The sequence below is a fragment of the Pseudoduganella sp. jia 12 genome (assembly GCF_055502675.1).
On the sequence record NZ_JBUXKP010000010.1, the window covers coordinates 57,672 to 115,342 of the forward strand.

The 57,671-nt window shown below is 66.9% G+C and carries 50 protein-coding genes (2 of these 50 cut by a window edge); 26 read left to right on the forward strand and 24 right to left on the reverse strand.

All coding sequences use genetic code 11. The features are described 5' to 3' along the window. Positions 1-581: the 3' portion of a ThuA domain-containing protein gene (locus ACY65G_RS21395; protein WP_464999313.1), read on the forward strand. Its footprint begins 193 nt before the window's first position; the window shows 581 of its 774 coding nt (coding positions 194-774); the start codon falls outside the window, past its left edge; the stop codon is at positions 579-581. An 80-nt stretch (positions 582-661) separates the two neighbouring features. Here the strand turns inward: ACY65G_RS21395 and ACY65G_RS21400 are convergent, their stop codons facing one another. Both ACY65G_RS21400 and galB read right to left on the reverse strand, forming a co-directional pair. Next, a complete protein-coding gene (locus ACY65G_RS21400; protein WP_464999314.1) occupies positions 662-2,824 on the reverse strand; it encodes a transporter permease in 2,163 nt (720 codons plus the stop codon). A 92-nt stretch (positions 2,825-2,916) separates the two neighbouring features. Next, positions 2,917-5,601: a beta-galactosidase GalB gene (gene galB, locus ACY65G_RS21405; protein ID WP_464999315.1), complete on the reverse strand. Its 2,685-nt coding sequence runs from the start codon at positions 5,599-5,601 to the stop codon at positions 2,917-2,919. A 607-nt stretch (positions 5,602-6,208) separates the two neighbouring features. Between galB and ACY65G_RS21410 the strand changes: the two genes are divergently transcribed. Both ACY65G_RS21410 and ACY65G_RS21415 read left to right on the forward strand, forming a co-directional pair. Continuing rightward, positions 6,209-6,424, forward strand: coding sequence for a hypothetical protein (locus tag ACY65G_RS21410; protein ID WP_464999316.1), 216 nt, complete (start codon positions 6,209-6,211; stop codon positions 6,422-6,424). Next, a complete protein-coding gene (locus ACY65G_RS21415; RefSeq protein ID WP_464999317.1) occupies positions 6,421-6,666 on the forward strand; it encodes a hypothetical protein in 246 nt (81 codons plus the stop codon). The genes ACY65G_RS21410 and ACY65G_RS21415 overlap by 4 nt, the downstream gene beginning before the upstream one ends. A gap of 62 nt (positions 6,667-6,728) precedes the next feature. Here the strand turns inward: ACY65G_RS21415 and ACY65G_RS21420 are convergent, their stop codons facing one another. Next, a complete protein-coding gene (locus ACY65G_RS21420; RefSeq protein ID WP_165390943.1) occupies positions 6,729-6,875 on the reverse strand; it encodes a hypothetical protein in 147 nt (48 codons plus the stop codon). Positions 6,876-7,310: 435 nt separating this feature from the next. On the opposite strand from ACY65G_RS21420, the gene ACY65G_RS21425 reads away from it, so the two are divergent. From ACY65G_RS21425 to ACY65G_RS21435, 3 genes are all read left to right on the forward strand, one after another. Next, positions 7,311-7,745 (forward strand): KGG domain-containing protein, encoded by a 435-nt coding sequence (locus ACY65G_RS21425; protein WP_464999318.1) that lies wholly within the window; start codon positions 7,311-7,313, stop codon positions 7,743-7,745. Between the two features lie 280 nt (positions 7,746-8,025). Then, positions 8,026-9,405, forward strand: coding sequence for a PQQ-dependent sugar dehydrogenase (locus ACY65G_RS21430; protein WP_464999319.1), 1,380 nt, complete (start codon positions 8,026-8,028; stop codon positions 9,403-9,405). 81 nt (positions 9,406-9,486) lie between these two features. Next, a complete protein-coding gene (locus tag ACY65G_RS21435) occupies positions 9,487-10,335 on the forward strand; it encodes a ferritin-like domain-containing protein (RefSeq protein ID WP_464999320.1) in 849 nt (282 codons plus the stop codon). On the opposite strand, the gene ACY65G_RS21440 is transcribed toward ACY65G_RS21435, so the two are convergent. From ACY65G_RS21440 to ACY65G_RS21470, 7 genes are all read right to left on the reverse strand, one after another. Beyond that, positions 10,332-11,663 (reverse strand): DUF4214 domain-containing protein, encoded by a 1,332-nt coding sequence (locus ACY65G_RS21440; RefSeq protein ID WP_464999321.1) that lies wholly within the window; start codon positions 11,661-11,663, stop codon positions 10,332-10,334. The two genes, ACY65G_RS21435 and ACY65G_RS21440, sit on opposite strands and share 4 nt — an antisense overlap. Before the next feature lie 737 nt (positions 11,664-12,400). Then, complete coding sequence (locus ACY65G_RS21445; RefSeq protein WP_464999322.1) at positions 12,401-13,081, reverse strand: carboxymuconolactone decarboxylase family protein; 681 nt, start codon at positions 13,079-13,081, stop codon at positions 12,401-12,403. Positions 13,082-13,217: 136 nt separating this feature from the next. Next, entirely contained in the window at positions 13,218-13,739 is a 522-nt protein-coding gene (locus ACY65G_RS21450) for a (R)-mandelonitrile lyase (protein ID WP_464999323.1), read from the reverse strand. Between the two features lie 75 nt (positions 13,740-13,814). Then, entirely contained in the window at positions 13,815-16,025 is a 2,211-nt protein-coding gene (gene paoC, locus ACY65G_RS21455) for an aldehyde oxidoreductase molybdenum-binding subunit PaoC (protein WP_464999324.1), read from the reverse strand. Then, a complete protein-coding gene (locus ACY65G_RS21460) occupies positions 16,022-16,981 on the reverse strand; it encodes an FAD binding domain-containing protein (protein WP_464999325.1) in 960 nt (319 codons plus the stop codon). The genes paoC and ACY65G_RS21460 overlap by 4 nt, the downstream gene beginning before the upstream one ends. Beyond that, positions 16,978-17,628 (reverse strand): aldehyde dehydrogenase iron-sulfur subunit PaoA, encoded by a 651-nt coding sequence (gene paoA, locus ACY65G_RS21465; RefSeq protein ID WP_464999326.1) that lies wholly within the window; start codon positions 17,626-17,628, stop codon positions 16,978-16,980. Before paoA ends, ACY65G_RS21460 begins: the two co-directional genes overlap by 4 nt. A gap of 110 nt (positions 17,629-17,738) precedes the next feature. Beyond that, positions 17,739-18,143, reverse strand: coding sequence for a DUF1330 domain-containing protein (locus ACY65G_RS21470; protein ID WP_464999327.1), 405 nt, complete (start codon positions 18,141-18,143; stop codon positions 17,739-17,741). A 172-nt stretch (positions 18,144-18,315) separates the two neighbouring features. On the opposite strand from ACY65G_RS21470, the gene ACY65G_RS21475 reads away from it, so the two are divergent. Continuing rightward, positions 18,316-19,272, forward strand: coding sequence for an AraC family transcriptional regulator (locus ACY65G_RS21475; protein ID WP_464999328.1), 957 nt, complete (start codon positions 18,316-18,318; stop codon positions 19,270-19,272). Positions 19,273-19,322: 50 nt separating this feature from the next. After that, positions 19,323-19,799, forward strand: a complete 477-nt coding sequence (locus ACY65G_RS21480) for a putative quinol monooxygenase (protein ID WP_464999329.1) — start codon at positions 19,323-19,325, stop codon at positions 19,797-19,799. Between the two features lie 113 nt (positions 19,800-19,912). Here ACY65G_RS21480 and ACY65G_RS21485 read toward each other — a convergent pair whose 3' ends face one another. Next, entirely contained in the window at positions 19,913-20,818 is a 906-nt protein-coding gene (locus tag ACY65G_RS21485) for a LysR family transcriptional regulator (RefSeq protein ID WP_464999330.1), read from the reverse strand. Between the two features lie 177 nt (positions 20,819-20,995). On the opposite strand from ACY65G_RS21485, the gene ACY65G_RS21490 reads away from it, so the two are divergent. Beyond that, positions 20,996-21,760: an SDR family NAD(P)-dependent oxidoreductase gene (locus tag ACY65G_RS21490; protein WP_464999331.1), complete on the forward strand. Its 765-nt coding sequence runs from the start codon at positions 20,996-20,998 to the stop codon at positions 21,758-21,760. A 125-nt stretch (positions 21,761-21,885) separates the two neighbouring features. After that, the gene (locus ACY65G_RS21495) at positions 21,886-24,285 is read left to right on the forward strand and encodes a membrane-bound PQQ-dependent dehydrogenase, glucose/quinate/shikimate family (protein WP_464999332.1); all 2,400 of its coding nucleotides are present in this window, start codon (positions 21,886-21,888) and stop codon (positions 24,283-24,285) included. Between the two features lie 210 nt (positions 24,286-24,495). On the opposite strand, the gene ACY65G_RS21500 is transcribed toward ACY65G_RS21495, so the two are convergent. Continuing rightward, positions 24,496-27,171 carry a bifunctional diguanylate cyclase/phosphodiesterase gene (locus ACY65G_RS21500; RefSeq protein WP_464999333.1) on the reverse strand — a complete coding sequence of 892 codons (2,676 nt, stop codon included), beginning with the start codon at positions 27,169-27,171 and terminating at the stop codon, positions 24,496-24,498. Between the two features lie 260 nt (positions 27,172-27,431). On the opposite strand from ACY65G_RS21500, the gene ACY65G_RS21505 reads away from it, so the two are divergent. Then, the gene (locus tag ACY65G_RS21505) at positions 27,432-28,730 is read left to right on the forward strand and encodes a sugar MFS transporter (RefSeq protein WP_464999334.1); all 1,299 of its coding nucleotides are present in this window, start codon (positions 27,432-27,434) and stop codon (positions 28,728-28,730) included. A gap of 37 nt (positions 28,731-28,767) precedes the next feature. Here ACY65G_RS21505 and ACY65G_RS21510 read toward each other — a convergent pair whose 3' ends face one another. The 10 genes from ACY65G_RS21510 to ACY65G_RS21555 all read right to left on the reverse strand — a co-directional run bounded on the left by ACY65G_RS21510 (position 28,768) and on the right by ACY65G_RS21555 (position 38,348). Then, complete coding sequence (locus ACY65G_RS21510) at positions 28,768-29,562, reverse strand: NF038132 family protein (RefSeq protein WP_464999335.1); 795 nt, start codon at positions 29,560-29,562, stop codon at positions 28,768-28,770. Positions 29,563-29,767: 205 nt separating this feature from the next. Beyond that, positions 29,768-30,889, reverse strand: coding sequence for an acetyltransferase domain-containing protein (locus ACY65G_RS21515; protein WP_464999336.1), 1,122 nt, complete (start codon positions 30,887-30,889; stop codon positions 29,768-29,770). Positions 30,890-30,899: 10 nt separating this feature from the next. Then, the gene (locus ACY65G_RS21520; RefSeq protein ID WP_464999337.1) at positions 30,900-33,002 is read right to left on the reverse strand and encodes a TonB-dependent siderophore receptor; all 2,103 of its coding nucleotides are present in this window, start codon (positions 33,000-33,002) and stop codon (positions 30,900-30,902) included. Positions 33,003-33,116: 114 nt separating this feature from the next. Then, the gene (locus ACY65G_RS21525) at positions 33,117-33,458 is read right to left on the reverse strand and encodes a hypothetical protein (RefSeq protein ID WP_464999338.1); all 342 of its coding nucleotides are present in this window, start codon (positions 33,456-33,458) and stop codon (positions 33,117-33,119) included. A 76-nt stretch (positions 33,459-33,534) separates the two neighbouring features. Next, positions 33,535-34,671, reverse strand: a complete 1,137-nt coding sequence (locus ACY65G_RS21530; protein WP_464999339.1) for an FAD binding domain-containing protein — start codon at positions 34,669-34,671, stop codon at positions 33,535-33,537. Positions 34,672-34,685: 14 nt separating this feature from the next. Further along, complete coding sequence (locus ACY65G_RS21535) at positions 34,686-35,309, reverse strand: response regulator (RefSeq protein WP_464999340.1); 624 nt, start codon at positions 35,307-35,309, stop codon at positions 34,686-34,688. A 1-nt stretch (position 35,310) separates the two neighbouring features. Beyond that, on the reverse strand, positions 35,311-36,060 hold the full coding sequence (locus tag ACY65G_RS21540; RefSeq protein ID WP_464999341.1) for a sensor histidine kinase: 750 nt from the start codon (positions 36,058-36,060) through the stop codon (positions 35,311-35,313). A 103-nt stretch (positions 36,061-36,163) separates the two neighbouring features. Further along, the gene (locus tag ACY65G_RS21545) at positions 36,164-36,568 is read right to left on the reverse strand and encodes a response regulator transcription factor (RefSeq protein WP_464999342.1); all 405 of its coding nucleotides are present in this window, start codon (positions 36,566-36,568) and stop codon (positions 36,164-36,166) included. A 119-nt stretch (positions 36,569-36,687) separates the two neighbouring features. Continuing rightward, entirely contained in the window at positions 36,688-37,293 is a 606-nt protein-coding gene (locus ACY65G_RS21550) for a response regulator transcription factor (RefSeq protein WP_464999343.1), read from the reverse strand. After that, entirely contained in the window at positions 37,290-38,348 is a 1,059-nt protein-coding gene (locus ACY65G_RS21555; RefSeq protein WP_464999344.1) for a sensor histidine kinase, read from the reverse strand. The genes ACY65G_RS21550 and ACY65G_RS21555 overlap by 4 nt, the downstream gene beginning before the upstream one ends. A gap of 171 nt (positions 38,349-38,519) precedes the next feature. Here ACY65G_RS21555 and ACY65G_RS21560 point away from each other — a divergent pair, with 171 nt between their 5' ends. Continuing rightward, positions 38,520-39,200: a flavin reductase family protein gene (locus ACY65G_RS21560; RefSeq protein ID WP_464999345.1), complete on the forward strand. Its 681-nt coding sequence runs from the start codon at positions 38,520-38,522 to the stop codon at positions 39,198-39,200. Positions 39,201-39,209: 9 nt separating this feature from the next. On the opposite strand, the gene ACY65G_RS21565 is transcribed toward ACY65G_RS21560, so the two are convergent. Both ACY65G_RS21565 and ACY65G_RS21570 read right to left on the reverse strand, forming a co-directional pair. Beyond that, positions 39,210-41,822: a PepSY domain-containing protein gene (locus tag ACY65G_RS21565; protein ID WP_464999346.1), complete on the reverse strand. Its 2,613-nt coding sequence runs from the start codon at positions 41,820-41,822 to the stop codon at positions 39,210-39,212. A 134-nt stretch (positions 41,823-41,956) separates the two neighbouring features. Then, complete coding sequence (locus ACY65G_RS21570) at positions 41,957-42,412, reverse strand: DUF3224 domain-containing protein (protein ID WP_464999347.1); 456 nt, start codon at positions 42,410-42,412, stop codon at positions 41,957-41,959. A gap of 320 nt (positions 42,413-42,732) precedes the next feature. Between ACY65G_RS21570 and ACY65G_RS21575 the strand changes: the two genes are divergently transcribed. From ACY65G_RS21575 to ACY65G_RS21640, 14 genes are all read left to right on the forward strand, one after another. After that, on the forward strand, positions 42,733-43,086 hold the full coding sequence (locus ACY65G_RS21575; RefSeq protein WP_464999348.1) for a hypothetical protein: 354 nt from the start codon (positions 42,733-42,735) through the stop codon (positions 43,084-43,086). A 96-nt stretch (positions 43,087-43,182) separates the two neighbouring features. Further along, complete coding sequence (locus tag ACY65G_RS21580) at positions 43,183-44,412, forward strand: TolC family protein (RefSeq protein ID WP_464999349.1); 1,230 nt, start codon at positions 43,183-43,185, stop codon at positions 44,410-44,412. Continuing rightward, positions 44,409-44,972 (forward strand): hypothetical protein, encoded by a 564-nt coding sequence (locus ACY65G_RS21585; RefSeq protein ID WP_464999350.1) that lies wholly within the window; start codon positions 44,409-44,411, stop codon positions 44,970-44,972. Before ACY65G_RS21580 ends, ACY65G_RS21585 begins: the two co-directional genes overlap by 4 nt. 56 nt (positions 44,973-45,028) lie before the next feature. Next, positions 45,029-46,096, forward strand: a complete 1,068-nt coding sequence (locus tag ACY65G_RS21590) for an efflux RND transporter periplasmic adaptor subunit (RefSeq protein ID WP_464999351.1) — start codon at positions 45,029-45,031, stop codon at positions 46,094-46,096. 4 nt (positions 46,097-46,100) lie between these two features. Next, positions 46,101-49,196, forward strand: a complete 3,096-nt coding sequence (locus tag ACY65G_RS21595; protein ID WP_464999352.1) for an efflux RND transporter permease subunit — start codon at positions 46,101-46,103, stop codon at positions 49,194-49,196. 65 nt (positions 49,197-49,261) lie between these two features. Next, positions 49,262-49,636, forward strand: a complete 375-nt coding sequence (locus tag ACY65G_RS21600) for a hypothetical protein (RefSeq protein ID WP_464999353.1) — start codon at positions 49,262-49,264, stop codon at positions 49,634-49,636. Positions 49,637-49,956: 320 nt separating this feature from the next. Next, positions 49,957-50,274, forward strand: coding sequence for a hypothetical protein (locus ACY65G_RS21605; RefSeq protein WP_464999354.1), 318 nt, complete (start codon positions 49,957-49,959; stop codon positions 50,272-50,274). A gap of 127 nt (positions 50,275-50,401) precedes the next feature. Next, positions 50,402-52,609 (forward strand): ATP-binding protein, encoded by a 2,208-nt coding sequence (locus ACY65G_RS21610; protein WP_464999355.1) that lies wholly within the window; start codon positions 50,402-50,404, stop codon positions 52,607-52,609. 42 nt (positions 52,610-52,651) lie between these two features. Continuing rightward, on the forward strand, positions 52,652-52,858 hold the full coding sequence (locus ACY65G_RS21615; protein WP_464999356.1) for a hypothetical protein: 207 nt from the start codon (positions 52,652-52,654) through the stop codon (positions 52,856-52,858). Positions 52,859-53,012: 154 nt separating this feature from the next. Then, complete coding sequence (locus ACY65G_RS21620) at positions 53,013-53,261, forward strand: DUF378 domain-containing protein (RefSeq protein WP_464975906.1); 249 nt, start codon at positions 53,013-53,015, stop codon at positions 53,259-53,261. A gap of 182 nt (positions 53,262-53,443) precedes the next feature. Further along, positions 53,444-53,977, forward strand: coding sequence for a sigma-70 family RNA polymerase sigma factor (locus ACY65G_RS21625; protein WP_464999357.1), 534 nt, complete (start codon positions 53,444-53,446; stop codon positions 53,975-53,977). Beyond that, the gene (locus ACY65G_RS21630; protein WP_464999358.1) at positions 53,968-54,897 is read left to right on the forward strand and encodes a DUF4880 domain-containing protein; all 930 of its coding nucleotides are present in this window, start codon (positions 53,968-53,970) and stop codon (positions 54,895-54,897) included. Before ACY65G_RS21625 ends, ACY65G_RS21630 begins: the two co-directional genes overlap by 10 nt. Positions 54,898-54,976: 79 nt before the next feature. Then, positions 54,977-57,556 (forward strand): TonB-dependent receptor, encoded by a 2,580-nt coding sequence (locus ACY65G_RS21635; RefSeq protein WP_464999359.1) that lies wholly within the window; start codon positions 54,977-54,979, stop codon positions 57,554-57,556. Positions 57,557-57,603: 47 nt separating this feature from the next. Further along, on the forward strand, positions 57,604-57,671 hold the 5' portion of the coding sequence (locus tag ACY65G_RS21640) for an exo-rhamnogalacturonan lyase family protein (protein ID WP_464999360.1). The gene runs 3,229 nt beyond the window's last position; the window shows 68 of its 3,297 coding nt (coding positions 1-68); it begins with the start codon at positions 57,604-57,606; its stop codon lies beyond the right edge, outside the window.

The window sequence follows — 57,671 nt, forward strand, 5'->3', positions numbered from 1 at the left end:
CCACGCAACTGTGGGCGCTGGACGGCGACCTGAAACAGTACTCGGCCATCGTGCTGCTCAATACATCCGGCGAGGAATTCAGCGAGGCGCAGCGCCAGAAGTTCGAGCAATACGTGCAGGGCGGCGGCAACGTGGCCATCGTCCACCGGGCGATCATCATCCCGCCCGGCAAATGGCCGTGGTATGAAAAGCTCGTCGGCCGCTCGTTCACGATCCACCCGATGATGCAGACGGCGGTCGTGCGCACCGTCGACAAGACATTCCCGGCGACCTTCGGCATTCCGGATCAATGGATCTGGTCCGACGAATGGTATGAACTCGCCAACCCGCACGGCGTGGCGATCCGGCCGGTGCTGAACGTGGACGAGCGCACGTACGATCCCACCAAGATCTGGCCGGGCCAGGTCGCGAAGGGCATGGGAGCGGAGCATCCGGTCAGCTGGTACCACCGTGTGGGCAATGCGCGCGTATTCGTCACCGCGCTGGGCCACGACGTGAACATGTACCGCAATCCGCACTACCTCGATCACCTGTACGGCGGCATCTGGTGGGCGGCTACCGGTCGCGGCAACGTGCAGTAGGCGCAATCCAGGGCGCAATGCAGGACCGGAATACGAGACCAGGAATACGAGACCAGGAATACGAGACCAGGAATACGCGACTAGGGCTGTTTGCAGGCCAGCGTGGTGTCGGCCGGCGTGAACGCGTCGGGACGCGGGGTCCCTTCCCGCGCCGACGAGCCGTCGACGAAGGCCAGCGCGCGGCGCCACTCGCGCGCGAGCAGGTCGCGCGGATCGGAAGGGCCGCCACCGCACAGCACAGTGGCCATGCGCGCCCGGCTCGCCGCGTTGAGGAACCAGCTCATCGGCGGATCGTCGTCCAGCAGGCCGGCCGCGGCGTGGCCGGGGCGCTTGCGGTCCGCCTCCGGGTAGCGCAGTTCGATCACCTTGCCGGTGCCGCAGCCGCCGAGCAGGCGGATCGCCTCCGCTTCCATGGCGTGGGCGCGCGCCATGCGTGTCTGGTACAGCGCGAACGGCGGAGCGCTCAGCTCCATGGCGATCGGCAGCTTGCGCGAGCGCGGCGCCGGCTTCGGGTCGCAGATCCACTGTGCGCTGCCGGCCGGATCGTTTTCGATGACGATGACGACGATCTGCCGCGCCAGCGCCTGCTGCGCGGGCGTGCCGCCCTGCAGCTTGCCGATCATGGCGTTGAGCACCGCCACGCCCGAGTTCTCGAAATAGCCGCCATCGACCACGTAGTCCCAGACCGTGCCGCCTTGCGCATGGCGGATCGCCGCGGCCGGGCTGACATACGTGAAGCGGGCGGAGTTATGCACGGCGCCGGCGCGGGTCAGCCGGGCCGTGTCCAGCGTGCCGTCGAAGATATCGTAGGCATCGGTCGGCACGAAGTGCAGGTCCGACTGCACGACCAGGCGGCCATCGCCGACCGTCGTCGTGTTGAAGATGGTGCGGGGTACGGGGCTCGGCGTGGCTTGCGCCGCGCGCAGCGGCTCGGTGAACCATGACGCCTGGGCCGGGCCATGGCGTTGCCAGTCGCGCGCCCACGCTTCCTCCAGGCCGCGCGAGCGGTCGCACGCCGTGCAGGGCCAGGGCAGGAAGCGGGCGATCGTGTCGCTGTACAGCATCTGGCCCACGGCCGGTGCCAGGAAATCGCGCGCCAGGAAGTCGGTCGGGCGCGGTGCCAGCGGCACTTCGCCCGTGCGCCCGGCCTCCTGTTCGGCGGCCAGGGCTGCCACGAAAGCCGCCACGCCCAGGCTGCCACCGGACACGCCGCTCACCGCGTAGACATTGCGGGCGAACTCGCGGTCGCGCAACCGGGCTTCGTTTTCCAGGTTGGTGAGCACCACGCCGGTCCAGAACGCGGCACGCGAGGCGCCGCCCGCGGCGGCCACCAGGTAGATCGGATCGCCACCGCGTGCCCCGCGTGCCGCATTCCATGCCTCCAGGTCGCCGGGGAACGCGGGCCGCGCGCCCGTGCCGGCCGGCGTACCGTCCGCGGCGACATGGTGATTCTCGTTGAAGAACGACAGCACGAAGGCCAGCGCGAACGGCAGCAGCGCGAGCGATGGCCAGCCGGCGCTGCGCGGCAGGTAAGTCATGACGACGCTGCCGAACAGCGTCCACGAGCCCAGCGCGACCAGCACCAGGGCTGGGGAACCGATGGCGCGGGTGGCCGTTTCCCGGCCGACGACCGTGGCCAGCAGCACGCCGAACGAAATCGCGAACATGGCCGCGATGGTGGTTTTTGCCCCGCGGCTGAGCGTGGAGAACCGGGGGTAGGGGTCCTCATGGCGGCGCACCCAGCCGGCATGCGCGGCCGGCAGGTGGCGGCGGAACACGACGAACGCCAGGAAGGCGCCGGCCACCGCCGCCAGTGCCACCCAGTAGCGCGGCGACGGCGTGGCCAGCATGAAGAACACCGTGATCGGCACCACGCCGAGCAGGCCGAGAAGGCGCGGCAGCCAGCGGCCGGCCAGATCGGCGAAGCGGTCGTCGATGCAGGGGCGCAGCCGGTCGCGCGGGAAGCGCTTGCCCAGCATGATGCGGGCACAGTACCAGCTTGCAAACGCCCAGTAGGCGAGGGCGGCCACGAACAGCGCATAGCTTGGCGACGCCAGCGGATCGCCGGTGCCGCCGCCATCCGCCACCCCGAATGCCACCAGCGTTTCGCGCACCTGTTCCAGGCCGAGCAGGATGACGTTGCCGGCCAGCGTCGTCAGCACGGGATACAGGCAAAGGTTCAACGCACCGGCCAGGAAGGCCGTGCGGGTCAGGCGGGGTGTCGTGGTGGTTTCGGTGATCATGCTGTTCCCGGCGGCGGTTCGATGCGCCGCCGGGAACAGCATGACAAATCGTGGGGGCAAAAGCAACCGCGCCACGATTGGAACACGGGAGCTTATTGCTTGCTACTGCGCCCCGTACTGTGCCCAGTGCTGCGCAGCGCCACCGTGGCAGGCTGCAAGCCTTCGGCGGTCACGCGCACCGTGATCGGTCCCTTCGCGCCGGGCTTCGCGCGGACGATGCCGAGCACGAGGCCATTGAACGCGGCCCGTTCGGGCGACTGGAACGACACGAAGCTGGTCGGGTCGCCGTTGTCGGTTGCAACGAGCTCGCCGGGGCCTTCCACCGTGAAGCGCACGGCGTTGGCGGCACGCGGCGATGTCAGGCCGGCCTTGTCGGTCACCCGCACGGTGATGAACGACAGGTCCTTGCCGTCGCCGGCGATCGTCGCGCGGTCGGCACTGGCGTGCAGCGCGGCCGGCGCATCGGCCGTCTTCACCGAAGAACGGGCCCACTCCTTGCCGTCCTTGTAGGCCACGACCTCGATGCTGCCCGGTTCGTAGGTGACGAAATCCCAGCGCAGCCGGTAGGCGTATGGCGCCTTTTTCAGCTTGCCCTGCGACTTGCCGTTGACGAACAGCTCGGCCTCGTCGCCGGACGTGAACACGTGCACGGGCGTGACTTCACCGACGCGATCCGGCCAGGTCCAGTGCGGCAGGATATGCACCATCGGCAGGTCCGGCCGCCAGCGCGACTGGTAGAGATAGAAACGGTCCTTCTTGAAACCCGCGAGGTCGACGATGCCGGAATACGAGCTGCGCGCGCCGTAGTACGGGGTCGGTTCGCCCAGGTAATCGAAGCCGGTCCAGACGAATTCGCCGGCCGTGTACGGGTTCTGGTCGAGCGATGCGAACGCGCGGTCGGCCGAGCTGCCGAAGTCCGACGCGAACAGTTCATAGGCCGATACCTGCTGCGTCTTCGGATCGCCGCCGGCGCCCGGCCGCACCGACGCGCTCAGTGCGCCGGGCACCGGGAACTGGTACGCGCCGCGCGACGACAGGGCCGACGCGCTTTCCGTGTGCAGGATCGCCTTGTCCGGGCATTTCTCGTGGAACGCGGGGAACTGGCCGGGCAGCGTACGGATGCCGGTACCCTGGTAGTTCAGGCTGATCACGTCCATGGTGCCGGGCAGCGGCATGTCCGGCTTGGCCCAGTTCATCGCCGTGGTGGCGGGGCGGCCGTCCGGGTCTTCCTCGTGCACGATGCCCACCAGCTTGCGGCCGATCGCGGCCCCATGTTCGCCGGTGTACTGTTCGCCCACCTCGTTCCCCACGCTCCACATCACGATCGACGGATGGTTGCGGTCGCGGCGCAGCATCGCGCGCAGGTCCTGCTCGTGCCAGTCGGGGAAGATCAAATGAAAGTCGAGCGGCGTTTTCTTGCGCTCCCACGAATCGAACACCTCGTCCTGCACGAGGATGCCCATGCGGTCCGTCAGTTCCAGCAGTTGCGGGTCGGGCGGGTTGTGGCTCATGCGCACGGCGTTGATGCCCATCTCCTGCATGATCTCCAGCTGGCGTTCGGCGGCGCGCACGTTGAACGCGGCGCCCAGCGCGCCCAGGTCGTGGTGGTTGTTCACGCCGCGGATCGGCACGTGCTCGCCGTTGACATACATGCCCTTCACGCCGTCGAAGCGCAGGTCGCGGATGCCGAACGGCGTTTCGTAGCGATCGACCACGCGGCCGTCGTGGCGCACCGTCGTCACGGCCGTGTAGCGGTTCGGCTTCTGCGTCGGCACCGGGCCCCACAGGCGCGGATTGGCCAGCGTGACGTCGCCAGCCACGGTGGCGCTGGCGCCCGCCGCGACGGTCGTCTTCGGCGACACGACGGTGGCCACGGCCTTGCCGGCGATGCGGCCCTTGTCATCCAGGGCATAGAGCTGCGTGGTGACCTCGGCGGCGGCCGGCGCCGTGCCGGCGTTGTCCAGCGTGACGTTCCACGCCACCTGCGCCGACGCCTTCGACACTTTCGGCGTGCGCACCTGCACGCCCCACTGGCCCACGTGCAGCGGCGCGGTTTTCGTCAGCCACACGTTGCGGTACAGGCCCGCGCCCGGGTACCAGCGCGCCGACTCCGGCGTGTTGTCGAGGCGGATCGCCAGCTGGTTGTCGCCCGGTTTCAGGAATTTCGTCAGATCGATGCGGAACGAGTTGTAGCCATAGGGCCAGCCGCCGGCCAGCTTGCCGTTGATCCAGACGGACGAATAGGCCATCGCGCCATCGATGTCGAGGAAGACCGATTTCCCGGCATCGGCACCCGTGACCGTGACCGTGTTGCGGTACCAGGCCGGGCCCCATGTCTTCAGGCGGCCCATGCCGCCATACGGGCCGGTCTCGAGGAACGGACCCTCGATGGCCCAGTCGTGCGGCAGCGTGACCGCGCGCCAGGCGCTGTCGTCGAAGCCCGCCTTGGTGAACGGCGCATCGATCGCCGGTTCCTGCGCGGGACGCGTGTGGCGCTTCGCCGGATCCTTGATGAATGCGTTGCCGGTCGGGAGGATCCACGGTTTCAGCAGCGGCACGTTGCCGCGGGCGATCCTTGCCGCTTCCTCGGGCATCGCATCGGCCACCTTGCCGTCCGCCGACTCCTTTACCTCGGGGCGGATGTCGTACAGATACGGCGCGGAATTGCCGCCCGGGTCGCCGAGGTGGAATTTCCAGCCGTCGTTGAACGGGATGCGCTGGCGGGGCGACTGCCTGTCGCTCGCCTCCAGCGGGGCCGCCGTGACCGTGGCAACCATGGCGGGTATCGCCACGAGACATGCCGCCACCGCGAACGTTCGTACTGCCGATGCGGCCGCCGGCCGCGCTTGACGCAAATGCTTCACAAATCCTCCAAGATTGTCTCGCTGCGCTTGTTCGCCGTACCCTGGTAGCGTATATCAACGCTATCGCGGGCCGGACTTGAGGGCGCCGGTGCCAAGATGTGCTTCCGCCGGCTTATTGATTTGTTAGCGCAACCAACGCGGAGTGTAGGGTGATCGTGGCGTCAAGTCAATCGAGGCAGGCGGAGCCGGCGCCGGCCACTGCGGCTGGCGCAACGCCCGCATCGTGGCAACGCACCAGCACCTGTCGTCGAAAGGATGATCGCGGACTGCTGGCCCGGGGCGCGACACTGCCGGGCAGGCGAGCGCCGACCCGGCCTGCAACTGAAGAGTTGGTTGTTGCGGCGGGAGCGCCGGTTACAAACGATGACAATTTTTTATCTGCCAGGCGCTACCATGTGGGATTGCGCAGCGAGCGCTACCAGCGCCGCCGCGTCCGGCGACTTCGGGCAACCCGGCATCCGGGCTGGCGCCGAAGGTCGCTGCCACTTGCGTAGTTCAACAAACCAAAAAAGGCTCGCAGATGATTCCGTTCCTGTACTTGCATATGGCCCCGCAGTGCCACTTTCGGCTCGACGGCGCCGTTTCCCAGGCAATCGATCCCGATATCGCCCGGTTCCAGAAGCTGATCCGGCCGGGCGCTGGCCATGCGCGCCTGACCCAGGCGCTCGAGCGCTGGAATGCCGGCCCCGCCGTGCTGCCGGCACTTGAAACGCGCGCCGCGCAGGTGGCGCAATGAAGCGCCAGCTGAGGAGGAACAGCGACATGGAGGCCCTGGTGCGCCAGGGGCTGGTGGTCGATGCGCAGCGCGGCGCGGCCAATGCCTGGGTGTATATGGCGGCGCAGGGCGTGCCGGGCAACGTGATCGCCCGCGTGCTGTCGGCGCCGGACAACCGCCGCGACGGCGACCGCTTCGCGGTGGAAGCCAAGCAGTCGCCGGCACCGGTGGTACGGGTGCGGGCGCCGCGCCACGCGCACTGAGGGTGCGCCAACAAGACAAAAGCCTCCGCGAGCGGAGGCTTTTCAGTTGCGGCGGCCGGAAATTACAGCGGCGGCAGCGGGCCGTTCACATACGGCGCGCCAGCCAGTTCGATGGCGCGGCGCAGTTCGGCGAGGAACGATGAAACCAGGCGTGCAAAGGTCGAGGTTTCGGTGGCGGCTTCAAAGCGCGGTGCGGTGGTCGTGGTCATGGTCAACTCCTGTATTCGTTTGCGTTCTGCGATGGTTGAATCTTACGCGCGCTGGAGATATATATCCAATTTTGATTTCCCATGCCGGCGATAACTGAATCGCATATCTCTAATGCGTTGTCATCACCGTTTCTTCACGTGACCATGCGTTTTCCTTATTTCTCTAGCGCGCGTTAAGTTTCTGCAAAGAAAAATAAACCAGGACTTGCCTGGCCCGTTCTTGGAAACGTACGCCGCACCAGGCAGCAGGTGTTTCAATCGCCGGATGACCATTCCGACCCGTCCATGGCGCGGATTCCTACATGCCTGTAGGGGCAGGACTTATAAAAAAACCATTGGCCGCGGCCTACCATGGCGGCTCCTTCAAGCGACTTGGCGTCACCAGGTCGCATGATGGATGTGCAGTGTTCAACTTACATTTTTAAGGAGATCATCATGGCAGCCAACCGTTCGAACAACAACAACCCGCAAGGCAACAACCAGCACACCCAGGGCGGCAACAGCCAGTCGGGCAACCGCCAGTCGGCAAATAACGGCAATAGCCAGTCCGGCAACGGCGGCACGAGCAATCGCGGCTTCGCGTCGATGGACCCGCAGCGCCAGCGCGAGATCGCGTCGGAAGGCGGCCGCGCCGCGCATGCTTCGGGCAACGCCCACGAATTCACGTCGGAAGAAGCACGCCGTGCCGGGGCCATGAGCCACAAGAACGACGGCAACCGCCAGAGCGCTTCGGCTGGCAACAGCCAGTCGGGTAACCGCGGCAACAGCCAGTCGGGCAACCAGGGCAACCAGGGCAGCCGCGGCGTGCAGGGCGGCACGCCGGCACAGCACGCCGCCGCCGGCCGCCAGAGCCACAAGAACGACCGCTGACCGGAAACCGGTCGAAGGTTGACGAAGCCACCCCGCGGGGTGGCTTTTTGCTTTTGGTAACAAGTCACGTCGGACGGTAATGTTGAACTGAAAAAATAGTGTCAAAAAGCCCCACCGGAGCGAAGTAGCAGCAGAGCGCACTTGTCGTACAACCAGTAGTGGCGCATGATTTTCCGGCATCACTTCCATTTGCGCACTTCCAACGACGGAGACCGCCATGAACCGCACGCCGCTTTTCGCTCCCGGTACCAGCTCCCACCCCGCTCGCACTCGTTTTTGCATGCCGCGCCTTTCGCCAACCCCGCTGATCGCCGCAATGGTCATCGCGGCCGCATCGATTGCCGGTGTGCCGGCAATGGCCCAGAACACCCCGCTGCCCGACCCGATCCCGGGCACGCTGCCGGCGAGCGCCGTCGGCATCACGCTGCGCCCGCTGCTCACGAACCTGACGGCGCCGGTGGCGGGCGCCGTGGCACCCGGTGAGCCGGACCGCCTGTACATCGTCGACCAGGTCGGCAAGATCTGGAAAGCCGCGGTAAGCGGCCCTGCCCAAAAAGGGCGGGCAACGCTTTTCTTCGATGTCGCCAGCCGGCTCGTTCCCCTCAATGAAAGCGATGAGCGGGGCTTGCTGGGCCTGGCCTTCCACCCGGATTATGCGAGCAATGGCCGCTTCTACGTGTTCACGTCCGAGCCTGCGCAGGTGCCGGCGGACTTCTCGACGCTGCCGGCCGGCGTGGCGCCCGTCAACCACAGCGTGGTCTCCGAATGGCGCGTCACGAATCCGGGCAGCGCCGATCCCGCCGTCGATCCGGCCAGCGTGCGCGTGCTGATGCGCATCGACAAGCCGCAAGGCAACCACAACGGCGGGGCGCTGGCGTTCGGGCCGGACCGCATGCTGTACATTTCGCTCGGCGATGGCGGGGCCGGCGACGACCAGGGCCCCGGGCATGCGCCCGAAGGCAATGCCCAGAGCCTGGCGCCGGGCAATGTGCTGGGCAAGATCCTGCGCATCGATCCGCTGGGCAGCAATGCCGCCAACGGCGCGTATGGCATTCCCGCCGACAATCCGTTCGTGGGCCGCGAGGGGGCCGACGAAATCTTTGCGTACGGCTTCCGCAACCCGTTCCGGATGGCGTTCGATGGCGAGGGCCGGCTGTGGGCCGGCGACGTGGGCCAGCGCGCGATCGAGGAAGTCAACAACGTCGTCTCCGGCGGCAACTACGGGTGGCGCATCAAGGAAGGCAGCTTCCTGTTCGACGCCAACGGCACCGGCCCGGGCTTCGTGTACCAGGCAAGCCCCGGCGCACCCGCCGGGCTGGTCGATCCGGTGGCCGAGTACGACCATGCGGATGGGGCCGGACAGCCACCGTTGCGGGTGGCGGTCATCGGCGGCTTTGTCTATTCCGGCATGTCGATCCCGTCGCTGCGGGGCCAATATGTGTTTGCCGATTTCATCGGCAGCGACGGCACCGGCAAGCTGCTGACGCTGGGCGTGCGCAATACGGTGGAGCGGCTGCTGGCGCCGCAGCGCGATCCGCTCGGCTTCCCGGTACTGGGCATGGCACAGGATGCCGCCGGCGAGATCTACGTGCTGGGGAATGCGGACGGCAGCACGCGCGGCAATACCGGCGTCGCACTGCGGCTGGGCCCGGTACGCTGAGCAGCCTTCGATGAGTGGGACGGTGAACGGGCCGGCGGCCCGTTTGCTACACTGCGGCCTTTCGTATCGCAAGAGGCCCCGATGGCATCGCCAGAATCACCGGAATCTCCAGCATCCCCCGTACAACCCGAATTGCGCGCCTGGGCGCAACGCTGCCTGCTCGACACCGATCCCGTCTCGAAAACCGACGAGGTGGCGCGCATGGCCGCCGCATACGCGGCGGGCGCCTGCACGCTCGATTCCCTGGCTGCGCTGCCCGACTCGCCGGCGATCCCGGGCCGCCCGGCACGGCCCGAACTGGTACCGCCACGCCAGGTGGGCCGTCGTTCGATGGCCACGCCGGAAGGGCGGGCCATGCTGGTCCATGCGCTGGCGCACATCGAATTCAATGCCGTCAACCTGGCGCTGGACGCCCTGTGGCGCTTTGCCGGCATGCCGGCGCAGTACTACGCCGACTGGCTGCGCGTGGCGAACGAGGAAGCCACGCATTACCGCCTGCTGGCCGCGCACCTGGCCACGCTGGGCCATGCCTATGGCGACTTCGCCGGCCACGACAGCCTGTGGGAAATGGTCGACCGCACCCGCGGCGACGTGACGGCGCGCATGGCGCTCGTGCCCCGCACGCTGGAAGCGCGGGGCCTGGATGCCGTGCCGCCGCTGCGTGCCAAGGTGGCGCAGGCCGGCGACATGGCCGCCGCCGCCATCCTCGACATCATCCTGCGCGACGAGGTGGGGCACGTGGAGATCGGCAACCGGTGGTACCGCTGGCTGTGCGAGCGCCAGGGACTCGAGCCGTATGCCACATATGACGCGTTCGTGGTGCGCTACCGGGCACCGGTGTTGAAAGGGCCGTTCAACCTGGAAGCGCGGCGGCTGGCCGGGTTCACCGAGGAAGAGCTGGCGCGCATCGGCGCCGTGCCGCCCCCCTAGCCGTACACCGTGTAGTCGAAGCCGTTGACGATCGTGCCCGCGACCTGTGCCACGTTTTCCGCGCTTTCGGCGAATGCCGCCAGCACGGCGGCGCGCGCCGCAAGCGTGTCGCCCGCCTCGTGCAGGCCGTCGACCCACCATGTGGCGCCAGCCGCATCCGGCGCGCGGTGCAGCACGTTGTCGTACAGGCTGGCCACGAAGGCATCGGCGGCGGGCGCGGCCCCATACAGGGTCGTGAATTCGGCGCTGCCGAGGAATCCGGCGGCCACGTCCGCCAGCGACCTGCCGTTGTCCATCTGGTGGATCCAGTAGCCGATGCCGGCCGCATCCGGTGCCCGGTCGAACGCGGCCTGGTACAGCCGGTAGGCGGCGCCGGCCACCTGGCCCGCGCCCACGTCCAGCGCCACGGCGGCATCGGTGAAGTACAGCCGGTCCACATCCTGCAACAGCCAGGCGTAATCGCTGCCGCCTTGCGCGACGAGCCAGGTGAGATCCAGCGTACGGGCGAGGGCATGGCCGCTCCACGCCGTGTCCAGCGTCACGGCATGGCCGTTCGCCGCCGTTCCCGTGTAGGCCGCCTGCGTGTCGCGCACGTCGAAGCCGAGGTCGCGCAAGATGGCGATCACGACCGGGTCGAGCGACAGGCGGTGGCCGTTCGGCACGTAGTCATGGCTCATCAGCGTCTGCTCGCCGGTCAGTTGCCCCGCCTCCAGGCTGGCGGCGTCGCCCAGGTGCACATCGGTCAGCGGCACGGGGCCGCCGAACGCCGCCTGCGCCTGTTCGCCCATGAACCAGCTGCGGCCGCCCGCGCGCAGCACGAGGCTGTCGAACGGGCTGATCGCGGTACCGGCATCGGTGTCCGCCGTGCTGGCTAGCCAGCCGTTGAAGCCGACCGCATGCAGCAGTTCGTGCAGCATGATGCGAAAGCCGTCGTTGCGGTCCAGCGGAATGTCGGCCGCCGCCAGCGTGGGATCGAACCAGTACCAGCGGTTCAGGTTCGTGAGGCCGATGGTGATGACGGCATCCGGATCGGCGCCGTTCGCGTCCGTGCCGGCCAGGATCTCATCGGCCGTGCTGAACGTGGCCAGTGCATGGTGCGTGCCATCCTGTGCCATCTTCCACCCGGCCATGGCGGCCGAGAACGAGCCGCCGGTCATGGTGGGGATGGTGGCGTCGAAATCGATGCGCACGTCGACCGTGCCGTTGCCGCAGATATAGGACGACAGCCACATGCCGGCCGCCTCGACCGTTTCGCGGATCAACGCCGCATCACCGACGGCGGCAGGCAGGTCGGGGGAGCCGAACGCGGCGGTATACTGGGTGGTCATGGGCGACTGTCGGGAGAGCGGGTAGCGAAATGAAATCATATCGCGAACCGATGACACCAGGTTGAGAACAAGTCGCCTGACAAAACCTCTCGGCATACCGCCAACAGATGAGTGAGCAGGCAAGCGAGAGAAAAGCCTGGTGGATGCCGGCTCGCCGTTCATAACGGATGCGCAATCTGCGAAAACGCTGTAGCCACCCAAGGTGCGTTCAACAACCCAACGCCATCGGCACGCCTTTCGCGTGACTCGATGTCGTAGGGTGCGATCCGTGCTGAGATTCCTCGCCGGCGCAGCCAGACCCGATGTGCTCCCGAAGCGTACGTTCGATCAGCGTGTCGCTTGCTTGGGTGTTTCCGCGCCCGGCCGCACAGCCCTTTAACAGCTGGATCGATTCTACGAGAGGGATGAGCAGGCGCGAATCATGGGCTTGAGCGCCTGTGATGCGAGTTACCAGGGCAGGCCATGCTGATCGACTGGTAAAGGGTGTTTGCAGCCGAGCTTGCCGCGATCGGTCGGGTTCCGGCCACTGTGCTCACCACAAGCCGGAGCCGGTACGGTCGCTGCACCCATGCAAGCTCGATCTCACCTGATCAAGCTCGATCCCACCTGATCTGGGCAGACTCTTGAAAGCGCCGCACGACTGCTTCGTGGACGTGCTGCCAAACACCGGCTCGCATGCATTCGTGAAGCGACGCCGGCACGTCGTGACGCCGCCTGGTTACATGGTGTAGCGAACACTATTTGTCAGCGCTTTCTTGACGTTTTTCAAACACTTCCTTGAAAACCGGCATGGCAGAGAACACATGCGGCCAGCCTGCGTAGAAGGCCAACTGGGTAAGCATCTCGGATGCCTGCTTTTCGGTAAGGCCGCTACCCATTGCCCGGTTCAGATGGTACGTGATCTGCGCCACCTGGCCAGAAGCGACAAGTGCGCTGACAGTGACCATGCTCCGGTCGCGCGGCGCCAGGCCAGGGCGCAGCCAGAGGTCACGGAACAAGGCATCGGTCGTGTACTGGACCACGCCAGGCGCTACCTTGCCAAAATTTTCATCGACCGACTTCGCGCGCTTGTCATCCGCCTCTTTATTAAGCGGCAGCGGTTGTACTTTCGCCGAGGGTAACTGTTTGCTGGTGATCTTGCGTTCTTCAAAGACAGGCTTTGTTGCGCTGACGGCCGCCATAGCGTTCGGCCAGCCCGAATAGAAAGCCAGGTGCGTGATGGTTTCCGAGATCTCCCCAGGCGTGACACCGTTGTCGAGCGCCCGGTTCAGGTAAAACGGCAGCTCCGAAGGCTGGTTCCTGGCGATCAGCACCGCGAGCGTGACGATGCTCCGGTCTCGTGGTGATAAGTCAGGACGCGCCCAGACGTCGCCGAGTAGCAGGCCTTGGGTGTAGTTTTCGAGTGCGGGAGCAACCATTTGAATTTCCTTTGATGAGAATGAGGGACTGCTGGCCGGCTTGGACGGCTGTGCGGCTGCATCGCCTGGCAACGTCAATATCCACAAGGCGCCTAGCGCAACGCCGCTGGCCCTTGCCCACATTGAGGGGGCACGCTTATTTCCCGTATTGTTCATCGCTCACTTTCTCCATCCATTCGACATTCTTGCCATTGGCGCTCTCCTGAATGGCAATATGTGTGACCGCGGTCGTTGGCGCGGCGCCATGCCAGTGCTTGACGCCAGGCGGCGTCCAGATGACGTCTCCCGGACGGATCTGCTCTACGACACCGCCCCATTGCTGTATGCGCCCCGCACCTGCAGTGACGATCAGTACCTGTCCCATCGGGTGCGTATGCCAGGCCGAACGTGCACCCGGTTCGAAGGTCACCGCACCGCCCGACACGGCGGACGGTGCTCGAACGCCAAACAGTGGATCAACGCGCACGCTGCCCGTGAAGTTCTGCGCGGGTCCTTTGGTCGACGCCTGGCTACCCGCGCGAGCGATGACCATCTGGGCCGGGTTGCCGTTCGCATCGCCAGGAGCAGGGCTGGCTGATGCCGTCCCCGTAGCTCCGGTTTGAGCAAGCGCCGACCCACTCAGCGTGAGTGACATTACTGCCGCGGCAATCATTTTCATGTCTATCCTTTCAAGCCTCTGGCCGACAACGCGTGTCGAGCCGATACGTTAATGACGTTCGAATTGACTGCGTTCTCAAACGACGTCTGGCAGCCGGTCGAGGAACTTGTCCAAGGTGATGGGGTAATTGTGCACGCGCACCCCCGTCGCGTTATAGACAGCATTTGCGACTGCAGCAGCGACGCCGCTGATGCCGAGTTCGCCTACCCCCTTGGCTTTGAGCGGCGACCCGGCCGGATCGACCTCATCGAGGAAGATGACTTCCTGGTGCGGAATATCGGCGTGGACCGGGACTTCGTAGCCGGCGAGATCGTGATTGACGAAGAAGCCGACGCGCTTGTCGACGACGAGTTCCTCCATCAACGCCGCGCCGACACCCATGGTCATACCCCCAATCACCTGGCTGCGCGCCGCCTTGGGGTTCAGGATGCGGCCTGCCGCACAAACGGCCAGCATGCGTCGCACGCGGATCTCTCCAGTGGCCGCATGGACCCCGACTTCGACAAAATGCGCGCCGAAGGTCTGTACCGCATAGCGCTTGGCGAGATCGCCGAATTCCATGACATCCTCGGCCTCCAGGTCGCGCCATCGCGAAGCATGTGTCAGCGGCACAGTACGGCCCCCGGCGCGCACCATGCCATCGGCGAATTCGGCGCTTGCCGGATCCATGTCGAGTTGCCGCGCCACGGCTTCACGCAGCTTCACGCAGGCGGCATATACGCCGGCCGTCGAGGAAGCCGCCCCCCATTGCCCGCCCGAACCGGCGGACTCGGGAAAGCGAGAGTCGCCCAGTTTCACGTTCACCTTGTCCACGCCGATGCCCATCATCTCGGCGGCGGTCTGGGCGATGATGGTATAGGTACCCGTGCCAATATCGGTCATGTCGGTCTCGACGGTCACGATGCCGCGATTGTCGAGACGAACACGGGCAGCAGACTTCATCACGGGCGCACCGCGAATGGCCGCGGCCATGCCCATCCCGACCAGCCAGCGGCCATCGCGCCGGCTGCCAGGACGTGCCAGGCGTTCGCTCCAGCCAAAATGCTTTGCCCCCGTCTGCAGGCATTCGACCAACTGACGCTTTGAAAACGGGCGCTTGGGATCCTCGGGATCGACCTGGGTGTCGTTGAGCACACGGAACGCGACCGGATCCATGCCGAGCTTCTCGGCCATCTCGTCCATGGCAATCTCGAGCGCCATCATTCCTGGCGCTTCGCCGGGCGCGCGCATCGCACTCCCTTCTGCGAGGTCAAGGTGTGCCAGCCGCAGGCGCGTCATCCGGTTCGGAGCGGCATACAACAGGCGCGTCGCTGCGGTGGCTGCCTCTGGCCTGCCGCCGGCGATGTTCCCCGACCAGCTATCGTGCCCGATTGCCGTGATCCTGCCATTGCTGTCGGCCCCGATGCGAACCCGCTGGATCGTGGCCGGCCGGTGCGTCACGTTGTTGAACATGAGCGCGCGCTGCAGGGCAACCTTGACCGGGCGCCCCACCTTGCGCGCCGCCACGGCTGCCAAGACCGCATCCGACAGGATCGTGCCTTTGCCGCCGAATCCGCCGCCGATATATGGCGAAACGATCCGGACATTCTCCTTGGCGATGCCGAGTGTCTTTGCAATGTCCCGCACGCCCCAGTTGACCTGCTGGATGGCAGTCCAGAGCGTGAGCTTGCCACCGTCCCATGCCGCAATTGTCGCGTGCGGCTCCATCATCGCGTGCGACTGGTCCGGGGTTGTGAAGCTCGCATCGAGCTTCACGGCTGCTTTGGCATAGCCGCCTTCGAAATCGCCGGCCGTGGTTTCAGGCGGCGGTGCGAAAGGGGCTACCTTCGAGAGCGGCGCGCCTTCCTTCGCTGCCGCCAGATCGAACGCGCCTTCGGTCCGGGCATAGCGCACCCGCACCAGTTGCGCGGCGGCGCGGGCCTGCTCGAAGGTCTGCGCCACGACGATCGCCGCCGCCTGGTGGTAATGATCTACCTCCGGTCCGGCGAGCGCGCGTGCCGCATAGAACTCGCCCTTGTCGAGCTTGCCCGCATTCCCGGCGGAGATCACGGCGAGCACGCCCGGGGCCCGGCTGGCAGCCCGTGTATCGATCGCCTCGATTCGCCCCTTGGCGATGGCGGCACCGACGATGTATCCATATACGGCACCCGGCGCAGCGGCGTTCTGCTCGTACGCGTAGGTGGCGGTACCAGTAGTCTTGAGCGGCCCCTCGACGCGGTCGGTCGGTCGGCCGACGACCTTGAGCTGGTCGATCGGATTGGTGGTGGCAGGGGTGTCGAATCTCATGACTTCATACTCCGTGCTTGCGCGAGCACCGAACCGAGCGTGCGCTCGACCAGCGTCAGCTTGAATGCGTTCTCGTGCGTCGTCCTGGCTCCCCTGAACAGGCGCGTGGTCACAGCTTTGGCGCCTTGTGGCATCTCGCGTTCCGCTTCCTCGACCCGCCACGGCATATGGGCCACGCCCCCCAGGGCGACGCGTCCGCTGCCGTCCGGTTGCACGATGGCGCCGACCGAAATCAGTGCGAACGCATACGAAGCACGGTCGCGCACCTTGTGATAGATGTGCGTACCGCCGATGGGTGCTGGCAAAGTAACTGCGGTGATCAGTTCGCCACGCTGCAGGGTGGTTTCCCGCTGGGGTGTATCGCCGGGCAGGCGGTAAAAATCGGCAATCGGGATCTTGCGCATTGCGCCATCGGCCTTCACCGTCTCGACAGTGGCGTCAAGGGCCCGCATCGCCACCGCCATGTCGCTCGGATGCGTTGCAATGCACGCGTCGCTGGTGCCGATGACCGCATGCAGACGACTGAAACCGCCTATCGCGCCGCAACCACTGCCAGGCCGACGCTTGTTGCACGGCTGGTTCGTGTCATAGAAGTAGGGGCAGCGTGTCCGCTGCAGCAGGTTGCCCGCCGTCGTCGCCTTGTTGCGCAGTTGACCGGACGCGCCGGCAAGCAAAGCACGCGACAGCAGGCTGTAATCGCGGCGCACCTGCTGGTCCGCGGCGAGATCGGTATTGCGCACCAGTGCGCCGATGCGTAAGCCACCCTCCGGCGTCTGCTCGATCTTGTCCAGGCCGAGACCGTTCACGTCCACCAGATGGGCTGGCGTCTCGATCTCGAGTTTCATGAGGTCGAGCAGGTTCGTGCCACCGGCAATGAATTTTGCGTCGGGGTTGCGCTCGATCGCTGCTGCAGCCTGCGCCGGGGACCGCGCGCGTTCATAGGTAAAGGCTTTCATGGCATGCCTTTCGTGTCGCGCGTACCGGCTACTTCAGTGATCGCATCGATGATGTTCGAATAGGCGCCGCAACGGCAGATGTTCCCGCTCATGCGTTCGCGGAGCTCGCTGGCACTCAGCATCGGCTGGGCCGTAAGATTCTCGCTGACGTGGCTTGGGATGCCCGCCTTGATCTCGTCGAGTACCGCCACCGCCGAACAAATTTGTCCTGGTGTGCAATAGCCGCACTGGTAGCCATCGTGCTTGACGAATGCCGCCTGCATGGCATGCATGCGCTCAGGCGTGCCCAGGCCTTCGATCGTGGTAATGCTGTCGCCCTCATGCATGATGGCTAGCGTCAGGCAGGAATTGATGCGGCGCCCATTCACGAGGACAGTGCACGCGCCGCATTGGCCCTGGTCGCACCCCTTTTTCGTGCCCGTGAAGTGCAGGTGCTCGCGCAGGGCGTCGAGCAGGGTCGTGCGTGTGTCGATGTGGAGCTCATGGGATTGGCCATTCACCTTGAGCGAGAGCTTTGCCACAGCGCCATGCTCGGCAGCAGGTGTTTGTGCGGCGGCGCCGAGTGGCATAACGCTGGCGGCCGCTGCGGCCGATCCGGTGAGCAGGAATTCCCGTCGCGACAATTCGAGACTATCTGGACTATTCATGCATGTATCTCCAATCAATAAGTGTTGCTGAGGTGAGCTGTGCGGAAGAGCTGTCAACACTTGTGCTCTCCGGCGGAACGGCGCTGAGGCCCGCTTCGACGCTGCGTTGGCTAATGGCTGGGAGGAGTGACGGACCCTTCGACGATGACCACGCGCGAGGTGGCCGACTCATGACGGAAGGGCATAATCTTGCGGTAAGCAGGGGAGTCATACCAGGCTTGGGCCTGCTCCTTGCTATCGAACTCGATGACCACCATGCCTCCCTTCGGACCATCGCCCTCGAGCGTGTTGATCTTTCCACCACGCACAACGTATCGACCGCCGAATGGCAGAAAGGTTGATTCGACCTGCGCGCTGTACGGTTTCATACCTTCGCGGTCGGTTACGACGAATTCCGAGATGTAGAACGCCCGCGGCTTGGCTGCGGGCGCTTCCTGTGCGTGGAGACCCGCCGTGGCAAACATGCCAATCATGATCGCCGAGGGCCAGCGCCGCATGCCGGGTTTGATCTTCATGTGCTTTCCTTTGACAAGATTGAGTTCCGCTTTCGACCATCTTGCGGCCAGCACGATTGGAGCGGTATCCTTGTTCTGTCGATTACTTGCCTGATTCTCTGAGCGCGTCATAATTCCATTTGCATCCGTCACATCCCGGCTTATCCTATTGCCGGAGATGGAGACCGAGACCGTGCATCAAACTTTCCCTACCGCTTTGCCCTTTTCTCTGTCCGCGCGTGATCGCCGTGAAGAATTGCGAGTGCAACTGGTCAGCCGCGTGGGCGCCTTGATCGGTACTGCGGCGAGCCTGCAGACGTCGATTCCCGGCGTGATGCTGTATCGCTATTGCGCGCCGACGCTTCCTGATGCGGCGACCTATGAACCAAGCGTGGCCATGGTCTTACAGGGAAGAAAGCGCGTTACGTTAGGCCAGACAAGTTTCGACTACGACCCCTCCCACTTCCTCCTGACGTCATTGGATCTGCCCGTGACAAGCCAGGTTGTCGAGGCCAGCCGGGAAGATCCTTACCTGTGCATGCGGCTGAAGCTGGACATTGCGATGGTTCACGAACTGCTCAGCCGTGAGACGAACCAGATGGTGCCGACCCACACAAGCAAACCGGCGATGACCACTGCAGAGACGACTGCCGAATTCCTCGACGCGTTTTGCCGCCTTCTGGATCTTCAACATGCTCCGCAAGACATCGAATTCATGAGTGGCCTCATCAAGCGTGAAATCGTTTATCGCATCCTTCATAGCGCAGCTGGACAGCGTCTTCGTTCGATCGCGACGATCGGTGAGAACAGCCAGCGGGCAGCCAAGGCTGTCGAGTGGATCAGGGACAACTACACAAAGCCGCTGCGCGTGGAAATGCTGGCCGGGCTCGCATGCATGGGCGTCTCGACACTTCACCACCATTTCCGTTCCCTGACGTCCATGAGCCCACTTCAGTATCAGAAACAGTTGCGCCTGCATGAGGCACGGCGCCGCATGCTCATGGACGGCCTGGATGCTGCCCATGCTGCCTTCGAGGTCGGCTACGAAAGTGCCAGCCAGTTCAACCGCGAATACAGCCGGTTCTTTGGCCAGTCCCCAATGCGGGACGTTCGTGCACTACGCGTAGTGGGCGACAAGGAAGGCAGCTAGGGACACTGCAAGCGTGTTCTACCGTTCACAAGCAAATAGAGGAGCCAAAAATGACCAGCCGGAAAGACAAACCGATGGAATTACAAAAACCGCATGGCCGACCATTTTCAAACCCGATCCGAAATTTTTTTGCGATTGTAGCCACGACTCTTCTTCTCGCTGGTGCCAATGTCGTGCAGGCGCAAGACCAAGGAATGATGGTACGGATTTCGGAAATTGAAGTAGATGCAAAGTACCTCGAACAGTACAAGGCAATCCTTGAAGACGAAGCGGAAGCTTCGGTAAGACTGGAGTCCGGTGTGATTGCCATTTTCCCGATGTATCAACGGGATAAGGATACCGAGTTCAGAATTCTTGAGATGTACGCGAGTCGCGAGGCATATGAGGCGCACCTCAAGACCCCTCACTTTCAGAAATACAAATCCGGGACGCTCCACATGGTCAAATCGCTGAAGCTGGTTGATATGGAGCCCCTGGACACAGCGACCATGACGAGAATATTCAGGAAGTCGAAAATTAATCAATAGGCTACTACAAGCAAAAGTGTTGTTTGCCGAGCGTCCGGTATCGACTCACGGCGGACTTCACGTGCTTACCTCAGGGCTTGAATGAGAAGGCCAAAGCAGGCATGCCAACGCTATCAGGACCGAGCAGGATTTTCATAGCGAAGCGCGTCTACAACAAGCCTGAATGCTGGGGATGCATGTTTGCGGCTTGGATAATAGAGGTGGTAACCGGGCGTTGCTGGACACCATTCCGCGAGGACCTGCACCAAGCTCCCGTCCTTCAAGCAGCCACAGACTAAATCTTCAGGTACATAGGCAAGAGCATAGCCTCCATGGGCCGCGGCCAGCATCTGCGGGGTCGTGTTGACGATCACTTGTCCCTGAACCTGAATCTCCACTTCTTTACCATCGCGGGCGAATTCCCAGGCATACAGGCCGCCATGGGTCGCCAGACGCAAGTTGGCACAGTTGTGCGCGGTCAGATCCTGCGGCACAAGTGGTACGGAACGCTGCGCAAAATACGCAGGTGCGCCAACCACTATATGGCGAAAATCGGGTCCGATCCGCATGGCGATCATGTCTTTCGCAACCTGGTCACCAAGCCGTACGCCAGCATCGTATCGTTCGGTGACGATATCGATCATCGCATAGCTGATCGTTATTTCGATGTTGAAATCAGGATAGGCCGGCAACAGTGGTGACAGCTTTGGCCACAGGATCGTGCCCGCTGCATGGTCATGTGCACTGATACGGATTGTGCCTGCCGGTTTCTCGCGTCCCTCGGAAAGAGTCTGCAGCCCCGCAGCGATGCCCTCGTAGTGGGGCAGCAGATCTTCATAGAGCTTCTCTCCCACCTCAGTAGGTGAAACGCCGCGCGTCGAACGCGTCAGCAAGCGCACGCCCAATTTCTCTTCCAGACCGCGGATGGTATGGCTGAGCGCAGACTGCGACACGCCGAGTCGCGCCGCCGCGCGCGTAAAACTGCGTTCCCGCGCCACGGCGACAAACGCTGCAAGATTGTTGAGATCGATGCGATCCATTAATGAGCCCTGTTCATATCGGTTAGCGAAGATTACCAGCTTCCCTCATCAATGGCGAATGGCTAAAGTTGATCGTGAACTCGGTTTCGGCCGCCTGCGTTACGTGCAGACACGGCACTGGCACCAGCAATGGCGCAGGTGAATCGACGAATTTGGGACTCAGAGAAGGAATGTGTGATGAATATCTCATTTGAAAATCAGGTCGCCCTCGTTACCGGAGCCGCCTCTGGTTTGGGGCTGGCGACCGCCCGGGCGTTTGCACGCGCCGGCGCTTCGGTTGTCTTGGTAGATTGGAACAGAAAATCGGTTACCGATGCAGCGGACGAGCTTGCCGCTGAAGGCCACCGCGTCCTCGCGCTTGAGTGCGACGTGTCCGACGATGCTCAGGTCGAAGCGACGGTCGAGAACGCAATTGCTGCGTTTGGCCGCCTCGACGCAGCGTTCAACAATGCCGGCGTGCAGAACGTGCTTGCCGAGACCGCCGACTCGCCGCGTGACGATTATGACCGCGTTATGGCGATCAACTTGCGTGGCGTCTGGAGTTGCATGAAGTTCCAGTTGCAGCACATGCGCAAGCAAGCAACCGGGGCCATCGTCAACTGCTCATCGCTGGGCGGCCTCGTTGGTGGTGCCGAACGCGGCCCCTATCACGCGGCCAAGCACGGCGTACTTGGGCTGACGAAAAGCGCGGCCCTGGAGTACGCGGCAGGAGGCATTCGCATCAATGCGATCTGCCCGGGTCTCATTCACACGCCGATGGCTGACCAGATGATTGCCGGCGGCCAGAAGGAGGCACTCGACGCAATGGTGCAGATGGTACCGATCGGACGGATGGGCCGCGCGGACGAAATTGCCGATGCTGTCCTGTGGCTTTGCAGCTCACGGGCGAGCTACATCGTCGGTCAATCAATTTCGGTAGACGGTGGATTCACCATGCGCTGAACTGTCGGCCTGCTTGCTCGGTCGTGGGACGCCCGGATATGACGGGCCGATGCAGAAAGCTCGACCGACGTCGGTCTCATTAAGCATGTAAACGGCCGTCTGGCCGGCGAAGAACAGGAAAATTGATGGCAACAGAAAATCCGGAAACGAATCGGGGCCGCGAGTGGCCCCGGCGTACCCATGCGGCTGTGCTGGTAGCGGTTGGCCTTATCCTCTTGGCCGGCGGCACGATGCTGGCCAGTGAAGGAGGCTCGTTGTACTATCTGGCCGCCGGCGCGGCAATCTCGCTTTGCGGCTGCCTCGTCTGGCGCCACGAACCGCGCGCCGGCTGGGTTTACGGTCTGTTTCTGTTGGCCACGCTCACCTGGTCAATCTACGAGGTCGGGTTCGAGCCATGGGGTTTGATCGTCCGGCTTGGTGCCCTGGCGGTCATCGGTGCGCCATTCCTTCTCCTGCGCGAACCAAGGAATGCATTGCACGCTTCGGGTTCAAGCCGCTTCCGCTTTCGGCACGCCGCTTTCGCGCTTGCAGCAGCACTATTTTGCGGCGCAGCGATTCATGCTGTGGGCCCGGCGCAACCAATCGATCCTTTATGGGCACGCGGCAAGGCACCGGCCATAGCGGCACGCTCCGAAGGTCCGGCCAGCGCGGACCGCACGGATTGGCCTCATTATGGCAATGACGCCGGGGGCTCGCGTTTCAGTCCGCTGGCCCAGATCACGCGCGCGAATGTCGACAAGCTGGAAGTGGCGTGGGAAGCCGATGTCGGCCCCGCATCACCCGGCCCGCGCGCCAGCTTGCAGGTTACGCCCATCAATATCGGCGATGCTCTTTTCGTCTGCAATGGACACAACATGGTCCTTTCACTCGATGCCGAGACGGGCAAGGAACGCTGGCGCTACGACATGAACACGGGTGTCGCGCCCTCGGGCAAGCCTTGCCGTGGTGTTGCATACTTCCGTGTTCCGAACGCGAGCGGTATGTGTGCCGAGCGTATCATCGCGACAAACCAGACACCGGAGCTGTTCGCACTTGATGCATCGACCGGTCGCCCCTGTCCCGGCTTCGGCGAGAACGGCCGCGTACGACTGCTGGAGGGTATGGGCGACGTTCCGACCGGCTACCATTACGTCAGCTCGGCGCCGCAGATCGTCCGTGGAAATGCTGTCTTCGGCGGCGCCATCATGGATGGGCAGTACTGGGGCGAGCCGTCCGGCGTCATTCGCGCCTACGACCTGGTCACTGGCCGCCTGGCGTGGGCGTTCGACACGGGACGGCCTGACCGCCGTGGCGCCCCGGCTCCTGGCGAAACCTACACACGCTCGACGCCGAACAGCTGGGCACCCATCAGTGCCGACGAGGAGCTTGGGCTGGTGTATCTTCCGACCGGTAATGCGACGCCCGATTTCTATGGCGCCCAACGACGGTCGTTCGACGACGATCTCGCCAGCTCGGTGATCGCACTCGACGCGGAGACGGGCGAGCTGCGCTGGCGTTTCCAGACCGTGCATCACGACATTTGGGACTATGACGTTCCGTCCCAGCCAACGTTGGTCAACCTGCCCACGCACGATGGTGTGCGGCGCGCGCTGATCCAGCCAACGAAGCGGGGTGAAATCTTCGTACTGGACCGCCTGACAGGGAAGCCGATAAAGACCGTCAGCGAATTCCCGGTGCCACAAGGCCGAATAGCCCCAGGCGAACGATTGTCGCCCACCCAGCCCTTCTCGACCGCAATGCCTTCGTTCCGTGGCGCCATGCTGCGCGAGTCGAACATGTGGGGGCTGACCCCTGTAGACCAGATGATGTGCCGCATCATGTTCAAACAAGCGCGCTATGAGGGAACACTGACGCCGCCGACGCCCGGGCGCTCCATCATCCTGGATCCGGGCTATGGCGGGGGAATCAACTGGGGCAGTATATCGGTCGATATCGACCAGAACGTCATGATCGTCAACTGGATGCGAATGCCGACCCGTATCGAACTGATGCCGCGCGCCGAGGCAACCGCAAGGGGTTTGCGCCGTTTCGATGGCAGTACCGGACAGGGTAGCCCACAGGCGCCGATGGAAAACACGCCCTATGCGGCGACCGTCAAGCCATTCGTGTCACCGCTGGGCATCCCGTGCGTGAATCCACCATGGGGGCTCATCACTGCCGTGAACCTGAAAACGGGCCAAGCCATTTGGAGTAAGCCATTGGGAACCGGCCGGGACAGTGGCCCATTCGGGATGCGCTCCCGTTTGCCCATCACGATGGGTGTACCCGGCAGTGGAGGTTCGGTGACGACGCGGGGCGGAATCGTATTTTCTGGCTTTGCCGTCGACAGCATGTTCCGCGCCTTCGATACCGCAACCGGAGAGCTGCTCTGGCAAGCGGATCTGCCTGGGGCGGGCATGGCGACGCCGATGTCCTATGCGTCGCCGCGCAGCGGCAGGCAGTTCGTCGCGATCGCCGCTGGCGGCAGACCCGGCATCAGCGCAAGGCTCAGCACGAAAATCGTCGCCTATGCGCTTCCGAGGTAGCGCAAAAGGGCTGCCGCCTGGACAGGGTGCTGGACAATGGGCTGACGAAGGCCGACGCATCTGTAATGCTGGCGCAACGTGCCTTTAAGCGGCCGGCCACGGCCTTTGCACGCTTCCTGTTGTTGAGGAGACACCAGGAAAGCGTTCTGATCTTCTATGCCTGGCAGGCTGCTGCCGGGCTGCCGGGCTGCCGTACCGTCCGCTGGCCGGTCACGCGGCCTGGCGGCGCCGGATCTCCCCTTGCACGCCGGCCGCGTCGAGCGGCGAGGCGATGTAGTAGCCCTGCAGTTCGTCGCACTGCAGCCGCGCCAGCAGGTCCGCCTGTTCCGGCCGCTCCACGCCCTCGGCCACCACCTTCATGCCCAGCGCATGGGCCATCGTGATGATGGCCGTGAACAGCACCTCGCCCTGGCCGTCGCCGCCCAGCCGCCTGGTAAACGATTTATCCACTTTCAGCAGGTCGAAATCGAGCTGCTGGAGCATCGACAGCGACGAGTAGCCGGTGCCAAAATCGTCGACCAGCAGCCGGATGCCCAGCGCATGCATGGCCTGCAGGTGTTCCGAGGTGCGCGCCGGGTCGCGGATCATCGTCGATTCCGTCAGTTCGATCTCCACTCGGTCGGGCGGCACGCCGTGGCGTTCCAGCGATTGCAGGAACAGCGCGTGCATGTCGCGTTCGTTGAACTGGCGGCTGGAGACGTTGATCGATACGGGCACGGCCGCGCAGCCGTCGCGCGTCCAGGCCGCGATCTGCGCGCACACGCTGTCGACGATCAGTTCGCCCAGCGGCACGATCATGCCGGTTTCCTCGGCCAGCGGAATGAATTCGTCCGGGTACAGCAGCCCGGCGGTCGGGTGGTTCCAGCGCACCAGCGCCTCCAGGCTGGCAACCCGCTGCGTGGCAGCGCTAACACGCACCTGGTAGTGCAGCACGAACTGGTTGCCGGCGATGGCCGCCTGCAGCTCGCGCTCGCGCTGCTTGCGCTGGCGCATCGCGCCATAGAAGGCCGGGTCGAAGAACTGGTAGCCGTTCTTGCCGCGCGTTTTCACTTCGTACATGGCGATGTCGGCATGGCGCAGCAGCGTGTCGACGTCGTGGGCATCGCCTGGGCACATGCTGATGCCGACCGACGCGCCCACGCTGGCCGTGCCGGCGCCGATCGCCACCCCGGCATGGAATGCCTGCAGCACGCGGCCCGCCACCTGCGCCGCTTCGGCGGTGCCGTTCAGCTGCTCGAGGATCACGATGAACTCGTCGCCGCCAAGGCGGGCCACGTGGTCGCCCGGCCGCACGGCGACCTTCAGCCGGCGGGCGACGATCTGCAGCAGTTCGTCGCCGGCCGCGTGGCCGAACGTGTCGTTGACGGCCTTGAAGCCGTCGAGGTCGATGAACAGCACCGCCAGCAGCTTGCCGCCGGCGTTGGCCCGCGCGACCGCATCCGGCAGGCACTTGCCTACCCATGCGCGGTTCGGCAGGCCGGTCAGCGCATCCTCGAAATTCTTGCGTTCCAGGTTCGACAGGTGGGCGCGCTCCAGCGTCACGTCGCGCAGGGTGACCGCCAGCACGTCGCCGGCGCGCCGCACCTTGATGCGCACGCAGGTCTGCCGGCCGCGGACGGTGGATTCGATATCGCCTTCGGCGCTGCCCTGCGCCATCGCCTGGTCCAGCAGCGTGACGGCCGGGGGCACCGGAATGGTGTCCTTCAGCGTGGACACACGCCGGCCGATCAGCTCTTCGCGCGTGTGGCGCGACAGCGCCGCGCCCTGTTCGTTGCAGTCGACCGTCACGTAATCGACGATCGTGCCATCGGCGCCGTACACCGGGGCGGTGATGAAAAAGCCCTCCGTGCTGGCTTCGGTGGCCTTGCGGTAGGCATCCTGGGCCACCGTCAGCCGGTAACGCTGCAGGGCCAGCCGGCCCGACAGCCCCATGCCCACCAGCACGAAGATCAGCAGCGCGACCGAGGCGCCGACGGCTGTCTTGCGCGATGCCATCTCGCGTTCCCGCACCACCGCCATCGCATGGCGCTGGTCGGCCCCAGCCAGCACCATCAGCGGGAAGCCCTCGACGGCCTGCCAGCCCACGTAGCGGCCGATACCGTCGCCGAACTCGGCGCCGCGGATGAAGGCGCTGCCGCTGCCGCTGGTCAGCGCGCGTTGCAGCGGCGGCGGCAGCAGCTGGATGCGGCGGAAAGCCTCGCCCAGCTTGAACGCGCGCACCGTGCCGTCGCTGCCCACCGCGGCCAGGAAGCCATGGGTGCCCAGGTGGCCCTCGTCGTAGTCGGCGATCAGGTGCCCGGGGTCCATCGACACGACGGCCACGCCGGCGAATTCGCCCTCGCCATCGAGCAGCTTGCGTGAAAAGCGCACCGTGTAGCGCGCCCGCGTGTTACCGACAAGGGGCATGCCGATGAACAGGTCGTCGGCCGCGCGCAACTGCTGCGAGGCGAAGAAGGACTGTTCCGCCACCCGCGCCAGGTCGGCGCCGGACCACAGGCCGTTGGCGTTGCTCATGAGTAGCCGCGCATCGCCGCTGAACAGGCTGATGCGCAATGGCGCGCCGGCCGGGTCGGTCATCTTGCCGAACTGGTCGAGGTTCATCGTGCCGTTCAGCGCCTGCCACTGCACGCGGATCATCGTCAGCACCTGGTCGATCATGCCGAGGTTGGCGCGGGTCTGGGCCGCGCCGTCCTGCGCGATCTTCAGCGTGGCGACCATCACCTGGCGCTCGACGGCGACCCGCTCGCGGGTAAAGTTGCTGAGCAGGAAAAGCCACGACGCGCCGGCGATCAGCAGCCCGGCAACAGGCCACAGCAGAATGAACACCAGGTAGGGGCGCAAGGCGGCCAGCGGAGGCGGGCGCAAGCTGGCGAACCTGAATTGCATGTCGAGTCCGGATCGAAAGGGCGCGGGCGGCACAGGCTAGCGCCATGCCATCCCAGCATACTCCTGTCGGCATTGCTGTGCCGCACAGCGTTGAGCAGAGCGCAACACGCGGGCGCCGGGGTGCGCGCCCGCACAGACGAGGGGGCGGCCGCCCGACCGAGATATCATGAATCGATATACCGCCGATCATTTATGGAATTGGTCATCCGGCAACATGGCGCCTAGGATAAGCCCTTTTATATTCCGACAAAGGATTCTCCGTGGCCGGGCCAATCATTTCCACAAATGCGACGCCGGCTGGACAGGCGCAATCGCCTGCCAGCTACAAGTCGGCGCTCTCGCTCCTCGCGAGCCTGTTCTTCATCTGGGGTTTCATCACCGTCATCAACAACACGCTGCTGCCGCACCTGCGCAGCGTGTTCGAGCTCAGTTATACGCAGACGACGCTGATCGAATCCGTCTGGTTCATCGCTTATTTCGTCGCGTCGATCCCGTCGGCACGCCTGATCGAGCGTGTCGGTTACAAGAAGGCGATGGTCGTGGGCCTGTGCATCATGGCCGCCGGCGCGCTGGGCATGATCCCGGCTGCCCGCCTGCCGTCGTATGCGGTGACGCTGGTCGCGCTGTTCGTCATCGCCTGCGGCATCACGCTGCTGCAGGTGGCGGCCAACCCGTACGTGGCCGTGGTCGGCCCGCCGCAGACGGCGTCTTCGCGCCTGAACCTGGTGCAGGCGTTCAATTCGCTGGGCACGATGTTCGCGCCGCTGTTCGGCGGTTACCTGATCCTGGGCCGCTCCACGAGCGGCACCGCCGAGGCGGGCCAGGTGCTGACCCAGGCCGAACGCCTGGCCGATGCGCAGGCCGTGCAGCTGCCTTACCTGATCGTGGCCGCCGTGCTCGTGCTGCTGGCGGTGATCATCGCCCGTTACCCGCTGCCGGCGATGACGTCGCGCCGCGTGTCGAAGGAAGAGCGCGGATCGCACTCGCTGTGGAAGCACCGCAACCTGGTGTTCGGCATTCCCGCCATCTTCATCTACCTGATCGCCGAGATCGGCGTGGCCAACCTGTTCATCAACTTCGTGTCGCAGCCGGACATCGGCAACCTCACGCACGAGGGCGCGTCGCACTACCTGTTCCTGCTGTGGGGCGGCATGATGGTGGGCCGCTTCGTCGGCAGCATGCTGATGCGATCGATCTCCGCGGAGCGCGTGCTGGGCGGCGCCGCCATCGGCGCCTTCGCCGTGATGCTGGTCGCCACGTTCGCCAGCGGCCCCACCGCGATGTGGGCGCTGATCGCCGTGGGCCTGTTCCATTCGGTGATGTTCCCCACCATCTTCACGCTGGGCATCCGTGGTCTCGGTCCGCTGACGGAAGAAGGCGCAGGCCTGCTGATCATGGCGATCGCCGGCGGCGCGCTGGTCGTCGTGCAGGGCTGGCTGGCCGACATCTACGGGCTGCAGATGTCGTTCCTGCTGACCGTCGTGTGCGAGCTGTATATCCTGTTCTATGCCCTGTGGGGCGCGAAGCCCACCAACGCGTTCCCCGAGACCCAGCCCTGACGGCAATGGCCCGTGCAAGGACACGGGCCGGCTGATCCTAGCGGGCGGCACGGCGGCGCATGGCCGCCAGCAAGCCCAGGCCGCCCAGCATCATGCCGTACGTCGACGGTTCTGGTACTGCCGGCAGCGGCACGCCGTCCAGCGTGACGCCGTCGAAGGCCAGGCCTGACTGGTAGTTTTCATCGTCCCAGTTCGTCACGCCGAATTCCAGGTAATACTGCCCGGCGGCGGCGATCTGGTAGGACGACTGTATCCAGCCCGTGTAGCCGCATCCCTCGGCATAGCATGCGCCGGAGTCGAAGCCGAGCGGGCTCCATACGGGCCCGCCAGCCACGATGTCCACCTGCGCCGGCGTCAGCGTGGCGGCCGCGTCGGGCATATCGAAGCCTGGCACGGCACTGCCGGACGCCGATGTGCGCGCCGTGAACAGCAGTGCGACCTGGGCGCCGTCCGCATCCAGGATCCGCGCCCACGCGTAGTCGGTGTAGTCGGCGCCATCCGACGTGATGTAGTTGAACTTGAAGTCCAGTGCCTGTCCCGCCGTCGCGGTAAACAGGTTCGACAGCAGCCGGCTGCCCGTGATGGTGTTGTCCGCCGTGCCCACGCCCGGCAGCGACACGCCGGTGACACCGTTTTCGCTCGACACGTAGCCATATTGGCCGGCACTGCCGGGAGCGAGCGTCACGTCGCCGTCGGCGCCCAGCGTGCCACAGGTTCCCTGGCACTGCCAGCCACCGGGAATGCCGTTCTCGAAACCCTGCGCGGCGGCGCCAGCGCTGCCAAACAGCCCTGCGAGACATGCTGCGATACCAACCAGACGACCAGCTTTCATCATTTCTCCAATAAGTGTGAACGGGTGAAGGCGCGCAACCGCGCCCCGGCGGGCGGATGCTGCGCCGGGAGACGGTACGGCCAGGGAGTACGAGGGATTTCGCCGGATGTGGATGTTCGTCCGGCGGGTTGATATTAACTTAATACTCCTATCAAAAATCTATCGAAAACTCACTTTATTCGACAAGGCTTATCGACAGCACTGATCAGAAATACTTCACCCAGCCCTTGCCGCTGGTGCGCTTGTAGTGCCCGAACCAGCGGGTGGGCCAGTACAGCATGACCGCCAGCAGCACGCTGGCCAGCCAGACCTGCCACACATGGCCGACATCGGCGCGCGGCACGTCCAGCAGGGCGGCGGCGCAGCGTTGCAGGGCCAGCAGCGCATACAGGTGCAGCAGGTAATAGAACATCGGCGCGCCGCCGAACACGGCCGGAACGGATGTCCACCGCATCGGCCGTTCGACGAGGGCCAGCACGACGAGGCCCACGCCGAGCGTCAGCAGGATGAAATCCAGCGACGGCGGGTATTTCGTGAAATTCAAGAACGACATTGCCGTCAGCAGCGGGTCGCCATGTGCCGTCCACGGCACCGGCTCGCCATAGCCGTTCACGCCGCGCAGCACGGCGAGCAGCGCGAGGCTGCCTGCGCCGATCGACAGCAGCCAGCGGCGGCGCCGGGCCGGCGACGTGGCGCGCGCATACAGCGGGCCGGCCGCGTAGCCGAGCAGGATCACGCCGACCCAGGCCAGCAGCGGATAGCTGATCTTCACGCGCAGCGGCCCTTCGGCCAGGAAGCCGCGCTGTTCGAGGATCGTCCATGCGGCGGCGCCGAAGGTGCCCGGCGCGGGGGCGAATTGCAGCGCGTTGTGGCCGGCCACGATGGCGGCGCCGAGCACACCCAGCACGGCCAGCGGCAACTTGTGCAGCAGCGCCAGCGCCAGCATCGCCAGCCCGATCGCCCAGATCACCTGCAGGTACAGGGTGGATGGCGTGAAGCTGCCGGTCCAGGCGAAATTGACCAGCGTCAGCTCCAGCCCCACCAGCAGCAGGCCGCGCTTGACGAGGAAGCCGGTGGCGTCGCGCGGGCCGGTGGATGGATGCGCGTACAGCCAGGCCGACAGGCCCGTGAGGAACACGAACATCGGCGCGCAGAAATGCGCGGCGATCCGCGACAGGAACAGCGCGGGGTCCGTGGCCGTCACATCCATCGGGTCGCCCACCTGGTGCTGCAGGAAGAAGGTCTCGCGCACGTGGTCGACCGTCATCAGGAGCATGACGATGCCGCGGGCGATGTCGATCGAGGCGATCCGGTTCGAATGCGTCATCGGCGCCGCCTCAGAACAGGTACGCCGCGGTCAGCGACATGGTGCGCGTGCTGCCCGGCGCCACCCACAGCCGGCTGTACGAGCTGGCGTAGTAGCGCCGGTCGAACAGGTTGTCCACGTTCGCGGCCAGTCGCAGCGACTTCGTGGGCAGCCAGGCCGCCAGCAGGCGCGCCGTGGTATGGCCGGGCAGTGTGAAACCGCTGGACGCGGCCACGTCGCCGCGCCGTTCGCCCACGTAGGCGAAGCCGCCGCCGACGGTGGCGACGTCATTGCCGGCCACCAGCAGCACGTTGGCGCTGTGCCGCGGCACGTTCGGCAGGCGGCTGCCGGTGGCGATCGTGTTGTCGCCGCGCGTCACGCGCGCGTCGGTCAACGCATAGGCGGCGGACAGCCGCACGCCGCGCGAGACCTCGCCGGACACGTCGAGTTCGACGCCCTTGCTGGCCACTTCGCCGGCGGCGATGGAAAAGTCGCTGTTGAGCGGATTCGACGTGAGCACGTTTTCCTTGTCGATCCGGTACATGGCCAGCGTGCCGGCCAGGCCGCCGCGCGTTTCCACCTTGGCGCCCAGTTCATACGCCACGCTGCGCTCGGCGGGAAACGCCGTGTTCTCGATGCTGATGCCGCTGTTCGGGCGGAAGCCCCGGGCGACGCTGCCGTACAGCGACAGCGCGCCGGTCGGCTGCCAGACGATGCCGGCGCGCGGGCTCGTCGCCGACAGTGCCTGCCCGTTGCTGGTCGCGGTGCGCTGGTTGACGACGGTCTGGCGGTAGCGGTCGTGCCGCACGCCGAGCAGCATCTTCCAGTGCTCGCCGAGCGATACCTGGTCCTGCGCATACAGCGCGTGGGCGCGCTGGTGTTCCAGCGTGTTCACCGACACCGCCAGCGGGTCGGCCACCGCGCCATACACGGGCGAGTACAGGTCGATCGCATACGGATTGGCGGCCGACGGATTGCGGCGCAGCTGCAGGCGCGAGTCGTCGAACCGGTACGCATCGACGCCGAACAGCAGCGCGTGCCGCAAGCCAAAAGCGCTCGTGGTGCCCAGCAGTTCGGCGCGCGCCGACCGGTCGGTGGCCGACCAGTCGCGCAAGCGCCGCTGCCGGCGCAGCGTGCGGCCATCGGCGAGCACGTCGTTCGCCTCGGTGGAGTAGCCTTCGAGCGAACTGTCGCGCCAGGCGGCGCCGCCCTGCAGCGACCAGCCGTTGCCGAGGCCGTGCTGGACGAACAGCTGGTGGCCCAGCGATTTCACGGTGATGGGGCCGTCGGACGGTTCGCCGAGGAAGCGTTCCACCGGCACTTCCGGCCGGCCGTCCAGCAAGGGAACACCGCGGTCGAACGGCGAACGCTGGCGTGCCGCCTCCATCTCGTAGGAGACCGTGGTGTCCGGCCCGGCAAGCCATAGCAGCGACGGCGCGAGGTAGGTGCGATCGGCGTGCAGGCCGCGGAAGTTGTCGCCGCCCTGGTGCGCGGCATTGAGCCGGTAGGCCACATCCTGCGTGACCGGGCCGGTGAAATCGGCGGCGATGCGCCGCATCGCGTGGCTGCCGATGCCCGCTTCGAGCGCACGGCGCGGCGTGAAACGGGGCTTTTTCGTGAGGATGTTGACGGTGCCGCCCGGCTCGCCGCGGCCATACAGCGCCGATGCCGGCCCCTTGAGGATCTCGACCGACTGCGTGCCGGCGATGTCGCGCAGGCCGTTGTAGCCGCGGCTGGCGGCGAAGCCGTTGACCATGTAGTCGGAACCGAAATTCGGGTCGCCGGTGAAGCCGCGCATCGCGTAGCTGTCCCACAGGCCGCCAAGGTCGCTCTGGCGCGCGATGCCGCTGGCCAGGTCCAGCGCCCCGGCCAGCGACGTGACGCCGGCATCCTGCAGCAGCTCGCCCGTCAGCGTGCGCACGCTTTGCGGCAGGTCCTTCGGCAGCGTGTCGGTCTTGGTGGCGCCGGCCACGGCCAGCGTGCGGTAGCCGCCGCGCTGGCCGTCGATGACGACGGTGCCCGCATCGCCGGCATCGGCAGCCAGGGCGCAAGTGAACGGCATGCAGGCTAGCGGCAGGCAGGCGGCCAGCCACCGCTTCGCGGCCGGGCGATGGTATTCGGTACGGTATTTCATGGTGTTCCTGTGGCCCGGATAGCGGCGGCGCACATGCGCGCGGCCGCTATCCGGGCTTGTCGACGGTGAGCCACGCGCAGGCAAGGCCTGCGGCGCGGCCGGATTCAAGCAATTTCAGCGGATCGACAGGAACGCGGGCGGCGCCCGGAGCGGCGGCAGCAGGTAGCCGGCGGCAGGGGCGGGCGAGGCAGTGCCGGAAAGCGGCGACAGCGTGCCAAGCATCGTCCAGCCGGATGGCGCGGACAGTGGCGGTGCGTCCGGCGGCGCCGCATCCGGGTGCGCATGCGGCAGGCATGCCACGCAGTGCTGCGACTTGGCGGCCAGCTCGTGATCGTGATGGGCCGATGCCGCGAACAGCTGCACCAGCAGGATGACCGCCGCAAGCCCCAGTACCCACGACGCGAGCCGGCCGCGCGGCGTTGCGCGGCGGTGGTCGGAACGTGGGGGAGCGGTCATCTTGATGAGAATTGATTATCAGAAACCCCGGATTGTACCCGATGCCGCCGCGGCCTGACAACGCACGGCGTGACGGTCAGTCCACGCCGCCCATCAGGCCGAGACCCAGTTCCACGCCCCAGCGGCCCGTCTCGCGCGCCGCCGCCACGCGCTCGCGTTCCCAGGCTGCCAGCGCCGAGTCTGCATAACCGGAGCGCAGCGCGGCGGCCAGCGCCAGCGCGTCGGCCGCCGCCTTCGCGGTGCCCGCCGCGGTATGCGGGCGCACCACGGCCGCCGCGTCGCCCAGCAGCACGGCGCGGCCGTCGCGCATGCCTGGGGCCTGCAGGTCGTTGATGACCTGCACGAACGGTTCGGCCGTCGCGTCGAGGAGTTCGCACAGCGATGGCGCCAGCAGCGCGCGGGCATCGGCCCGCAGCGCGCCGGCCTGCTCTTCGCGCATGGCGCCCGGTGGCAGCGACGCGGCATGTTCGCGGCCGTCGCGGCCGGTGAGCACCCCGGCCAGCGCGGCCCCGGGTGCCACGCGCCGATACCAGACCCAGTTCCAGCGGCGCGCCCCGGGCGCGGTGGCGCCGTCCGCGCCCGTCACCGGATAGGCCAGCAGCTGGTGCCTGTCGCCATGCTGAAACACGAACGCATGGTCGAAGCGGGCGATGAACGCTGGCGGCAGGGCGCGTTCGGGCACGAGGCCGCGCCAGGCCACATAGCCTGCGTAAGACGGTGCCACGTCCGGGAACATCTGTGCGCGCACGGCGGAGCGGGCGCCGTCCGCGCCAACGAGCAGGTCGGCCCGCGCGCTGGCGCCACCGGCGAAGTGCACGTCGATGCCATCCTCGTCCTGCGTGTAGCCCGCCACGACGCAGCCGGCATGCACGCTGCCATCCGGCTGCGCGGCACGCAGCAGGCCATACAGCGCGTTCCACGACGTCTGGGTCTGCGGCATGTGCGCGCGGCGCATGACGGTGTCGTCAGCATCGAGCCAGATGCGCTCGACGGTCGTCACGCCGGGCGTGCCGGTCCAGCCGATGTCGGCGCGGCGCAGCGCGCGCAGCACATCGCCCTGCAGAACCAGGCCGCCGCCCCGGCCTGACAGCGCGGACGGCGAGCGTTCGTGGATGGTGGCCTGCCAGCCGGCGGCGCGCAGCAGGCTGGCCGCCATCAGGCCGCCGACGGAGCCGCCGGCGATGATCGCCTGGCGGCGCGAAGAGGTTGCCATGATCGCCGCGCCGCTCAGTGGACGATGTCGACGATGCCGCGCCGCACCGCCTCGCGCAGCACCTCGGTGCGGCACGATGCGCCCAGCTTTGCCATGATGTTCTTCACGTGGTATTTGACGGTGCCGGGCGCGATGCCGGCGGCCCGCGCGATCAGCTTGTTCGACAGGCCCTGCGACAGGAAGCGCAGCACGTCCAGTTCGCGGCCCGTCAGCGCGTCGTTGTCGAGGCGCGATGCGAGGCGCGTGGCCACGTCCGGCGGCACGTAGCGCCGCCCGGCGACGACGGCGTGCAGGCATTCGGCCAGTTGTGCCTCCGGGGCATCCTTGAGCAGGTAGGCACGGGCGCCGGCGTGCAGCGACCGGTACACGTGCTCCTCGCCATCGGAACCGGACACCATCACCACCCTGGCCTCCGGATGGAACGCGCGGATCGCCTGCAGCGCTTCCAGGCCGCCGACGCGCGGCATCATCAGGTCCATCAGCACCACGTCGGGCCGCATGCGGCGGTACAGTTCGATCGCATCGGCACCGTCGGCCGCCTCGGCGGTGACGGTGTAGCCGGGCTGGCGGGACACGACGCCGGCCATGCCGAGGCGAACAAGCGGGTGGTCATCGACGAGCATCACGGATATGGTCATGTCATTCTCCTGCGAGTGGAAGGGAAAGGGAGACGGTGGTGCCGCGGCCGGCGGCGCTGTCGACGTGCAGCGCGGCGCCGGCCAGGGCTGCGCGCTCGTGCATGCCGCCGATGCCGAAACCGGCACGGGGCTGGTGGGGATCGAAGCCGGTGCCGTCGTCGCGCACCTGCACCTGCACGCGGCCGGCACGGATACGCAGGCGGCAGGCGATGACACGGGCACGGGCATGCTTCGCGGCGTTGCCCACGGCCTCGCGGACGATCATCGCCACCTGCTCGCAGGCGGCCGGCGGCAGCATGGCATCGTCGTCGAGCTGCAGGCGCAGCCGGCTGCCGGCGGCCAGTGGCTGGCTGGCCAGCGCGGCGCGGATGGCGGCGGCGGGGCTGGCCACGCGTTGCGGGACCGGGATGGCGCCGCGCAGCTTGCGCACGAAATCGCGGGCGCTGGCCAGGCCCTGCTCGGCGGCCAGCATGGCCGTGGCGAGGCAGGCGGCCACCTGCGCCGGGTCGGCACTGCCGCTGGCGGCGCGCAGTTGCAGCAGCACGGCGGTCAGGTCCTGCAGCACGATGTCGTGCACGTCGCGGGCGCAGCGCAGCCGCTCGGCACGGAGCGCAGCGACCATGTCATCCTGCGCAGCGGCCATGTCATCCTGGGCGGCAAGCACATCGTCCCGGGCCGCGTCGACATCGTACGGCGTATCGTGGAGGCCGGGTATCGCGGCGGAAAGGCGGTGGATCGTCAGCTGTCTCATGGCTACTCGTTGGCTGGGAGTTGGTCGGCGATGCCGGCAGCATCATTCGCTGTGCCGCCGTTCATCGTGGAGAAAGCATAAGCCGCCACGCGGGTGGCGAACATCATACGTGCGTATGAGGCGGCAGGCAGTCGGGCGCGTCCGGGCCGGCCAGCGCGCGCTCGATGCAGCCGACCAGCGCATCGGCGCGGAACGGCTTGCCGAGCACGCAGGAGGCGCCCGCCTGCGCGGCACGGCCGCTGGCGCCATCCTGCAGGAACGCGCTGATGACGATGAAGGGCACATCGTCCGCACGGCTGCGCAGCAGTTCGAGCAGTTCCAGGCCGCTCATGCCGGGCATCTGGAGATCGGAGATCACCAGGTCGGCAGCGCAGCCGGCGGCGAGAAACGCCTCGGCGGAGGCGAACAGCCGGGCGCGCAGGCCCAGCGAGCGTACCAGGCTGCTGACAGCCGTACGCACCGAGGCATCGTCGTCGACGATGCAGACTTCCTGATCTGTATGGGACACGGGGGCTCCAGGTGGTGCAATCGGCAGGAGCTTAACGGGGGCGGCGAAGGAGGGAAATCATACGTGGGTATGAGGCGGTGTTGCGGAAGTTGCTGGAAAACCGGTGTCTGTCACCGGTTTTACCGGAGCGCCAGCGCCTCGGCCATGCGCACGAGGTCGGCGAAGGTTTTTGCCTGCATCTTCTTCATCGCCTGGCCGCGGTGGATCTTGACCGTGATCTCGCTGGTGCCCACCTCGGCGGCGATCTGCTTGTTCATCAGGCCGCGGGCGGCCAGCGCCATGATTTCGCGTTCGCGCGGCGTCAGCGTGTCGTAGCGTTGGCGCAGGCCGGCGTGCAGGGCGTCGCCGGCGCGGCCGGCCGCGTCGCGGGCGAGGGCCTGCCCGACGGCGTCCAGCAGCTCTTCCACGCGCACGGGCTTGGCGAGGAAGTCGACGGCGCCGGCCTTCATGGCGCGCACGGACATGGGAATGTCCCCGAAACCGGTCATGAACACGACCGGCAGCGCGCAGCCCTGCGCCTTCAGTTCGGCGTGCAGGTCCATGCCGCTGTGGCCGCCGAGGCGCACGTCCAGCAGCAGGCAGCTGTTGCGATCGTCCCGGCAGTGGCCGAGGAAGTCGGCGACGGAGCCGAACAGGGCCACGTCCATGTCCGCCGAACGCAGCAGGCTCGACAGGCCATCGCGCAGCGCGGCGTCGTCGTCGACGATATAGACCAGCGGCTTCACGCGGCAGCCTCGCGGGCCGCGGGCAGCAGGATTTCCAGCACGGCGCCGGGCCCGCCCGGCACGGCGCCAATACGGCCGCCATGGGCTTCGACGATCGAGCGGCAGATCGGCAGGCCCATGCCCATGCCATCCTGCTTGGTGCTGTAGAACGGCTCGAACAGGCGGCCGGCCCCGTCTTCGGGGATGCCCGGCCCTTCGTCGCTGACGGCGATGCGCACGCCGTTGGGATGCGGGGCGACGGCGAGGCGCAGCGTGCCGCCCGCCGGTGCCATCGCCTGCATGCCGTTCATGAGCAGGTTGATCAGCACCTGCTGCAGCTGCACGCGGTCGCCGGTCACGGCCGGCAGGCCCGCGGCGATGTCGACGACCAGCCGGGCGCCATGGGCGGCCAGTTCGCGCTGCAGCAGCGCCGCGCAATCGTGCACGATGCTCGCCAGGTCGACGGGGCCGAAGGCGGCGTCCGTCTTTTGGGCCAGCGTGCGGATGCGCCGGATCACTTCGCTGGCGCGGCAGGTATCGTCCAGCATTCTTTGCAGCGCGTGTTCCACTTCCTGCGGGTCCGGCTGCTGGCGGCGCAGCCAGCGCAGGGCCGCTTCGCCGTTGGCCGAGATCGCGGCCAGCGGCTGGTTTACCTCGTGGGCGATGGACGCGGCCAGTTCGCCCAGCGTGGTGACCCGCGTCACGTGCGCCAGTTGCATGCGCGAGTGCCGCAGCGATTCCTCGCGCTGCAGCAGCCGCGCCGTGGCCTGCGCGCCCGCATGGGCCAGGTAGCCGCTGATGCCGATCGCGGCCAGGCTGACGGCGCAACGGGCCAGCGAGGAATTGAGCACGCCGAACCAGCCGGTGATCAGGTGCGCGGCCGCCGTCAGCACGAGGCAGAAGGCCGTCACCGCCAGCACATGGCGTGGCGACACGTGCACGGTGGCCAGCACGACGACGACATACATGACGGCGATCGCGCTATCCATCGACGTGAAGGCATCGAGCGTGAAGATCGCCGCCGTCAGCAGCACGATGGCCCCTTTCAGGAAGGCGCTGCTCAAGGGTGCGGGCATGAAGAACATCACTGGTAGTTGGTTGCCGGCAGTATATGACGGCCGGTGGCCCAAGCGAACCTTCCGGTCGGCCGCCTCCCGCCAAAGGCAGAGGCGCGCATCGGAAGATCGGGGAAGAGGCCCGGCCATGGGCGCCGCCGCCGCCGCCGCAACGGTGCTATGCTGCCGCGCATGGAAAATCCCGACGCTACCCCCAGCACTCCCGACAGTGCTCCCGACAGTGCTCCCGGCAGTGCTCCCGGCAGTGTTCTCCCCCGTGACTCCTTCGTCGCCCCGGTCGAGCTGACGAAAGCTTACCGCCTGCTGAACCATGGGCCCACGGTGCTCGTGTCCGCGCGCCACGGCGGCGTCGACAACGTGATGGCGGCCGCCTGGGCCTGCGCGCTGGATTTTAGCCCGCCGAAAGTGACCGTGGTGCTGGACAAGGCCGTCGCCACCCGCGCCCTGGTGGAGGCCAGCGGGATGTTCGTGCTGCAGGTGCCGAACGCCGCCCAGGTCGACCTGGTGCAGGCGGTCGGCACGCTGAGCCTCGGCGATGCGCCGGACAAGCTGGCCCGCTGCGGCGTCGAGCTGTTCGCGGTGGAGGGCATCGACGCGCCGCTGGTGGCCGGCTGCTCCGCATGGCTGGCGTGCCGGCTCGTGCCGGAACCCCACAACCAGGCCGCGTACGACCTGTTCATCGGCGAAGTCGTTGCCGCATGGGCCGATACGCGCGTGTTCCGCGGCGGCCACTGGCATTTCGAGGATGCCGGCCCGCGCTGGCGCAGCCTGCACTACATCGCAGGCGGCCAGTTCTACGCGATCGGCGAGTCGCTGCAGGCCAGCGCCACGGCGCAGGCTTCACAGTCTTAATTTGCAGCCTTAATACACGTCGCGGCGGATGCGGCCTTCGGCCGCCAGCAGTTCCACGGTGTCGCGGCCCAGCAGGTCGGCCAGCGCGGCATCGACGCCGCCGGCCATGCCATGCAGGCTGCCGCAGACATACAGCACGGCACCGTCGGCGATCCAGGCGCGCAGCGCATCGCCGCGCGCGCGCAGCCGGTCCTGGACATAGCCCTCGCCGTCACGGGAAAACACCAGGTCGAGTTCCGGCAGGAAGCCGGCCGCGGCCCAGCGCTGCACCTCGTTCGCGCAGATGCTGTCGAACTCGCGCTGGCGCTCGCCGAACAGCAGCCAGTTGCGCCGCCGGCCGGCGGCCACGCGGGCGCGCAGGTGGCCGCGCAGGCCGGCCAGGCCTGAGCCGTTGCCAATGTAGATGCACGGCACATCGCCGTCGATTGGCGCGAATGCCGGGTTGGCGAGCAGCCGTGCCCGGACCGCCGTGCCGGCTGGCGCGTGGGCGGTGAGCCAGCCGGACGCGAGGCCCAGGCCCTGCTCGTGCCGCACCTGGCGCACCAGCAGTTCCACGGCACCGTCGGTGGGCAGCGACGCGATCGAATAGCGGCGCGGCGCCAGCGGCTTGAGCGTGGCCGCGCAAGCTTGCGGGGAAGGGAAGGGGTGGCTGGCGACCGGCAATTCGCTGGCGGCCAGCCGGTGCGCCAGCGTGCCTTCGCCTGCTTGTGCCGTGCCGTCGAGGCCCGCCTGCGCCAGCCATGCCTGCACGACCGGTGCGGCGTGGCGCGCTTCGATCTCGACCAGCGCACCAGGCTGCCAGCCGGACGCTTCGCCTACGAGGCGCACTTCATATAGTGGAGCGCCGAGGCTTTCCGGATTCAGCAGGGTGCGCCCCGCGAGCGTCCAGTCCTGCCAGGGCGGCTCGTCGGCCGCGGGCGCCTCGGCCAGCGGCGCCGCGCCCAGGCAGGCCAGCGCGGCGGACCAGCGCGTGACCGCCGCCTCGTCGCCATTGTCCACTTCGACCGGCGCGAACAGCCGCGTGCCGCCCAGCGCGGCCAGCCGGTCGTCCAGCGCACGGCCGAAGCCGCAGAATTGCGCATAGGCGCTGTCGCCCAGCGCCAGCACGGCATAGCGCAGGTGCGGCAGCCTCCCCGTGGCGTCGGCCAACTGGCGGGCAAAGCGGCGCGCGCCATCGGGCGGCTCGCCTTCGCCATAGCTGCTGGCCACGAACAGCGCCTCGCGGTAGCCGGCGAGATCCCGTGGCGCCAGTGTGGCGACGGCGCGCACGTCGGCAGGCGTGCCTGCGGCCCGCAGCGCGGCGGCGGTGCGCAGCGCGAGACGTTCGGCCTGGCCCGTCTGGCTGGCGTAGGCCACGAGGACCGGATCGATGCCGGGCGCCGCGGGCGGGTAGCCCGCGCCGTGCAGCGATGCCAGGCGGGTGCGCTCGGCCCGCGCCGCGCGCGCCTGGCGGCGGCGCTTCAGGTACAGCATCCAGCCGGTGACGGCAAAGCCGGGCAGCGCCAGGCTCGCCAGCATCATCGCGATCCGGCCCGGCAGGCCGAAGTAGGTACCGATATGCAGCGGGTAGATCGTCGTCAGTGCCCGCGCACCTGCCGGTTTCGCCGCGTACGGTTCGTTCTTCGTCAAGGTGCCGTCCCGCGCGATCGTCATGGCGCTGCGGGCCCTCGGATGGGGCGCGTCGGCGGGCAGCCAGGCGACCTGGATCGGGTCGTGCGGCTTGTCGGTAAAACGCAGGAACGCCATCTGCCAGCCCGGCGCCTGTTGCTGGAACGTGTTCCAGGCCGGCGCCAGGTCGACGGGAGCTGGCCGGCTTTTTTGCGCGCCCGGTTTACGTTCTGCGGGTTTCGCCGCCGCTTCGCGCGGGGCGCGCTTGACGCCGGCCCAGCCGTCGACCGTGCTCCTGACCGCGTCGAATGCCCAGTAGGCTCCCGTGAGGGTGAAGATGACGTAGGCGACCAGCGCCCACGTGCCGGCCACCGAATGCAGCGCCCACAGGAACGAGCGGCCCTTCAGCCGGGTATCGAACATGAGCCACGTGCGCCAGTTGCCCGCGTTGCGCGGCCAGCGCAAGTACAGGCCGGACAGGGCCAGGCCCAGCAGGCACAGGGCCAGCGTGCCCGTGACGGGTTTGCCCGTCTCGCGGCCCAGCAGCAACCACCGGTGCAAGGATTCGATCCATTCGAATGCCGTCTCGCCGGTCAGTTCCGGCTGGACGGTGCCCGCGTACGGGTGCACGTAAACGGACTCGCCGCGCGGCTGGCCGGGCAGCGCCGCCAGCCCGACGCGGGCCGCGGTGCCGGGTGCCGAATAGACGATCACCGACGTCACGCGCCGCTCCGGATGGGCAGTGCGCACGGCCTGGGCTACCTGCTGCGGCGCCAGCGACGGTGCGTTTCGCACCGGCACATGGCGCACACCGGGGTTGGCCAGGTCGAGCATCTCGTCCTTGAACACCAGCAGTGCGCCGGACAGGCCGATCACGATCAGCACGGTGCCGGCCGTGATACCGATGAACCAATGCAGCTGGAACCACACCTGTTTCCAGGTCGGCAGGATGAGGCGGCGGGCGGTGACGGGTGTCGGGGACGGACCGCGGGCGGGAAGGAGATCGCGTTTCATGGAGGGCGTGGTGCACGCCGCACCGGGGGCATGAGGTGGCGGCTGGGTTGGGATTGACGGGCATTATAGGCGCAAACCACAGGAATGAGAATCATTCCTGTTTGCGTCAGTTGCCGCGATGGCCGGGCGGCGTCTCAGCGCGACGGCAGGGTGTAGCGTAGCGTGTAGTAGTGCTGCTTGCCGTCGATGTCGATCGTGGCCTCGCCCGCGATGCCCGCCAGTTCGCCGGTGCCCGAGCCGGGCGCGATCACGATCGCCAGCTCCTGGCGGCCGGCCTGCATCGTGCCGGAGTGCTGCATGACGAAGCTGCCGCGGCGCCCCGCCAGCGTTCCGGTAAAACGTTCCAGCGCGACATAGCCGGCGCTGCCGGTGGCCGGGCTGCCGGCCGTCAGCATCTCGCCTTCGCCCGTGCCGGCCAGCGCGCCGTGGAAGGTCTTCGTGAATGTCATGCGGCCGCGGCTGTCGTCCGCGGTTGCCGGCGTGCCGGGCGACGGCGTGACCTTCACGTCGAATGTGCCTTTCACTTCGGTGGGCTGGGATGGCGTGAGGGCCTGCCCGGCGGCGAGCGCGATGGCGGCGATGGTGTTCATGGGAGCTCCCGTGGTCGATAATGCCGCTACTGTAATACGGTGGAGCGTCGGCGGAACGGAAAAACGCCAGCGTGGCCGTTCGACACGGCGCTGGCGGAGCAGGAGCGTGTTTTTGGCATACGCTTGCGCGCCGGGGGGCGCGGCCCTGGTCACTATTGAAAAGGTCGTGATGCCGGTTTTGCGGTAAGCGTCGTCTGTACACCGTCGAGGCTGGCTGTCATTGTCGCAATATGGCCGCAGCCATTCATGGGGGCTGCGTTGCGCGATAGTGCCCGCCATTCCTGCTGCTATAATCTGCGGCTTTCAAGGTACGTCTTTTCGTGCGCCACCTGCTCTGTATCCTGCTGATGCTGTGCCTGCCCCTGCAGAGCTTCGCGCTGCAGTGGGAGCATGTGCTCGCCGGTGAAACGACGCTGGCGCACGAAATCGAGCACGATCAGCATGTCCAGCATCATCACGACGACGACGGGGCCGTTCATTACGACAACTCCGACGAATCGGCCAAGCACGGGCAGGACCACACCTGTTCACCGCAGCCAGCCACCATCCTGCTGCCGTCGCTGGCCGGCCGGCCTGCACAACTGATCTCCATCGTCCGTCCCGACGGTCCGGCCCCGATGCCGGATCCCTTGCTGGACTGTCCACACCGACCTCCTTCCGCAACCCTCGGCTGAGCCGCCGGGGGAACACTGCACATTTCATTTGGCGCGGCGTAACCGCGCACCGTGCGCATTCCTTTGGCGATGAGTTAACTCACCCAAGGAACATCGATGCGTATTTCACGCTTGCCCTTTTATATGGCGGCCGCTGCCTGCATGCTGCCGTCCCTGTCGAACGCGCAGAACGCGCTCGCAGAACCTGCCTCGACGACGTTGCATGCCCTGGTCGAAGCCGCCTGGCAGCGCTCGCCGTTGGCACATACCCTCGGCGCCCGCCAGCAGGAAAACGCCGCAGCGCGCGACGTTGCCGCGTCATGGCTGGCCGCCGCCCCGACCCTCGGTGTATCGGACCGCGCCGATCGATGGACCGATCGGCGCAATGCCCGTGAGACGGAACTGTCCCTGTCGGCCCCCGTCGTGCTGCCTGGCCAGCACGGCGCTCGTCGGCAGCTGGCTCAACGAGCTGCCGAAGAACTCGATGCCCAGTTGCTCCAGGCCCGGCTGGCCATTGCCGGGGAGGTGCGCATGCGCCTGTGGCAAGCGGCCGCTGCGCGCGAAGTACTGGCCGAAAAGAATGACCATCTGCACCATCTGGAAGCATTGGCAACCGACGTTGACCGCCGCGTCAAGGCGGGCGACCTGGCCCGCAGCGATGCCTTGCTGGCAAGGCAGGAAGTGCTGGCGGCCACCACGGATCTTGCGCTGGCGCGCGGCCGTGCCGGCGAAGCGCTGGCCCGCTTTCGCCTGATCACCGGTGCGTCCGCGCTCCCCGATATGGCGCCGGAGCCGCTGCCGGTTGAAAAGCCGGCAACGGACCATGCACGGTTGCGAGCAGCGCAGGCTGCCGAGACGCGCGCGCGTGCGGCCGTCGAACTGGCCTCGGCCAGCCGGCAGGCATCGCCTACCGTCGCGCTGTCGATGCGCCGCGAGCGCGATGGCGACATGCCCAGCGTAGACCGCAGCATCGGCATCGCGCTGCAGATCCCGCTCTCGGGCAAGCTGCGCAACCGTCCGGCCGAAACACTGGCAGGTACCCAGCTGGCGACTGCCTCCGCCGAGCTGGTGCAGACCCAGGCCATCGTGGACACCGACCTGGCGCTTGCGCAGGACCAGCTTGCCAATGCGCGCGCTGCACTGGATGCCGCCACAGCCCGCGCCGCCGCGCTGCGCGAACACACCGCGCTGTTCGAGCACGCATTCCGCCAGGGCGAGAAGCCGCTGGCCGATCTGCTGCGTTCGCGCGCGCTCACTCACGAAGCCGAAGTCGCCGTCCGCCAGCAGCGCATTGCGTTGGCGCTCGCCCACGCCCAAATGAATCAAGCCTCTGGAATCCTCCCATGAAACGCCTTCTTCCTCTTCTGCTGGCATTGGCCGTCGCCATGCCGGCGCAAGCTTCACCCGGTGCCCATGGGCCGAACGGCGAACACCTCGATGGCCCTGCTGCGGCGACAACGCCGGGCAGTGTGCCGCGTGTCGAAACGTTCACCGAGCTGTTCGAGCTGGTTGGCCACTTGTCGGGCGGCGAGCTGTCCGTGATGATCGACCGTTACGAGACCAATGAACCCGTCCTTGGCGGAACGCTCGAGGTGGAATACAAGAACCTCAAGGCACGCGCCAAGTTCCATGCCGACATGGGCGATTACGCGATCGACGACGAGAAGTTCCTGCAGGCGCTGTCCGTCCCCGGCAAGCATGCGCTGCTGTTCACCTTCACGGCCGGTGGCGAAAGCGACCTGCTCGAAGGCACGCTGGAGGTGCCAGTCCCCGCGGCCCACGAACATGAGCATGGTGACGGACATGGGCACCGCTGGTGGTGGCTCGGGGTCTTGCCGGTCATCGCCATCCCGGCCGCGCTGATGGTTCGTGCACGGCGCCGCGGTGCGAAGGAGGCGCGGGCATGAACTTTCGTCTGAACTTCCGACATTTCCCAGCCGCATTGGCCTTTGGACTGCTCGGCATGCACCATGTCCATGCGTCTCCCGGTGCCCACGGCCCGAACGGGGAACACCTGGACGGGCAGGCGACGACGTCCATCAGCGGCCTGGCCCGCCTGCCGGACGGCAGCGTGAACGTCCCCAAGCTGGCCCAGCGCCGCATGGTCATCCGTACCGTCAAGGCGGTGGAAGGCGAGCATCCGCAGACGATCGAACTGAACGGGCGCGTGACCATCGACCCCAACGCGGGCGGCCGCGTGCAGGCACCGTTCGCCGGCCGCATCGCACCGGGACCACGGGGCTTGCCGACCGCTGGTCAAACGGTTCGCAAGGGCCAGGTACTGGCCCGGCTGGCACCGGTGTCCAGCGCGGTGGAACGCGGTAATCAGGAAGCCACGCTGGCCGACTTGCGCGCCATGCGCGGCCTGGCCGAGCGCCGGATCGTCCGGCTCGAGTCCCTGGAAGGCACCGTACCGGCGAAGGAAGTCGACGCGGCGCGCGCCGAGCTCACCAGTATTCTCGGCCGGGAAAAAGCGGTAGCCGGCACGGTGCGCGGCAGCGAAGCCATCGTGTCGCCGGCGGATGGCATCATCGCCAGCACCCAGCTGCTGGCGGGCCAGATCGTCGACGCCCGTGACGTGCTGTTCGAGATCATCGATCCCGCTCGCGCACTGGTCGAGGCAAGCACACCGGACGTGACACTGGCATCGCGCATCGCCACGGCGACGCTGCCGGCCGCCCCCGATGCCAAACTGGCTCTGATCGGTGGCGGACGCAGCCTGCGTGACGGAGCGTTGCCGATCAGCTTCCGCGTAACCGGCAAGGCATTGCCGCTGGCAGTAGGCCAGCCGGTGTCCGTGCTGGCGAAGCTGAATACGACCGTGAAGGGCATCGTCCTGCCAGCCGAGGCCCTGGTGCGCAATCCAGCGAATGAAACGGTGGTGTGGATCAAGTCCGGGGCGATGCGTTTCATTGCGCAACCAGTGGAAGCGCGCCCGCTCGATGCCCGCGCGATCGTCGTTACCCGCGGACTTTCCGCGGAGAACCGCGTGGTCGTCTCCGGCTCCTCGCTGATCAACCAGATCCGGTAACGCCATGTTCAATGCAATCGTCCGTTTCAGCCTGCACAACCGGCTGCTGGTCCTGGCTGCCGCCGTGCTGCTGATGGTGTACGGCGCCATCACGGCCCAGCGCACCCCGATCGACGTGTTCCCGGACCTGAACAAGCCGGTCGTCACCGTGCTGACCGAAGCCGGCGGCATGGCACCGGAAGAAGTGGAGCAGCTGGTGTCGTTCCCGCTGGAGACAAGCCTTAACGGCATGCCCGGCGTGACCCGCGTTCGTTCCGTGTCCGGTGTCGGCCTGTCGATCGTCTACGCGGAGTTCGACTGGGATACCGACGTGTACCGCAATCGCCAGCTTGTCGCGGAACGGCTATCGCTGGTACGCGAACAACTGCCTGCCGGCGTCAATCCAGTGATGGGGCCGGTGTCATCGATCATGGGCGAGATCATGCTGATCGCACTGCCCATCGACCTGGCCAGGACCGATCCGATGAAAGCGCGCGAGTACGCCGATTTCGTCTTGCGCCCACGACTGCTGTCGATTCCCGGTGTCTCGCAGGTGATTCCGATCGGTGGCGACGTGCGCCAGTTGCGCATCGAGCCCGACACGGCCCGCATGGCGCAATATGGCATCACGCTGGGCCAGGTGACCGGTGCGCTGCAGGGATTCGCATCGAACACCAGCGGCGGCTTCATTGACCTGAACAGTCGTGAGTACCTGATCCGCAACCTGGGCCGCACCACGCGCCTGGAAGATGCACGCGGCCTCCCGGTAGCCTATCGCAATGGCACGCCGATTCTGCTCGACCAGGTTGCGCAGGTACGCTACGCCGCCGCGTTCAAGCGCGGCGACGCCGGCATGAACGGTCGACCCGCCGTGATCGTCAGCGTCCAGAAGCAGCCAGCCGGCGACACGGTGCAGCTCACGCGCCAGATCGAGACTGCGCTGGCCGAGCTGCGCCAGGGGCTGCCCGCCGGGCTCTCGGCACCCGAGATCCTGTTCCGCCAGGCCGATTTCATCGAGTCGTCGATCGGCAACGTGGTCGAGGCACTGCGCGACGGTGCCATCCTCGTCGCGGTCATCCTGTTCGCTTTCCTGCTGAGCGCACGCAGCACCGTCATTTCCCTTGTCGCGATCCCGCTGTCACTGGCCGTGACCGCGCTGGCGTTCCACCTGCTGGGGCAGTCGATCAACGTGATGACCCTGGGCGGGCTGGCGATCGCGGTCGGCGAGCTGGTGGACGATGCCGTGGTCGATGTCGAGAACATCCTGCGCCGCTTGCGGCAGCGGCCGGAAGGCACTTCCGTGCTGGAGACCATCTGGCGCGCCTCGGTCGAGGTCCGGTCCGGCATCGTCTATGCCACCGTGATCGTCGTGCTCGTGTTCGTGCCGCTGTTCGCCTTGCCCGGTATCGAAGGCCGGTTGTTCGCACCGCTGGGCATCGCCTACATTACGTCGATCCTGGCATCCATGCTGGTCTCGATGACGGTCACGCCTGTGCTCGCGATGGTCCTGCTGCCCCGCATGAAGCGCTTGCAGCATGGCGACAGCCCGCTGGTGCGCTGGCTCAAGCGGTACGACGAACGGCTGCTGGACTGGTCGCTGCCGCGCGCGCGCGGCGTGCTGGCCATCGCCGTCATCGCCGTTGTTGCCGCAGCGGCCTCGGTGCCGTTCTTCCCCCGCGCGTTCCTGCCGGCGTTCAACGAGGGCTCGCTGGTGATGGGCATGACATTCACGCCCGGTACGTCGCTGGCGGAAGCAAACCGGATGGGCGCGCTGGCCGAGACCCTGATCGGGCAGGTGCCGGAAGTGATCAAGGTGGGTCGTCGCACGGGCCGCGCCGAACTGGATGAACATGCCGAGGGCGTGCACTCGTCCGAGATCGACGTGGACCTGAAACCGACGGAGCGCTCGCGCGACCAGGTCATGGCGGCGATCCGCGCGCAACTGTCCGTCATCCCTGCAGCGGTGGCCATCGGCCAGCCGATCTCGCACCGGCTCGATCACCTGTTGTCCGGCGTGCGCGCGCAGGTCGCGCTGAAGATCTACGGCGACGATATCGACACGCTGCGTGGCCTGGCGGAAACACTGCGCAAGCGGCTTGCCGGCGTACCGGGGCTGGTGGACTTGTCCGTGGAGCGGCAGGTGCTGATCCCGCAGATCAAGATCCGCGTGGACTACCGCAGGGCGGCACAGGCCGGTCTCTCGGCGGGGCAGGTGCTCGCTTCGATCGAAGCCATGTCCGAAGGCACGAAGGTAACGCAGGTCATCGATGGCGCGCGCCGCTACGATCTCGTCGTGCGCCTGGCCGATGCGCATCGTACGCCGCAAGACCTGGAACGGCTGATGCTGGATACGCCGTCCGGCCGCTTGCCGCTGGCGTCGATCGCCACCGTCGAGGAAAGCGATGGTCCGAACCAGATCGGCCGGGAAAACGGCCGGCGCCGTATCGTGGTTTATGCGAACACGGACGGCTCCAGCATGTCGCGCATCATTGGCGACGTGCGAAAGGTTGTCGCGGTCACGGCATTGCCGGGAAGCTATTTCATCAGCATCGAAGGCCAGTTCCAGGCGCAGGAAGCGGCACAGCGCCTGATCGTCGGCCTGTCGCTTGCGTCGCTGGCACTGGTGTTCCTGGTGCTGTACACACGCTATCGTTCCGCCATCCTGGCGTTGGTGATCATGGCCAACATCCCTTTTGCGCTGGTCGGCAGCGTGGCGGCGATGTGGCTGGCCGGCGTGTCGCTGTCGGTTGCATCGATGGTGGGATTCATCACATTGGCCGGTATCGCCACGCGCAACGGCATCCTGAAGATCAGCCACTACATCAACCTGTGCAAATTCGAGGAGGAATCCTTCGGCTGGCCGATGATCGTGCGCGGTTCCCTGGAGCGGTTGACGCCCGTGCTGATGACGGCACTTGTCGCGGCGTTCGCGTTGCTGCCGCTGCTGCTGGCGGCCGACGCGCCGGGCAAGGAAATCCTGCATCCGGTGGCGGTCGTGATCTTCGGTGGGCTGGTCAGCTCGACGCTGCTCGATTCCCTGCTGACGCCACTGATCTTCTGGCTGGTCGGCAGGAAGCCTTTGGCCGCCGTGCTGGCCCGCACCGGCGGGGAAAGTTATTGATACAGGGTCCGGCGGTGGCGCCCACTGTGAAGGCCGCCGCATTACTTAATACAATGGAGCATGCAATGAAGAAAATCGCAGCAATGATGGCCCTGGGCCTGGCAATGGCGGTCAGCGCGCCGGTCGTCGCCCATGAGAGCCCGGCCAAGCACGGCGGCATTGTCAAGAGCGCCGGCGACCTGTCGTTCGAGCTGGTCAACAAGGATGGCAAGGTCACGGTCTATGTGGACGACCACGGCGAGGCCGTGACGACGGCGGGAGCCACCGGCACGCTGACGGTCCTGAAGGGTACGCAGAAGTCGGAAACGACGCTGGCCGCCGGCTCCGGCAATACGCTGATAGCGAAGGACGACGTGAAGCTCGAAGCCGGCAACAAGGTCATGACACGGGTGACGCTGCCGAACAAGCCTGCCGTCAGCGTACGTTTCGCCATCAAGTAACGCGCCTCGCCGACGGGTCATGCGCCCGCCGGTACACAGACGGATCGTCATTCAACGAGGTGACGCTTGCGCGCTGCTGTTTGCGCGCTGTTGTTTGCAGCGCTGCTGGCGGGCGTCACGTCCGGTTCGCAAGGCAGGCCCAGGTCGACGGCAGCGCTCCGGCCTGCGCCGGTCGACCCCTCGAACAGGTCGCGGTATGCTGGATGGAGGATTACGCCCTCTTCGGTTCAGGAACAGCCTGATAAATAAACTGTCGGGTAGTACTATTGCACCGCTGGCCAATCAGGTCCAGCGTTCACTGAACGCTCATGGAGATCGACATGAACCTGCCAACAATTGCATGTGCGCGTGCCGCCAGAGACGGCGGCATTCAAGCAATGGCCACGCTGGATTGCGCGTTGAGGAAGGCATTATCAGGGCTGTCTGACGAGCAAGCCCATGACGTGAAGCGCACTTTTGGTTGGATCATGGGCGAAATCGTCGAAAAGATCATCAACCCGGCCGTTCATGCCTTTCCGGAACTGGCACCTGATGAAACCGAATGGGCCGACATCGTTTCAGGGCACGCAACCCACCTCCACGCGCACGCTGGAGAGGCGGCGACGGACTCGCCGCCGGCGTCGGAGAGCGTCGTGTAATCAGCCCGAGCGGCAAAGGCCAGCGCCAAGTGCGACTTTTCTTGTCCGCCACGCCGTTCCCGAGACCCGCAGTCCAAGGGCGGAATGCCCGCTATAATCCGCGTTTCTATACAGCCGGGCCCGTCTCATGATCCTTCGCCGCGGCGTCACCCTCAGCCTGCGCCACCTGTTGATCCTGTTGACGGCGATCGGCTTCCTGCCGCTCGCGCTGCTGGGCACATGGGGCCTGATGACGGCGGCTGGCGTGCAGCAGCGCGAACAGGACCGGTCGATGCTGGAACTGGCGCGGGCGTTGTCCTCGGCCGTCGACGCCGAGCACGATGGCGCGGCCGCGGCGCTGACCGGCATGGCTCGCACGCCGCACCTGCAGGCCGGCGAACTGGGCGCGTTCCACGACGTGGCGAAGCGGCAGGCAGCGGCCCAGACCGGCTGGCTGGGCGTGATCCTGTCCGACCAGGCCGGCCAGTCCGTATTTCGCACGATGGCGCCCTTCGGCGCGCCCGCGTCGCCGGTGGCCGACCCCGCCAGCCTCGCCCGCGCGGTGGCGACAGGCAAGCCCGTGGCTGGCAGCGTCACGCGGGGCAGGGGCGGCCGCGCGGCCTTCCCCGTGCGCGTTGCCGTCGACCTGCCCGAGGGCCGCCGCTACGTGCTGTCGGCCGTCATCGCGCCGGACCGCATCGTCAACGTGATCCGCCGCCAGCGCGCACCGGGCGACTGGGTGATCGCCGTGATGGATGGTACCGGGCGGCGCGTGGCGCGCTCGCGCGACCATGAGCGCTTCCTCGGCGGGGCGGCCAGCCCCGGCCTGCAACGGCTGTTGCGCAGCGGGGCCGAAGGAACCGGCGATTCGCACACGATCGAGAACGTGAAAGTGCGCACCGCCTTCACCACGTCCACGCGCTGGGGCTGGTCCGTGGTCGTCAGCGCGCCGACCGCGTCGCTGCGGTGGCCGCTGCTGCAGGGCGCACTGGTCTACGCGGCCGGCCTGGCGCTGACGCTGGTCGCCTGCATCGCGCTGGCGTCGCTGCTTGCGCGCCGCATCGTGCGCCGCATCGACTGCCTCGTGCAGCAGGCGGCCGCGCTCGGGGCCGGCAAACCGGTCGAGGTCGAGCCTTCGCGGGTGCGCGAAATCGAACAGATGGGGCAGGCGCTGGCCGCCGCGGCCGCCGCGCGCGACCGGCACGAGCGCGAGCGCTCCAGCCTGCTGGCGTCGCTCGAGCGGGCCGTTGCCTCGCAGGAAGAGGCGCTGGCCGAGGCACGCGAAGCGGGCCGGGCCAAGGATGAATTCCTGGCCGTGCTGGGCCACGAGCTGCGCAATCCGCTCAGCCCGATCGTGGCATCGCTCGACCTGATGGACCTGCGCGGTGAAACGGGCGCGCAGCGCGAGCGGGCCGTGCTGCGGCGCCAGGTGGCCCACCTGAAGCGGCTCGTGGATGACCTGCTCGACGTGTCGCGCATCGCTTCGGGCAAGCTCGCGCTGGACTTGCGGCCGGTCGACCTGGCCGACATCGCGCGGCAGGCCGTGGCCGCCGCGGCCGGCATGGAGGTGACGCTAGACGCGCCGGAATCGCTGTGGGTGCTTGGCGACGACAGCCGGCTCGCACAGGTGCTGGGCAACCTGCTGACGAACGCGGGCCGCTTCGGCGGCGGGGCGGCGGCCGTGACGCTGTCGGCCCCAGCCGGCGCGGATGCCGTGCAGGGCATGGCCCGGCTGGCTGTCAGCGATCGCGGCAGCGGCATGGCGCCCGAGCTGCTGGCGCATGTGTTCGAACCTTTCTACCAGGCACCCCAGCAGCTGGCGCGCCGCACGGGCGGCCTGGGACTGGGGCTGGCCATCGTGCGCAAGATCGTCGAGCTGCATGGCGGCCGGGTGACGGCGCACAGCGCCGGCCCGGGGCAGGGCAGCACGTTCGAGGTATTCCTGCCCCTGGCGCAATGCGGGCAGGCCCCCGTGGCCGCGTCCGATGTACCGGTGCCGCAAGGCTTGCGGGTGTTGCTCGTCGACGACAACGAGGATGCCGCGCGGGCCAGTGCGCTGATGCTCCAGCACATCGGCCTGGACGTGCAGGTGGCGCACACGGCGCACGAGGCGCTGGCGGCCTATGGCGGCCATGGAGCCGATGCCGCGCTCCTCGACATCGGCTTGCCCGACATGGATGGCTACGCGCTGGCCGTGGCGCTGCGCGAGGCGGCGGGCGGCAGGGCGCTGCGGCTGGTGGCATTGACGGGCTATGGCCAGAAGGGCGACGTGGCCCGTGCTCTCGATGCCGGCTTCGACTTGCACCTGACGAAACCGGCTTCGCTCGCCGACCTGCGGCGCGCGCTCGCGGCCTGATTTCGTGTACCATTCCTCGTTTATTTGACTGGATACGGCATCATGGCGGAACGCGGCACACCAAGGTCGCGCGCTGACGCAACGACGGCTGCGCGTGTGGAAGATGCACTGAAGATTGTCGAGGCCGATGGCATCCATCCGGCCCTGGAATTCATGCAGCGGGCCGGCGTCCCGCGCGAGATCGCACTGCGTGTGCTGTGCTCGCCTTTATTTCACCGCCATGGCGAACGCCGCCGCAATCCCAGGTAACTGCCGCGTTGCGGCTTGCATCGCGCATCCCGAAGCTAGGCGCATTCCTACGTCGCGCAGGATACGCCGCTGACTGGCGTGTCGCATCCATCATCCTACAATGGGTTCGGCTCGCATCCAGCGGGTCCCTGCAACCTGACTCAAGGAGTAGCTGATGGCAACGATGAATACCGGCTCGGCCGACGTGGTCGCGCACAAGGCCTTGAACGCCGTGGACTGGATCGCGATGGTGCTGCTGATCGTGGGCGGCCTGAACTGGGGACTGGTCGGGCTGTTCCAGTTCGACCTGGTCGCCGCGATCTTCGGTGAACAGACGACCGCTTCGCGTATCGTCTACGCGCTCGTGGGCCTGTCCGCGCTGTACGGGATCTACCTGGCCGCGAAGAAGCTGCCGAATCACTGAGCGGCGACCCCGCCGCGAGCCGGAGCCGCGCATTGCCGCCGCTCCGGTTTTTTCATGCCCTCTCCCACGATGCCGCAATGGCAATTTCCGACGAAGCATAGTCGGAATGCTTCGTTCTGTTCCGTCGCCGGTCCTTTTATATTGGAAACGCGGCCATGTGCCCGCCTTTCCAATATTGACCTATGACCGCCGCATCCCCACACCCCGAACCCCTTGCCCTGCGCAACGCCATGCTGGGCAGCGAATTCAAGCGCAGCTATGGCTGGCTGACGGCCAGCATGCACCGCCTGGTCGGTTCCCGCAACGACGCCGAAGACCTGGCCGCCTCGACCTTCACCGAACTGGCCGCGCTCGACGACGTGCGCCACATCCGCCAGCCGCGTGCGCTGCTGACGACGATCGCGCGCCGGCTGGCCTTTGAATTCTGGCGCCGGCGCGACCTGGAGCGGGCCTACCTGGCCGAACTGTCCCTGCGCCCGGAAAGCCATGGCGCCTCGGCCGAAGAGATCTGCATGACGGTCGAGGAAATCGTGCGCATCGATGCCGCGCTGGCGAAGCTGTCGGGCAAGGCGCGCGAAGCGTTCATCCTGAGCCAGTTCGAGGACATGGGCTACGCGGAGATCGCGTTGCGCCTCGATGTGTCGGTCAGCATGGTGCGCAAGTACGTGGCGCAGGCGCTTGCCGCCTGCTGGCCGGGAACGGAAAAATGCGCGTGACCATGGCCGGGCGCAGCCGCGCCGAACGCACGGCGATCGACTGGGAAGTGACGCTGCGCGATCCGGGCGTGGACGACAGTGCGCTGCGCGCCTTTCGCGCGTGGCACGACGGGGCGCCGGAACACGCGGCCGCATGGACGTCGCTGCAGGACAGCTTGCGAATGGGAGGGCGCGACGGCAGCGCCGTCGCGCGAGCCCTGCGGCACCCCGTCGAGGAACGCCGCCGTGCGCTGCGGGCCGGGTTCGGCATGGCCCTGCTGGCCTTCACGGGCGCCGGCGGCTGGAAGCTGGCGCATGAGATGGGCTACGACGCCACGTGGCGCAGTTCCACGGGCGAACGTGGCGCCGCGACCCTGGCCGACGGCTCGGCGCTGCGCTTCGATGCCGCCTCGCACATCGACCTGGTCCAGGCCGCGGACACGCGGCTGCGCCTGCGGCAGGGGCAGCTGCTGGTGCGCTCGCGCGGGCCGCTGACGGTAGCGGTGACCGTGGCCGGTGTCGATGCGGCGATCGATTGCCACGGTGCCGAACTGTGCGCCGGGCGCCTGGGGCGGCGCGGCGTGGTGGCCGTGCAGGGTGGCGAAGCACTGCTGCGCCTGCCGGGCCGCGCCCCCGTGGCGCTGGCTTCCGGTACGGCAATGACGTTCGATGAAGGCGGCGCCATGCCGTCCGCGCTGTCGTTCAACGCAACGGCTGGCTGGACACGGGGCATGCTCGTGGCCGACCGCCTGCCGCTGGCGGACCTGGCCGACGCTGTCGGCCGCTATCACCGCGACATCCTGCGTGTGAGGGGCGCGGCGGCCGGCCACGTCATCAGCGGCGTGTTCCGGCTCGCCGACCTGGAAGGCGCGTTGCGGCAAGTCGCCGCGGCGTTGCCGGTGAAAGTGGCGCGCTACGGCATGCTCACCATCGTCGAATGAAAAATATTTTCGTTTTCCACTGACGCTTTTCGCATCTCGCCGCACAAGGGGATTACCAACGACATTCATGAGGTATCCCTTGCACAAGCATTCCAGGCATTTCATCGCGCTGGCCGTCCTGGCCACCCTTCCCGCACTCCACGCCCATGCCCAGGCCCAGGCGACACACCAGGATTACCGCCTGCCCACGGCACCGATCGAGCAGACGCTGCTGACGATCGCGGCCGACACCGGCGTGGCGCTGGCCTACGATCCACGCCTGCTGGGGGGCGCCCGTTCGGCGCCCGTCGTCGGCCGCTTCAGCGCGACCGAGGCGATCTCCCGCGCGCTCGACGGCAGCGGCTTCGAGCTGGCCCCGAACGCCGGTGGCGCGTTGACGATCCGGCGCCGTGCCGCGGCGCGGCCGCAGGGGGCTGCCGCGCTGCCGCTGCTGAAGGTGTCGGCCCCCGCCGCGCCCGCCGTGCCGGCCATCGCCGCCGCGCAGCCGGCGGCCACGATGGCCACCGTGACCGTCAGCGGCACCCGCCAGGTGGCCAGCGCGGGCGGCGCGGACGACCCCCGGCGAACGCCGACGTCGGCGTACCGTATCGGCGGGAATGAACTGGACGAGCAGAACGTCACCACGCTGGAGGAATTGCAGCAGCTGGTGCCGGGGCTGAACATCCAGAGCACCGATCCGTCGGACATGCAGATCACGATCCGCGGCGTGGGCGATGGCGGCGGCCAGGCTTCGGGCGACGCGAACATCGGCATGCCCAGCGGCGTGGCCGTCTATCTCGATGGCGTTTACCTGGCCCGGCCAGGCATGCTGTCGAGCCTGGGCGATATCGACCATGCGGAAGTGCTGAGCGGCGCCCAGGGCACGCTGTTCGGCGCGAACGCCACGGGCGGCGTGGTGAACATCGTGACGAAATCGCCCACGTTCGTGCCCGAGGCGGGCATCACCGTGTCGGCCGGGCAGCGCGGCTACCAGCGCGTGCGCGGCGTCGTGTCCGGGCCGCTGTCGGAGCATTGGGCAGGGCGCCTCAACGTGGTGCGCAGCAATGCGGATGGTGCCGTCACCAACCTGCGCACGGGGAACAGGCTCAACGGCGGCTCGTCGAACGGCGCGCGCGGCCAGCTGCTGTACCGTGGCGGCGAGCGGTTCACCTTGCGCCTGTCCGCCGACTACAACAACAGCAACAGCGAACCGACGTCCGTGCTGGTGGCCACGCACGCGGTCAATGGCCGCGACACCTACCTCACGCACGCGGCGGCGGCTGGCCACAACGTGGTGTTCGGCCCGAACGTGGACCTGGACGACGAGAACCGCATCCACGTGGTGCAGGGCGGCGTGTCCGCGCTGGCGGAGTGGCAGCTGGCATCCGGCTGGCGGCTGCGCTCCGTCACGTCGCTGCGCTATTTCCACTCGCAGCCGACGATGGCCGACGGCCTGTCGGTGCGGGTCTACTCGAATACGGGTACCGAGGTGCGCGACAAGACGTGGTCGCAGGAAGTGCGCGCCGATTCGCCCGCGGGCCGCGCCGTCGAATACGCGCTGGGCCTGACGTACCTGGGGCAGCATGCCGAGACGCTGGCGCACACGCGCTATGCGAACACCACGGTGCCGGCGCTGTGGCTGGACAGCACGGCGTTCCGCAACCTCGACGTCATCCGCCTCGGCCTGGTACGGGACCGCATGCTGTCGCCGTTCGCGCAGGGCACGCTGCACATTGGCGATACCGTCGACATCACGGCCGGCGTGCGCGCCAACGTGCAAGAGAAGGGCGGCAGCTTCATCCGTTACAACCGCGTGCCGTTCAATTCCGGCTACCTGGAGGAAAACCACACGCTGCCTTCCGGCACGCTGGCCGCCACCTGGCGCACGGCGCCTGGCTGGAGCGCCTACGCGGCCGCATCGTACGGCGAGAAATCGGGCGGCCTGAACATTTCCGCGGGCGCCGCCCGTCAGGCCGGCCTCGACTCGCTGTACATCAAGCCGGAAAAGACGAAAACGGGCGAGATCGGCGTGAAAGCCAGCCTGGCGGGCGACCGGCTGGCGTTGAAAGGCAACCTGTTCCTGACCGAGATCAGCGACTTCCAGACGCAGGGCTACAACCCGGACGACCAGCAGGTGTACCTGCTGAACGCCGGCACCTTCATCTCGCGCGGCGCCGAGGCCAGCGCGCGCTGGGCGCCGGACCGCAACTGGCGCGTCGACGCGGCCGCCGTGTGGAACGACACGTACTACACGCATTACGACGATGCCCGCTGCCCGCCCGAGGTGACGCTGGCGCCGAACCCGCCGCCGTCGTGCAACCTCACCGGTTCGCGCGTGTTCAATGCGCCCAGGTTCACGGCCAACGCCAGCGTGCGCTATGGATGGACCGGCGACAACGGCCTGCGCTCGTTCGTCTCCGCCCGCTACGCCTACCGCAGCTGGATGTTCGGCACCGTCGACACGTCGCAATTCACGCGCGTGCCCGGCTATGGCCTGGCGTCGTTCGCGGCCGGCACCGAAGGCAAGGCGGGCGCGGGAGAGTGGAACGCCGCCATCTGGCTGAACAACGCGTTCGACAAGACCTATTACAAGCGCCTCGGGAACGGCGACTACGGCGCCGTGTCCGGCTGGCTGGGCGAACGTCGCACACTCGGGGTCACGCTGGGCTATCGGTACTGATATCGCACCCTATACAATCCAGTCGCGCAACACGAACAGGGAGACCGATGGACCGCCGCAACTTGCTGAAACTCACCGCGCTGCTGGCCGGCGCACCGACGATGACGATGCTGCC

Excerpts from the sequence above, each read along its gene's own strand:
- ACY65G_RS21440 (WP_464999321.1), bottom strand. The coding sequence starts at position 11,663 with ATGACCACCCAGTATACCGCCGCGTTCGGCTCCCCCGACCTGCCTGCC.
- ACY65G_RS21430 (WP_464999319.1), top strand. The coding sequence starts at position 8,026 with ATGCCGCGCCTTTCGCCAACCCCGCTGATCGCCGCAATGGTCATCGCG.
- ACY65G_RS21590 (WP_464999351.1), top strand. The coding sequence starts at position 45,029 with ATGCACCATGTCCATGCGTCTCCCGGTGCCCACGGCCCGAACGGGGAA.
- ACY65G_RS21500 (WP_464999333.1), bottom strand. The coding sequence starts at position 27,171 with ATGCAATTCAGGTTCGCCAGCTTGCGCCCGCCTCCGCTGGCCGCCTTG.
- ACY65G_RS21495 (WP_464999332.1), top strand. The coding sequence starts at position 21,886 with ATGGCAACAGAAAATCCGGAAACGAATCGGGGCCGCGAGTGGCCCCGG.
- ACY65G_RS21435 (WP_464999320.1), top strand. The coding sequence starts at position 9,487 with ATGGCATCGCCAGAATCACCGGAATCTCCAGCATCCCCCGTACAACCC.
- ACY65G_RS21570 (WP_464999347.1), bottom strand. The coding sequence starts at position 42,412 with ATGAACACCATCGCCGCCATCGCGCTCGCCGCCGGGCAGGCCCTCACG.
- ACY65G_RS21415 (WP_464999317.1), top strand. The coding sequence starts at position 6,421 with ATGAAGCGCCAGCTGAGGAGGAACAGCGACATGGAGGCCCTGGTGCGC.
- ACY65G_RS21445 (WP_464999322.1), bottom strand. The coding sequence starts at position 13,081 with ATGGTTGCTCCCGCACTCGAAAACTACACCCAAGGCCTGCTACTCGGC.
- ACY65G_RS21410 (WP_464999316.1), top strand. The coding sequence starts at position 6,209 with ATGATTCCGTTCCTGTACTTGCATATGGCCCCGCAGTGCCACTTTCGG.
- ACY65G_RS21600 (WP_464999353.1), top strand. The coding sequence starts at position 49,262 with ATGAAGAAAATCGCAGCAATGATGGCCCTGGGCCTGGCAATGGCGGTC.
- ACY65G_RS21515 (WP_464999336.1), bottom strand. The coding sequence starts at position 30,889 with ATGACGCATTCGAACCGGATCGCCTCGATCGACATCGCCCGCGGCATC.
- ACY65G_RS21585 (WP_464999350.1), top strand. The coding sequence starts at position 44,409 with ATGAAACGCCTTCTTCCTCTTCTGCTGGCATTGGCCGTCGCCATGCCG.
- galB (WP_464999315.1), bottom strand. The coding sequence starts at position 5,601 with ATGGTTGCCACGGTCACGGCGGCCCCGCTGGAGGCGAGCGACAGGCAG.
- ACY65G_RS21615 (WP_464999356.1), top strand. The coding sequence starts at position 52,652 with ATGGCGGAACGCGGCACACCAAGGTCGCGCGCTGACGCAACGACGGCT.
- ACY65G_RS21420 (WP_165390943.1), bottom strand. The coding sequence starts at position 6,875 with ATGACCACGACCACCGCACCGCGCTTTGAAGCCGCCACCGAAACCTCG.
- ACY65G_RS21605 (WP_464999354.1), top strand. The coding sequence starts at position 49,957 with ATGAACCTGCCAACAATTGCATGTGCGCGTGCCGCCAGAGACGGCGGC.
- ACY65G_RS21625 (WP_464999357.1), top strand. The coding sequence starts at position 53,444 with ATGACCGCCGCATCCCCACACCCCGAACCCCTTGCCCTGCGCAACGCC.
- ACY65G_RS21555 (WP_464999344.1), bottom strand. The coding sequence starts at position 38,348 with ATGCCCGCACCCTTGAGCAGCGCCTTCCTGAAAGGGGCCATCGTGCTG.
- ACY65G_RS21400 (WP_464999314.1), bottom strand. The coding sequence starts at position 2,824 with ATGATCACCGAAACCACCACGACACCCCGCCTGACCCGCACGGCCTTC.
- ACY65G_RS21595 (WP_464999352.1), top strand. The coding sequence starts at position 46,101 with ATGTTCAATGCAATCGTCCGTTTCAGCCTGCACAACCGGCTGCTGGTC.
- ACY65G_RS21490 (WP_464999331.1), top strand. The coding sequence starts at position 20,996 with ATGAATATCTCATTTGAAAATCAGGTCGCCCTCGTTACCGGAGCCGCC.
- ACY65G_RS21425 (WP_464999318.1), top strand. The coding sequence starts at position 7,311 with ATGGCAGCCAACCGTTCGAACAACAACAACCCGCAAGGCAACAACCAG.
- paoA (WP_464999326.1), bottom strand. The coding sequence starts at position 17,628 with ATGAATAGTCCAGATAGTCTCGAATTGTCGCGACGGGAATTCCTGCTC.
- ACY65G_RS21460 (WP_464999325.1), bottom strand. The coding sequence starts at position 16,981 with ATGAAAGCCTTTACCTATGAACGCGCGCGGTCCCCGGCGCAGGCTGCA.
- ACY65G_RS21530 (WP_464999339.1), bottom strand. The coding sequence starts at position 34,671 with ATGGCAACCTCTTCGCGCCGCCAGGCGATCATCGCCGGCGGCTCCGTC.
- ACY65G_RS21535 (WP_464999340.1), bottom strand. The coding sequence starts at position 35,309 with ATGACCATATCCGTGATGCTCGTCGATGACCACCCGCTTGTTCGCCTC.
- ACY65G_RS21540 (WP_464999341.1), bottom strand. The coding sequence starts at position 36,060 with ATGAGACAGCTGACGATCCACCGCCTTTCCGCCGCGATACCCGGCCTC.
- ACY65G_RS21485 (WP_464999330.1), bottom strand. The coding sequence starts at position 20,818 with ATGGATCGCATCGATCTCAACAATCTTGCAGCGTTTGTCGCCGTGGCG.
- ACY65G_RS21450 (WP_464999323.1), bottom strand. The coding sequence starts at position 13,739 with ATGAAAATGATTGCCGCGGCAGTAATGTCACTCACGCTGAGTGGGTCG.
- ACY65G_RS21560 (WP_464999345.1), top strand. The coding sequence starts at position 38,520 with ATGGAAAATCCCGACGCTACCCCCAGCACTCCCGACAGTGCTCCCGAC.
- ACY65G_RS21525 (WP_464999338.1), bottom strand. The coding sequence starts at position 33,458 with ATGACCGCTCCCCCACGTTCCGACCACCGCCGCGCAACGCCGCGCGGC.
- ACY65G_RS21610 (WP_464999355.1), top strand. The coding sequence starts at position 50,402 with ATGATCCTTCGCCGCGGCGTCACCCTCAGCCTGCGCCACCTGTTGATC.
- ACY65G_RS21620 (WP_464975906.1), top strand. The coding sequence starts at position 53,013 with ATGGCAACGATGAATACCGGCTCGGCCGACGTGGTCGCGCACAAGGCC.
- ACY65G_RS21470 (WP_464999327.1), bottom strand. The coding sequence starts at position 18,143 with ATGAAGATCAAACCCGGCATGCGGCGCTGGCCCTCGGCGATCATGATT.
- ACY65G_RS21520 (WP_464999337.1), bottom strand. The coding sequence starts at position 33,002 with ATGAAATACCGTACCGAATACCATCGCCCGGCCGCGAAGCGGTGGCTG.
- paoC (WP_464999324.1), bottom strand. The coding sequence starts at position 16,025 with ATGAGATTCGACACCCCTGCCACCACCAATCCGATCGACCAGCTCAAG.
- ACY65G_RS21510 (WP_464999335.1), bottom strand. The coding sequence starts at position 29,562 with ATGAAAGCTGGTCGTCTGGTTGGTATCGCAGCATGTCTCGCAGGGCTG.
- ACY65G_RS21480 (WP_464999329.1), top strand. The coding sequence starts at position 19,323 with ATGACCAGCCGGAAAGACAAACCGATGGAATTACAAAAACCGCATGGC.
- ACY65G_RS21630 (WP_464999358.1), top strand. The coding sequence starts at position 53,968 with ATGCGCGTGACCATGGCCGGGCGCAGCCGCGCCGAACGCACGGCGATC.
- ACY65G_RS21580 (WP_464999349.1), top strand. The coding sequence starts at position 43,183 with ATGCGTATTTCACGCTTGCCCTTTTATATGGCGGCCGCTGCCTGCATG.
- ACY65G_RS21565 (WP_464999346.1), bottom strand. The coding sequence starts at position 41,822 with ATGAAACGCGATCTCCTTCCCGCCCGCGGTCCGTCCCCGACACCCGTC.